We start from the raw sequence: 48,981 nt of genomic DNA, 5'->3' as shown, positions 1-48,981 counted from the left end.
TCCGATTTCGAGAACCCAAGACCCACCCTATGGGCACGTGGCGTTGCCGACGCAAATCGTCAGCCGCGAGCCACTTCGGCCAGATGTGCGATCGCCTCTTCGCTCTTGAGCACCAGTACGTCACCCTCCAGCGAGTCCAGCACCACTTCCGCCGTATTGCCGATCAGAGCGCCGGAAATCCCGGTTCGGGCCACGGTGCCGATAACGGTTACCACCGCATCATATTTTTTCTCGGTATAGGGGATCAGCACATCGGCCGGCCCTTCCGCGACGTGCAAACACTCGTCGCCGATACCGAACTCGGCCTGGAATGCGCAGCAGGCGTCACGGTAACGCTTCTCGATGGTCTCGCTGAGTTGATAGACAGGATCCGATGCCGACAGCATGGGGGAGGGATGGGCGCTGATCACGTGCAGCTCACCCTTGGCCAGGCTGGCAATGGCATAGCCGTGGTCGATGATGCTGGCATGCAACAAGCGATGGGATTCATCCTGGTTGCCCACATCCACGGCTGCGAGGATGACGCCACCGGTCCAAGGCCGCTCGCTCTTGACCATCAACACAGCGGCCGGACATTGACGCAGCAACTTCCAGTCGCTGGGCGTCAGCAATGCCTTCTTCAGCGGGTTGTCCGGTCGATGCTCCTTGATCACCAGGTCACACCCTTCAGCCTGCTGCACAGCGATGATCGATTCATGCAAGGTGTCATGCCAAGTCTGTTCGTGGGTGACGTTGTCGTATCCATCATCATGCAATTGGCTGCTCAGCAAGCTGAGCAAGGCACTGTGGTCCTGCTTCTTGTCGCACATCAACAGGTGCAGGCGCGCACCAGTCACGCCGGCAATCAGTTTCGCCCGGGTCAGGGCCCGGCTATGGGCGTGCTCGGGGTCGAGAACGACGAGGATGCTGCGAACGGCTTGCATGGGCATGAACTCCCTTGAGGATGGCGGCCAATGCCTGACTATAGACGGCGCTGCTCCTGCCGCCGCTTGACATGTATCAAGCATAGTCACTGGCACTCCGGGCGGTCGCCGGTATAATCGCCGGTCCTGCCGATGTCCTCTGTGATTGTGAATACCATGTCCCTGATTCCTGAAATCGACGCCTTCCTCGGCTGCCGTACCCCTGACGCCTGGATCGAGGCGGCGCTGGCCGACCAGGAAACCCTGCTGATCGATCACAAGAACTGCGAGTTCAAGGCCGCCAGCACAGCGCTGAGCCTGATCGCCAAGTACAACACCCACCTTGACCTGATCAACATGATGTCGCGCCTTGCCCGTGAAGAGCTGGTGCATCACGAACAGGTCCTGCGACTGATGAAGCGACGTGGCGTGCCGCTGCGCCCGGTTTCGGCCGGTCGCTACGCCTCGGGCCTGCGTCGGCTGGTGCGGGCCCACGAGCCGGTCAAGCTGGTGGACACCCTGGTGGTTGGCGCCTTCATCGAGGCGCGCAGCTGCGAGCGCTTCGCCGCGCTGGTGCCACACCTGGACGAAGAGCTCGGTGCCTTCTACCATGGCCTGCTCAAAAGTGAAGCAAGACACTACCAGGGCTACCTGAAACTGGCGCACCAATATGGCGATGAGGCGGACATCGCCCGGGTCGTGGAACAGGTGCGGGAAGCGGAGGCCGGGCTGATAACCTCGCCCGACCAGGAGTTACGCTTCCACAGCGGTATTCCGATGGCGCAGGCTGCCTGATCTACTGCCGGCGACCGAGCAGCAGCCCGACCACCAGGCCGAAGCCTGCGGAGATCGCGACGGTCTGCCACGGGTGGCCACCAATGTATTCCTGAGTGGCCTCGACCACCGGCTGCGCTTTCTGGCCCAGCCGGCTGGTGGCGTCACGAGCCTGGCGCAGTTTCAATGCCAGCTGCGCGCGCAGGCTGTCGGCCTCCTCGCCGACCAGCGACGCGCTGTCGCTGAGCAGCTTTTCCGACTCTTCGATCAATGCCTGCAGTTCGCTGAAGACCTGATCCTTGATCTGATCGGTGTCGGCTTGCGTGGCGGTTTTCCTGGCCATGTACACGTCCTCGTGAAGGGTGGGGGAGTTGAACAGTGGATGCCATGGCGCCTGGAAAGTTGCAACGGCGTTCCGATGGCCTGGCGCTAGGGTGTAAGATAGCGCCCATTTTCCAGCGGCAGGTAATCCCCCATGAGTTTCAATCTGGCCAACATGAGCTTCCAGGAACGGGCGCAGATCGAGGCTGAGAAGGCCCGGTTGTTCGAGTATTGGCAGAACAACCTGGGTAAGGCCAAGGGCGAGGCGGGGCGGTTGATCGCCGAGAAGCCCCGGCGCAAGAGCAAGTGGGCGGAGTGGGTACGCGCAGAACTTGACGGCATGACGCCAGCGGAGTTCACCCAGCTGGTGCGCAGCGAAGTGAACAAGATGATGGCCGCCGCCAGCGCCAGCCGCTGAGTCAGGAGAACACTTCGAGCACCGCTGTACGCACCCGTTCCACCAACGGGTCCAGCGGCCCGCTGCTGCGCCAGCCGAGCTCCACCGGATAACGCGGCAGCGACAATGGGCAGGGCAGCGCCTGCAGCCCGGCGACTCTGGCGATGGCTGTGGCGGCGTGGCCGGGCAGGGTGGCGAGGTAATCGCTGTCCTTGAGCAGATACCCCAATGCGGCGAAATGGCTGGTGGCCGCACAGACGGTCCGGCTCCTGCCCAGGTCCGCCAGCGCCTCGTCGACGATGCCGAGCAATCCAGTCGAAGACACCAGAATCTGCTCGCGCTCGACAAACTGCTCGAGGCTCAGGCTCGTCTGGCCGGGAGTCAGGCTGGCTGGATCGACCAGGCACAGGTAGTCGCCTTCGCCGAGCACCACGCGGCTGAGCAGCCGTTCGGCGAAGCCTCCCGAGGTCAGCGCCAGGTCCAGGCTGCGCTCCAACAGGCCCTGGGCGACGATCTGGCTGTGAGTCTGGCGAAAGATCAGGCGCAGCCCCGGTGCGTGCCGGCGTACGGCATCGATCAGTGCCTGGCCGTAGGCGACCTCGAAATCATCCGACAACCCCAGGCTCAGCGAGCGGCCATCGAAGCGCGTGGCCTGGGGGTCGAGCAGTGCCAGACTTTGTCGGCACTTGCCCAGGGCCTCGCTGATCAGTGGCTTGAGCTGGTTGGCCCGTAGGGTCGGGCTCAGGCCGCGGCCGGTGCGTACGAACAGTGGGTCGTCGTACACCTGGCGCAGCCGGCGCAAGGCGGCGCTGACCGCTGACTGGGTCAACCCCAGGCGCAAGGCTGCACGGCTCGCGCCGCCTTCGTCATGCAGGGCTTCGAAGACCTTCAGCAGGTTGAGATCGATGTCGATGATATTCATGTGGATAATATCATTAAGTGCTGAGATGGGCTTTATTCATGATTGTGTGGCGCCGGAGAATCTACCAGACCTTTCCCAGACTGGAGTCTCCAATATGACCAAATCCATCGTCGCCGCCCTGCAGATCGGTTCGCTGCCCGAGGGCAAGGCCGCCACGCTCGAACAGATCCTCGGCTACGAGCAGGCCATCCGCGATGCCGGTGCCTGCCTGGTGGTGATGCCCGAGGCATTGCTCGGTGGCTACCCGAAAGGCGAAGGTTTCGCCACCCAGCTGGGTTATCGGCTGCCCGAAGGGCGTGAGGCTTTCTCGCGTTATTTCGCCAACGCCATCGACGTGCCGGGTAGCGAGACAGAGGCACTGGCCGGGTTGTCGGCGCGCACCGGAGCGAGCCTGGTGCTCGGGGTGATCGAGCGCGCAGGCAGCACCCTGTACTGCACCGTGCTGTTCTTCGAGCCAGAAGGTGGCCTGGTGGCCAAGCACCGCAAGCTGATGCCTACCGGCACCGAGCGGCTGATCTGGGGCACGGGCGATGGCTCCACGCTGCCAGTGGTGGATGGCCGAGCCGGACGCATCGGCGCAGCGGTGTGCTGGGAGAACTACATGCCGCTGCTGCGCACCGCCATGTACGCCAAGGGGGTGCAACTGTGGTGCGCGCCGACAGTGGATGAGCGCGAACTGTGGCAAGTGAGCATGCGCCATGTCGCGGCCGAGGGGCGTTGTTTCGTCGTCAGCGCCTGTCAGGTCCAGGGCTCGCCCGCCGCGCTGGGCCTGAAGGTGGCCAACTGGCCGGACGAGCGCCCGCTGATCAACGGCGGCAGCGTGATCGTCGGTCCGCTTGGCGAAGTACTGGCAGGACCGCTGGTGGGCAAAAGCGGGCTGCTTTGCGCCGAGGTCGATACCGACGAGCTGGTGCGTGCGCGCTACGACTTCGATGTGGTTGGCCATTATTCGCGGCCGGATGTATTCGAACTCAGCGTGGATGAGCGGCCGCGTCCTGGCGTGCGCTTTGTCGGTCCAGCCACTGCTGACGCGTAATTTCCCAGATCTCCTGGGGGAGGCGACCGCTGACGAAGTCGCCGTAGCCGGTACGCAGCAGTTGCATGCCGCCGCGTTGGGAGACGCGCCTCGACGCTTCGTTGGGTAGCGCCTTGGGCACGCGCATCACCTCGCGCCGCAAGGTCAGGAACCAGAACGCATCGATCACTTCGCAGGCTTCGGTGATGTAGCCCTGGCCTTGCCAGGCGGGGGCCACCCAGAAACCGCGGTGGTTGTCAGGCTGGTCCATCAGGCTGATGCTGCCGATCAGTTGCTCAGGTCGATCCAGCAGGCGGATCGACCAGTGCCACTCGCGGCCTGCGGCCATCGCCGGCAGGCAGGCATCGCGCAAATAGTGCAAGGCGCCGTCCGCCGGATAAGGCCAAGGCACCTGGGCATTGAGGTAGCGCACCACCTCCCAGTGCGGGAAGAGATCCTGGATGGGCTCGGCGTCGCTCAGGCGCAAGGGGCGCAACAGTAGTCGGACGGTTTTCAGTTCAGGAGTGCAGGGCATCGGTAGTTCCTTTACCTGTACAGCAGGTTCATCAACGGGCGCCTGTGGTCGCGGGCAGGTCGAGCTTGCCTTTATCGGTGAAGCGGACAGTGCCCAGCGGGCCGCCCGCCAGCTTGCCGCGCAATACATAGGGCAGACCTTGCAGGGACTCCACCCGGCTCAGGCCATAGGCCTGGCGCAAAAAGGCGAAGGCAGTGATGCTGACCGGCACCACGATCACAGCCTCGTCGTAACGGCCGATGTGCCCGCGCTGGTCGCTCACCCCGGCCGCCAGGGGCTGGTCATTGACCTCCAGGTTGAGGGCTATGCCGTTGAAGTCCACCGCGGTCTCGTTGGGATTCTGCACGCGGATCTTCACCGCCATGCGCAGCTCCAGGTCCTGGCCGGGCAACGGATCGATACCGATCACGCTGATGTTCAGTGGATCGCGACCCTGGAACAGGGCACAGGCATTCAGGCCAAGGGTCAGCAACAGGATCAGGCAGACGCGGGCATGCATGGTGATCTGGACCTCGGTACACGGGCGAGTGCGCAGTGTGGCAAATGCAGGGCGGTACGGCTACCAGTCCCGCGATACCCCCTTGAAGATGTCCCGCAGATCCTCCAGGAATGCCTGCGGCGCTTCGCCGGGCGCCTGGCGACGGTGCCGCGCCAGGGTGAACGGCACCAGGAAGTCCAGCGTTGGATCCAGTGCCCGCAACATGCCCTGGGCTTCCCAGGGCTCGGCGCAATGACAGGGCAGGTAGCCGATATGCCGCCCTGACAGGATCAACGTCAGCGCACTGTCGATCTGTTCCGCCACCGCCTTGCTGTGCCGACTCTGGAACGGCTCGCCCTGTTTGAGAAAACGATAGGGATGACGGATCTGATCAGCGTCCAGCAATTGCTCGCGGGTCACCTGCGCCTGGCCGAACAACTCATGCTCCTTGCCGCAGTACAGCCGTTGACGCTCATCGAACAGCGGCAGGTAGTCGAACGCCGCCTGGTTGCCGGAGAAGTAGCTGATGGCACAGTCCAGTCGCTGCTCGAGCAACAGGCGCTCGAGTTCGGCGGGTGGGGCGCTGGACAGCTCCAGCTGCACCGACTCTTCGCGCTGGCGAAAGCGCGCGATGGCCTGGGCGAGGTGTTGCGTCACACGACGGTCCTGGTTCTCGGCCAGCCCGATGCGCACCGTGCCCAGCAAGCGCCCGGCCACGCCGTTGGCCTGCTGGCGGAACTGCTCGATCTGCAGCAGCAGGCCCCGGGTCGCCTGGAGCAGCAACTCGCCTTTCTCGGTCAAGCGAAAGCCGCCCTTGCCACGGCTGCACAGGCGATAGCCCAGGCGGGTCTCCAGTTTCGCCATCTGCTGGCTGATGCTGGGCTGGCTGAGCCCGAGCACGCCCTGGGCGGCGCTGAAGCCGCCGGCCTCGACTACAGTGACGAACAGCCGCAGCAGGTGCAGGTCGGGGTCGTGCAGTTGTCCAAGCATCACATTGCCTCTGGTGAATGTCAGCTTTGCATGGTTGCCATTTTTGCAATGTAACCCGACGGGCATGCTGACGGCACCCACCCCCATGTCGAGGTGCCCGCCATGCGTCGAACGTTGTGCCTGCTTGCCTTGCTGATCGCCCTGCCGCTGCAGGCCGAGGAGAAGGTCGTCAACCTGTACAGCTGGGCCGACTACGTCGCCCCGCAAACCCTGGAGCGTTTCGAGAAGGAGACCGGTTACAAGGTCCGTTATGACACCTTCGACACCACCGAGGTGCTGGAGACCAAGCTGCTCACCGGCGGCAGCGGCTACGACGTGGTGGTGCCGTCGGCCACGGTGCTGGCCCGGGCCCTCAAGGCCGGCGCGCTGCAGCCGCTCGGCGCACAGGCGATGCCCGGTTACGCCAACCTCGACCGGGACCTGCTGGCCAAGCTGGCCGAGGCCGACCCGGGCAATCGCCATGCGGTGCCGTACACCTGGGGCACGCTGGGGCTAGGGGTGAACGTCGAGGCGGTGCGCCAGCGTCTGGGAGACGTGCCGTTGGACAGCCTCGACCTGCTGTTCAAGCCCGAATACGCCAATCGACTGAAGGATTGCGGGATCGCCATGCCCGACTCGCCCCAGGAAGTGATCGGCCTCACGCTCAACTACCTGGGCAAGGATCCGTACAGCCAGGACAAGGCCGACCTGGACGCGGCGCAGGCGTTGTTGCAACAGCTGCAGCCAGCGATCAGCTATGTGGCCAACGGGCGTCAGATCAACGACCTGGCCAACGGCAGTGTGTGCCTGGCGCTGACTTACAACGGCGATGCCGCGATGGCCGCCGACCAGGCGCGTCGTGCCGGCAAGCCGTACCAGCTGATCTATCGCATTCCTCGCGAGGGCACGCTGGTCTGGCAGGACAACCTGGTGATCCCCAAGGACGCACCGCATCCCGAGGCCGCGCGTGCCTTCATCGCCTTCATGCTGCGCCCCGAGTCGGTGGCCGCGCTGACCAACACGCTGTTCTTCGCCAATGCCAACCAGGCCGCGACGCCGCTGGTGGATGAAGCGATCCGCAACGATCCGGACATCTACCCCTCGGCCGAGGTGCGCCAGCGTCTGTTCGCCGATCGCAGCATGGCGCTGTCCGATCTGCGCCAGCGCAACCGCCTGTGGACCGCCTTCCGCAGCCGCCAATAAAACCAGAGAGACAGGAGACCGACCGTGGACCTCGCCCAGGACAACGACCAGGCCATCACCCGCGAAAGCCTCTACGGCACCGCCGCCGAGAGCACCTACGCCGGCATCACCAGCTTCTCGCGACGTCGCTACAGCCGCGACCTGCGCGGCGTCGACGTGGTGGTCAGCGGAGTGCCGTTCGACACCGCCACCAGCAATCGCCCCGGCGCGCGCTTCGGCCCGCGGGCGATCCGCGCCGCTTCGGTGCAGCAGGCCTGGGCCCGTCACTGGCCCTGGGCGTTCGACCCGTTCGATCACCTGGCGGTGATCGACTATGGCGACTGCGCGTTCGACAGCGGTACGCCGGAGTCGGTGCCGCAGAGTATCCAGACCCATGCCGAGCGCATCCTCGAGGCCGGCTGCGGCATGCTCACGCTTGGTGGCGACCATTTCATCAGCTACCCGCTGCTCAAGGCCCATGCCCGCCGTCATGGCCCGCTGGCACTGATCCATTTCGATGCCCACAGCGACACCTGGCCGGACGAGGAGGGCAAGCGTATCGACCACGGCACCATGTTCTGGCATGCCGCCCGCGAAGGGCTGGTGGATCCGGCGCGCTCGGTGCAGATCGGCCTGCGCACCACCAACGACGACAGCCAGGGATTCGCCATCCTCGATGCCCGTCAGGTGCATCGACAAGGGACCGAAGCGATCATCGCGGCGATCCGCCAGCGGGTCGGCGACATGCCGGTCTACCTGACCTTCGATATCGACTGCCTGGATCCTGCCTTCGCGCCCGGCACCGGCACGCCGGTATGCGGGGGACTGAGCACGGTGCAGGCGTTGGAGATCCTCGGTGGTCTGCGCGGCATCAACCTGGTGGGGATGGACCTGGTGGAGGTGGCGCCGGCCTATGACTATGCCGATATCACCGCCCTGGCCGGCGCGACGCTGGCGATGGAGATGCTCTGCCTGTATGCGGCGCGGCACAAGGTGGACAAGCCTGCATAGGGCTGCCCGGGAGCATACTGAAACATCAGGAATCATCTCGACCGGGATTCCCACTTTTGCGTCGAACCCTGCGCGCCTTAGGCTATCCAACCTTGGAGCGCGCCTTTTCGTACCGGAGGTGAAGCATGAACCCTACATGGTCAACCCTGGCCCTCGGCTTGCTGCTGTCCCTGCCGCTCCAGGCCGCGCCTTTGCCCGCGCCGCTGCTTGCCGCCAACGACAGCAACAACCCCTACAACAGCCCGATCATGCGTGCCAACCCCAACAGCCGCCAGGGCAGCGTGCCCGCGACGCCACCAGTGCGCGGCCCGTCCACCCAACCCAACCCGCGCCCGCCGACGCTCGAAAACCGAGGCATCGGCAACGGCGAGAATCTGCGCCGCGAACAGCAGACGCCCAACCTGGAACCCATCCGGCCCCCACGCGATTCCCAACGCGTGCCGTGAGCCCTTTCGAAGGAACCGAGCATGACGCCACGCACCTGGTTGACCACCCTGGCCGCCGCCAGTCTTTTCCCCCTGCTGGCCCAGGCGGCCTCCGAGCAGCAGTTTCCCAGCGAGGAAGGCCAGATGACCGTCAGCACCGTCGCCGACGGCCTGCGCAACCCCTGGGCCCTGGCCTTCCTGCCGGGCGGCAAGGACATGCTGGTGAGCGAGCGCCCTGGCAACCTGCGCATTGTCAGCGCCGAGGGCAAGGTCGGCCCGCCGCTGTCCGGGGTGCCCAAGGTGTGGGCCGAAGGGCAGGGTGGCCTGCTCGATGTGGTGCTGTCGCCGGAGTTCGTCAAGGATCGCACGGTCTACCTGTCGTTCGCCGAGGACGGCTCGGATGGCAAGGCCGGCACGGCGGTCGGACGTGGCCAGCTGTCTCAGGATCAGGCGCGTCTGGAGAATTTCACGGTGATCTTCCGTCAGCAGCCCAAGCTGTCCGAAGGCAACCACTTCGGCTCGCGGCTGGTGTTCGACCGGGACGGCTACCTGTTCATCGCCCTGGGCGAGAACAACCAGCGTCCCACCGCCCAGGACCTGGACAAGCTGCAGGGCAAGATCGTGCGTATCCTGCCGGATGGAGAAGTGCCGAAGGACAACCCCTTCGTCGGCCGTGACAACGTGCGTCCGGAGATCTGGTCGTTCGGCCACCGCAACCAGCAGGGCGCGGCGCTCAACCCCTGGACCGGCAAGCTGTGGACCCATGAGCACGGGCCCCGTGGCGGTGACGAGATCAATATCCCCGCACCGGGCAAGAACTACGGCTGGCCGATCGCCACCCACGGCATCAACTATTCGCTGCTACCCATCCCCGAGGCCAAGGGCAAGCATGTCGATGGCATGGTCGATCCACACCATGTGTGGGAGAAGTCGCCGGGCATCAGCGGCATGGCCTTCTACGACAGCCCGACGTTCAAGGCCTGGGACCACAACCTGTTCATCGGGGCGTTGGCGACCCAGGAGCTGATCCGGCTGCAGCTCGACGGCGACAAGATCGTGCATGAGGAGCGCCTGCTGGGAGACCTGAAGGCGCGGATTCGCGATGTGCGGGTGGGGCCGGATGGTTATGTGTATGTGTTGACCGATGCCAAGGATGGGGCGCTGTTGAAGATTGGCTTGAAGGAAAGCTGATTCGGCTTGCCCGAACCGGCCTCTTCGCGTGCGAGCCCGCTCCCACAGGGTTACGCGGCCTCTGTGGGAGCGGGTTCACCCGCGAAGAGGCCGTAACTGGCGTAAACTGGCCTTTTCCTACCCGACTACCCGGCATGAATCCCGAATCCCGCTACCAGCAGGCCCTGGGCGAGCAAGGCTACGTCCCCGATCCTGCCCAGGCCACCACCGTTACCGCGCTTCAAGCCTGTTTCGATGCCCTGTGCCAGGGCCTGCCCACCCGGGGCCTGTATCTCTGGGGGCCGGTCGGCCGTGGCAAGACCTGGCTGATGGATCTGTTCCACCGCGCACTTGACGTGCCTGCCCGACGCCAGCACTTCCACCACTTCATGGCCTGGGTCCACCAGCGCCTGTTCCAGCTCAATGGCACCGCCGACCCGCTCCAGGCCCTGGCCCGGGAGCTGGCGGGCGAAATCCGTGTGCTGTGTTTCGACGAGCTGTTCGTCAGCGATATCGGCGACGCGATCATCCTCGGTCGGTTGTTCCAGGTGCTGTTCGACCAGGGCGTGGTGATCGTCGCCACTTCCAACCAGCCCCCGGACCAGCTGTACCGCGAGGGTTTCAACCGCGAGCGTTTCCTGCCGGCCATCGCCGCCATCGAGCGGCATATGCGTGTGTTGTCGGTGGCTGGCGAGCAGGATCATCGCCTGCACCCCGGGGTACGGCAGCAGCGCTACTGGGTGGCGCCGCCGGGCAGCGGCGGCGCGCTGACGGCGGTGTTCAAGCAGTTGAGTGCGGATGACCCGGGCAGCGAGCAGGCGCTGCAGGTTGGCACTCGACAGGTACAGGTGGTGCGCCACAGCCCCCGGGCCCTCTGGTGCCGGTTCGCCGACTTGTGCGAGCAACCCTTGGCCGCCATGGATTTCATGGCCCTGTGCGACCGTTTCCCGGCCATTCTGGTGAGCGATGTTCCGGCCTTGGGCGGCGTGCAGCAGGCCGGGCGCATCGCCCGAGGCACCGAGGATGGCGCCGCGCGCGTCGAGGCCGGCGATCGTCAATTGCCGACGCTGGCGCCCAAGGATGACAGCGTGCGGCGTTTCATCGCGCTGGTCGACGAGTGCTATGACCGTCGGGTGGCGTTGTACCTGGAGGCCGAGGTTCCGCTGGATGCGCTCTACACTCAAGGGTATCTGGCGTTCCCGTACCAACGAACCCTGAGCCGGCTACGGGAGATGCAACTGCAACGCTTCGCCTGAAGGAGCCGACCATGGAGCCGCTGTCGCATCATCTGCTGACCCAGGCCTACAACAATGGCTGGGCCAACCACCGTCTGTACAAGGCTTGCCTGCAACTGACCCAGGACGAGTTCGTCGCCCCCCGTTGCAGTTTCTTCCCCTCGATCAAGGCCACTCTCAACCACCTGTTGACGGTGGACTGGTTCTACCTGGATGCCCTGGAGTGCGAGCAGCGCGGCGAAGCCCCCGATCCGGACGGCGAGCGCTTTTTCCAGCCGGAGCAGCCGTTCGCCACCTGCACCGACCTGCAGGCCCAGCAGGCCCAGGCCGACCAGCGACTGGTCGCCTATTGCCGGGCGTTACATGACGATCAGCTGAGGCGTTATGTGAGCATCGCACGGCCCGACCGGGTGCACCGCGAGCAGCGCCTGCGACTGCTGTCGCACCTGTTCGAGCACCAGATCCATCATCGTGGGCAGGTGCATGCGATGCTCAGTGACACGGCGGTGAAGCCACCGCAGCTGGACGAGTTTTTCTGTGAAGAGGAGGCGGGGTTGCGGGCGGCCGATTTCGCCGAGCTGGGCTGGAGCGAGGAACAGGTCTGGAGCCGCTGAGCGGTCCTTCGCGGGCAAGCCCCTGTCCCCGTCACTTCTCCAGCCACCCGATCAACGCCTGGTGGAACTGGTCCGGCTCCTCGATCTGCGGCGCATGCCCCAGGCCCTCGAAGGTGACCAGCTCGCCTTGCGGAATCATCTTCACCACCCGCGGCCCCAGTTCTTTGTACCTGCCCAGTGCCGCCTTAACCTCGGGCGATGCGATGTCGCTGCCGATCGCCGTCGTGTCCTGGTCACCGATCAGCAGCAGGGTCGGCATTTTCAGGTCCTTGAACTCGTGGACCACCGGCTGGGTGAAGATCATGTCGTAGATCAGCGCCGAGTTCCACGCCACGGCTTCATGCCCGGGTCCCTTGTTCAACCCCACCAGCATCTGCACCCAGCGCTCGTACTCAGGCTTCCAGCGTCCGGCGTAGTAGGTGTTGCGCTCATAGTTGCGCACGCCTTCGGCGTCGAGCTTGAGCTCGCGGGCGTACCACTGGTCGATGGTGCGATAGGGCACGCCCAGGGCCTTCCAGTCTTCCAGGCCGATGGGGTTGACCATGGCCAGGCGCTCCACCTGCTGCGGATACATCAGGGCGTAGCGGGTGGCGAGCATGCCACCGGTGGAGTGGCCGAGGACGACGGCCTTGTCGATGCCCAGCTTCGCCAGCAGGGCATGGGTGTTGGTGGCCAGTTGCTGGAAACTGTACTGGTAGTGCGCAGGCTTGCTCGACGTGCAGAAGCCGATCTGGTCAGGAGCGATCACCCGGTAGCCCGCCTGGCTCAGAGCATCGAGGGTGGTCTCCCAGGTGGCGGCGCAGAAGTTCTTGCCATGCATCAGCACCACGCTGTGGCCGTTGGCCTTGCCCTTGGCGGGTATGTCCATATAGCCCATCTGCAGGGTCTGGCCCTGTGACTGGAAATCGAAGCGCTGCAGCGGATGTGGGTAGGCGAAGCCTTCGAGTTGCTTGCCATAGGTGGGCGGTTCGGCGGCGAGAGCGGCGCCGGCGGTCAGACAGGCCAGGGTCAGGGCGGTTGCGCGCAGCATGGGAGCACTCCATGTGGGGCCAGACGGGAAATGGCGACTGTAGCAGTCGGTTGGCCCGGGGCCCCGTGAAAGGTGTTACCCGGTATGAAACCAGCCCAGGGTAATCATCGTCACGACGATATAGCGTCCGCCCTTGGCCAGGGTGACCAGCAGCACGAAGCGCCAGAACGGTTCGCGCATGATTCCGGCGATCAGCGTGAGCGGGTCGCCGATCACCGGCATCCAGCTCAGCAGCAGCGACCACTGGCCCCAGCGCTGGTAGCGCTGGTAGCGCTGCTGGGCGCGCTCCAGCTGGCTGGCGCTGAACGGGAACCAGCGTCGGTCGCGCAGGTGCTCGATGGCCCGGCCAAGCAGCCAGTTGACGACAGAGCCAAGCACGTTGCCGAGGGTCGCGACCAGCAGCAGGGTCGCCCACGCCGTCGGTTCGCGCAGCAGCAGGCCGACCAGTACCGCCTCGGACTGCAGCGGCAGCAGGGTGGCGGCGCCGAAGGCGCTGAGGAACAGCGCCCCAAGACCGAGCATCAGTAGCTGGCGACCACGGTGTCCTGGCCGTCCTGGGTCACGCCGATCACCTGGTAGGCATCCTTGCGATCACCCATCTCCATGCCCGGCGAGCCCATGGGCATGCCGGGCACGGCCAGGCCCTTGAGATCGGCGCGCTGGCTCAGCAGGCGCACTTGCTCGGCCGGCACATGGCCTTCGACGAACTTGCCGCCGATCACCCCGGTGTGGCATGACGCCAGGCGCGGTGCCACGCCCAGGCGCTGCTTGACCACGCTCATGTTCGGCTCGACGTGGTCGTTGACGGTGAAACCGTTGTCGCTCAGGTGCTTGATCCATTCCTTGCAGCAACCGCAGTTGGGGTCGCGGTACACATCGATGGTCTCGGCGGCCTGGGCCAGGCCGGTGAAGGCCAGCAGGCCAAGGGTGAGCAGGTGTTTGCGCAGCATGGTGAAGCTCCTGTGAAACAGCATGATTCATTGGGCCTTGCGCCACTTAAAAGCGCAGGCGAATCCCGGCCACCAGCCGGGTCTGGCCGAGATCCTCGCCATCCTCCCGGGCCTGGTCGGCGCGGTTGCCGTGCAGGCGGTTGAAGCTGACCCCGACATAGGGCGCGAACGCGCGGCTGATCTCGTAGCGCAGGCGCAGGCCCACTTCGCTTTCGGCCAGGCCCGAACCCTGTTCGCGCCCGGCATCGTCGCGTCCGAAGAAGTTGGCTTCGATGGTCGGTTCGAGGATCCAGCGATTGGTCAGCAGCATAGCGTAACCGGCCTCCAGGCGCAGCGCGGTCTGCTGCCGCTCACCGGCGTAGGCAGTGGCCTCCAGTTCCAGGCCGTAGAGCGGCGTGCCCTGGATACCGAAGGCTGCCCAGGTCTGGCCAGTGGCGGGCTTGAAGTCCTGACGCACGCCGCCGACCAGCTCCCACCAGGGGCTGATGGCATGTCCCCAGAGCGCCTGCAGCTCGGCCTTGTGGGTCTTGCCCTGCTCCCGTTCGCCCTCGCTGCGCAGCCACAGACGGTCGATATCGCCCCCTATCCAGGCGGTAGCGTTCCAGTTCAGCGCGCTGCTGTTTTCGAAGTTCTGGTACTCCAGCTGGTCGACGATCACCGCCCAGTTGGTCGCTCGGTCATGCACCTGGTGGCCGGGCAGCGGTGGGAACGCGGCGCGGCGATCAGCCTCTGTGACCACCGGCAGCGGCGTGCGCGGCAGGTTCGTCGCAGGCGTGGCAGGGTTCATCCGGCCTTGGTCCATGGGCATCGCGCCGTGATTCATCTGGCCGTGGTCCATCGGCATCGCACCGTGCCGCATAGGCTCCGTGCCGGCTGCCAAAACGCGTTCACTGGCCAACAAGGCGAGCAGCGCGACGCCGGTGACGATGCGCCGGTTGTTGAGTTCATTCATCGACCCGTACCTCGCGGAACATGCCGGTCTCCATGTGATAGAGCAGGTGGCAGTGGTAGGCCCAGCGGCCCAGGGCATCGGCGCTCACGCGGTAGCTGCGCCGGCTGCCGGGCGGAATGTCGACGGTGTGCTTGCGCACCAGGAAACGCCCCTGTTCGTCTTCCAGGTCGCTCCACATGCCGTGCAGGTGGATCGGGTGGGTCATCATGGTGTCGTTGACCAGGGTGATGCGCACCCGCTCGCCGTACTTCAGGCGCAGTGGCTCGGCATCACTGAACTTGATGCCGTCGAACGACCAGGCGAAGCGCTCCATGTGCCCGGTGAGGTGCAGTTCGATGTCACGTGACGGTTCGCGACCGTCAGGGTCGGGGTAGGGGCTGCGCAGGTCGGCGTAGCACAGTACCCGACGGCCGTTGTCGCGCAGTCCGATGCCGGGGTCGGCCAGGTTGGCGCGCGGGGCCATGGTCTGCATGTCCACCAGCGGGTTGTCGTTTTCACTGGCGGGATGACGCTGCATCGCGGCCATGCCGGCCATCGCCGAGTGATCCATGCCGGCCATGCTGCCGTGGTCCATCCCCGGCATGTTCGAATGGTCCATCTGGCCCATTCCGCCGTGCCCCATGTCGTCCATGGTCAGTACCGGGCGTGGATCGGGGGCGGGCACCGGCGCCTGCAAACCGGCCGCGCGTGCCAGGGTGCCACGGGCGAAGCCGGTGCGGTCCATGCTCTGGGCGAACAGGGTGTAGGCGGGCAGGTCGCCCACGGTCACCAGCACGTCATAGGTCTCGGCCACGGCGATGCGTAGCTCATCCACGCTGACCGGGGTGACTGGCAGGCCGTCGGCGGCGATCACCGTCAGCTTCAGACCGGGAATGCGGAAGTCGAAGTAGGTCATCGCCGAAGCGTTGATCAGGCGCAGGCGCACGGTCTCGCCGGGCTGGAACAGGCAGGTGAAGTTGCCGTCAGGCGGCTGGCCGTTGAGCAGGTAGGTGTAGGCGGCGGCGCTGATGTCGGCGAGGTCGGTGGGGCTCATGCGCATCTTCGCCCAGGCCCAGCGTTCGCCGGCGGCCTTGCCCCAGCCGTTCTCGGCGACGTCGTCGACGAAGTCGCCGAGCGTGCGCTTGTGGTAATTGAAGGCGTCGGACTGCTTCTTCAGCGTCGCCATCAGGGCCTCCGGCGCCTGGTCCGACCAGTCGCTGAGCAGCAGCACATGATCGCGTTGGTAGCGGTGCGGTTCCGGTTCGCGCGGCTCGATGACGATGGCGCCATACACGCCGGCCTGTTCCTGCAAACCGGAATGGCTGTGGTACCAGTAGGTGCCGCTCTGGCGCAGGGTGAACTGGTAGAGGTAGTCGCCGCCGGGCTCGATGCCAGCGAAACTGAGCCCCGGCACGCCGTCCATGTTGGCCGGCAGGATGATCCCGTGCCAGTGGATCGAGGTGGGCTGGTCCAGGCGGTTGCGCACGCGCAGGGTGACCGTGTCGCCTTCGCGCCAGCGCAGCTGCGGGCCGGGCAGGCTGCCGTTGATGGTCAGCGCGGTACGTGGGCGGCCCGTGATGTTGACCGGGGTCTGGCCGATGAACAGTTCGAACTGCTGGCCACTCAGGTCGTGCAGCGGCAGGCGGCCCTCGGCGGCGTGGGCCAGCGGGCGCCACAGGCCGAGGCCGGCTAGGGCGGTGGCGGCGCCCAGGCCCTTGACGAAGGTGCGGCGGGTTGGAGTCGATGGCATGGCGTGCTCTCGCTTCGAAAGTGCCACGATCGTCGCCGCCGGCGCCTGTCAGTCAGCTGAGGCGCAGATTACAGCATTGTCAGGCAGCCGCTTCGCCGCTGCCCAGGTCGCGCATCAGCAGCCCGAATTCCAGGGATACCTGCTCGGGGATCGGCAGGTACACCACATGGCCATCGCCCGGCGCCACCTGGATAGCCTGCTGCTGGCGGTCGCGCAGGCGGTGCAGGTCGAAGTGGTAGTTGCCGCGTGGGGTCATCAGCTCCAGATGGTCGCCCACCGCGAAACGGTTCTTGACCTTGACCTCGGCCAGCCCGTCGATGCGCGTCCCGGTCAGTTCGCCCACGAATTGCTGGCGTTCGGATACCGAGTTGCCGCGCTGGTAGTTCTGGTACTCGTCGTGGACGTGGCGGCGCAGGAAACCTTCGGTGTAGCCGCGCTGGGCGAGGGACTCGAGGTTGTCCATCAGGCTGCAGTCGAAGGGCCGCCCGGCCACCGCATCGTCGATGGCCTGGCGGTACGACTGCACCGCGCGGGCGCAGTAGAAGTGCGACTTGGTGCGGCCTTCGATCTTCAGTGAATGCACACCCATGCGGCTCAGGCGCTCGACGTGCTGGATGGCGCGCAGGTCCTTGGCGTTCATGATGTAGGTGCCGTGCTCGTCCTCGAAGGCCGGCATCTCGTCACCCGGGCGGCTGCTTTCCTGAAGCAGGAACACCTGGTCGGTAGGCGCGCCGAGACCCAGGGTCGGTTCGAATTCGCGGACGATCTCGCCCGTGGCGCTCTCGGTGGCTGCATTGGCCTGGTACTTCCAGCGGCATGCATTGGTACAGGTGCCCTGGTTGGCGTCGCGCCTGTTCATGTAGCCCGACAGCAGGCAGCGCCCGGAGTAGGCCATGCACAACGCGCCATGCACGAAGACTTCCAGCTCCATGTCCGGCACCTGCTGGCGGATTTCTTCGATCTCTTCCAGCGATAGCTCGCGAGACAGGATCACCCGCGTCAGCCCCATGCCCTGCCAGAACTGCACGCTGGCCCAGTTCACCGTGTTGGCCTGCACCGAGAGGTGGACGGGCATCTGCGGGAAGTGCTGGCGCACCAGCATGATCAGACCCGGGTCCGACATGATCAGCGCATCCGGGCCCATCTCGATCACCGGCGCCAGGTCCTTGAGGAAGGTCTTGAGCTTGGCGTTGTGCGGGGCGATGTTGACCACCACGTAGAAGCGCTTGCCCTGGGCCTGGGCTTCCTGGATGCCGAGGGCCAGATTGGCGTGGTCGAACTCGTTGTTGCGCACCCGCAGGCTGTAGCGCGGCTGGCCGGCGTAGACCGCGTCGGCGCCGTAGGCGAAGGCATAGCGCATGGTCTTCAGGGTGCCGGCGGGGGCGAGCAGTTCGGGCTTGGCAGGAGAGGTCATGGTGCGCACCGGGGCAAAAGGCGCGGATGCTAAGGCGGCGGCAACGTGCAGGTATTGATCTGGATCAACGGCACTTTTGCCGATGCGCAGGGCACTAAATTGTTGAGCCCTCGAGGAATGCCCATGAACGAAACCGTATTGCAGAACAAAGCCCTGACCGTGCTGCTGGCACTGGTGACCATCGCCTTCATCTGGATCCTGCTGCCGTACTCCGGCGCGATCTTCTGGGCGGTGATCCTCGGCATTCTCTTCTCGCCGCTGCAGCGCCATCTGCTGTTGCGCCTGGGCGGGCGACGCAACCTGGCCACGGCGACGGCGCTGGCCACCTGCCTGCTGGTCGCCGTGCTGCCGGTGATCATCATCAGCGCCTTGCTGGTGCAGGAGGGCGCGGCACTGTACCAGCGCATCGAAAGCGGCCAACTGGACATCGCCGGCTATATCGAGCGCGGCAAGGATATGCTGCCCGCCTATGCCCAGCATTTTCTGGATCGCATGGGCATGGGCAACCTCGATGGCTTGCGCGACAAGATCACCAAGTGGGCCACCCAGGGCAGCCAGTTCCTCGCCGGCCAGGCGTTCAGCTTCGGCCAGGGCACCTTCGAGTTCCTGGTCAGTTTCGGCATCATGCTCTACCTGCTGTTCTTCTTTCTGCGCGAGGGCGCGGAGGTGGCGCGCAAGGTGCGCCAGGCAGTGCCGCTGCCCGAGCAGCAGAAGCGCCGCCTGCAGTTGAAGTTCAAGCGCGTGGTGCGAGCCACGGTCAAGGGCAACCTGCTGGTGGCGATCACCCAGGGGGCGCTGGGCGGGCTGATCTTCTGGGTGCTGGGCATCCCCAGCGTGCTGGTGTGGGCGGTGCTGATGGCGTTCCTGTCATTGCTGCCGGCGGTGGGCGCGGGGATTGTCTGGGGCCCGGTGGCGCTTTACTTCCTGCTGACCGGGGCGATCTGGCAAGGGATCGTGCTGACGGCCTTCGGCGTGCTGGTGATCGGCATGGTGGACAACGTGCTGCGGCCGATCCTGGTGGGCAAGGACACGCGCATGCCGGATTACCTGGTGCTGGTCTCGACTTTGGGTGGGCTGGCGGTGTTCGGGCTCAACGGTTTCGTGATCGGGCCGTTGATCGCGGCGCTGTTCATTTCCAGCTGGGCGATCTTCGCCTCGACCAAGCCGCAGGTGCAGTTGCCGTCTTGAAGGGGCTGCTGCGCAGCCCATCGCCGACCAGCCGGCTCTTAAAAGGAAACCGCAGGTTCCTGTGGGAGCCGGCTTGCCGGCGAATGGCGCGCAAGGCGCCTCCGGTGTCAACGGAAACTGTAGGAAACCCCCGCATACACCCCGAACCCTTCCCCCGGCGTCGAGCGGGCGACGTCCTGCCCGCCATCGTTGTACCCCGGCGTCACCGTCGCTGCGTAACGCTTGTTGGTGAGGTTGCGCAGGTCCAGCCAGGTCTGCCAGTCCCGTTTCGGCGAATCCCAGCCCAGGCGCGCGCCGAGCAGGGCGTAGGCATCGGCGTGGTAGCTGTTGGCGTAGTCCACCTGCACCTTGGACGCCATCTGCGTGTTCACCCCGGCGTAGAAACCGCTCGGCCAGTCGTAGCGCAGTTCGGCCTGGTAGTAGTGCATGGGGATGCCGGGCAGGCGGTTGTCGCCGAACCTGTCGTCGTCGCGGTAATGGAAGTCGCTGAAGGTGTACGCCTGGCGCAGGCTGAGCTTGCCGGTGCCCGGTTGTTCCCAGAGGGTGCTGTCGAGGCCGGCCTCAATGCCCTGGTGCACGGTGGCGCTGGCGTTGACTTCCTTGGCGGGGAGACCAGGGACGATCTCCACGGCCAACAGTTCATGGCGCACTTGTGCGTAGTACCAGGCCAGGTCCCAGCGCCCCAGTGCAGAATCGCCTCGTGCGCCCAGTTCCAGGGTGGTGGCTGTCTGATTCTGCATTTCGATCGGCTGGGTAGCGACCGTCGAGCTCCAGATCAACGACCAGGGATGCGGCGGCTCGACCGAGCGGCTGAGGTTGCCGTAGACCTGCAGGTCTGGTCGAACGTCATAGCGCAGACCCACGCGGGGCGCGTAGTCCCAATCGTGCTGGCTGACCTTGCCGCCTTCGGCGGGGTAGGTCACGTCGCTTTCGCGACGGGTGTAGATCATTGCCAGGCCGGTGCTCAGCCACAGGTCGGGGATCAGCTCCAGGTCGTTGCCGACGTGCAGCACGGTGTCCGAGCCCTGGTAGCTGAAGTCGCGGCTGCGGGCGCCGAAGTCGTTGCCGCCGCTGCGGGTGAACTGCGAGGCGCCACTGTTGGGCAGGTGCTTGGTGGTGCGCCAGCCGACGGTGGTCTTGCTCTCGTGGCCGAACAGGGTGTCACGGCGCAAGTAGTTGAGCGTGCCGCTGACATCGCTGTACGCCACTTTCAGACGCATCGGGCCTTCGCGCAGATCCATCGGGTAGTCGTGATAGACCAGCCCGGCCTCCAGGCGTGAGTCGTCGTCGAGGAAGAAGGTGGTCTTGTTGCCCACCCAGGTGCTGCCTGGCTGCGGACGGCTGTCGTCGCGGGCCAGGTAGGCGGAGTTGGCGGCACGGGGATGATGCTTGATCTGGTCCTTGGTCAGGCGCCCGGCCAGGTCGTTCTCGGTCTCCCGGTAGCGCAGGTAGAATCGCGTCTCCAGGTTCGGATTGAAGCGATAACCGACGTTGGCGGCGATGCCCTTGGCGCTCCCGCTGCTGTGGTCCTGGTAGCCGTCGTACTCGGCATCGGTCAGGGCCACGTAGTAGTCGAGGTTGCCCAGCACCTGGCCGGAGCTGATGTGTCGGCGCTGGTAGCCACGGCTGCCGACTTCGTAGCGCACCTGCAGCGGTGCGGCATCGTGGCCGGTATGGGTCACGTAGTTGATTGCCCCGCCCAGTGCCAGGGCCCCCTGGTCGAAGCCGTTGGCGCCGCGCAGCACCTCGGCGCGGCTCAGCCACAAGGGCTCGAACAGTTCGTAGGGGGTGCCGCCCGGGCCGGTCAGCGGCAGGCCGTCGAACATTGTGTAGACACCGGAGCCGTGCGCGCCCGGGGCGCGGTTGATGCCCGAGCCCCGGATTGACAGCTTGATGCCGTCGTTGCCCGCCGACTGGGCGAACACGCCGGGCTGGTAGGCCAGCACCTCCTGGTTGCTGGCCACCCGGCCGTCGCCCACCTTGCTCATATCCACCAGGTTGCTGGCGCCAGGCACGTCGCGCAGGCGTTCGCGCGCCGCTTCCAGCTCGTCCTGCTCCGCGTCGCTGATCAGCACCTGGCCCAGTTCCACAGGCGCGGCCAAACCTGGTGAGTTGGCGCCTAATAGGGCGACCAGGCCAAGGCAAGACGAAAGTGGCAAAACAGGACGCATCGTACAACTCCAGACGAAAGGCTGACGGGAACGGCGTTGAGACGAACGAATTTCCGCCCAGAGCACGGAGCAAGCTGCATTTCGCCGTCGTTCAGTGAGAACGTCTTTGTAGGAGAGGTCTTTACAGAGTGTGCGAGTAGAGAGGGACTTGAGGGCTTCGTAAGGTGTGGCGAAGACAGCTGTGGGAATTCCCGCTGCTACAGACCCTGAAGGATGACGCGCGATGATCTGCGAAGTTGAGCGACAGATGAACAACACGGCCTCGGTGTACCTGACCCCCCGCGAGCAGCAGGTACTGCTGTGGTGCGCCTACGGCAAGAGCTCGTGGGAAATTGGCAGGATCCTACAATGCAAGGAGTCCACGGTGAACTTTCATGTGGGCAACATCCTGCGCAAGTTCGATGTCGCCACTCGGGTTGCCGCGGTTAGCAAGGCCATCCGCTTCGGTATGCTCGCGGCAGGATGAGGACGTGGTTGCCGAGCACCTGCGGATGGGGGAAACATCTCCCGGATTGGTTGCTGGTGATTGCTTCGGCTTAAATTAGGCCCCACGAACCATACGGCTACTGCATTGGGGGAATAATCCGACATGAACAATCACATTGTGGAGAGGAGGGTGAGTGCGGCGCTCGAGGCGCACTCTGGCAGGCGATCTCTCCAGCGGTCACATCGGCGTTGCCTCATATGCAGGGTGTTGCCGTGAGTACCTACAAACTGGTCTGTCCGCATTGCAGCAGTCGCATGCGTACCCGCACCAGCGAAGGGCGGCATATCTTTCTGCGGGTGGCGTATCTGCAATGCACCAACGAGGCCTGTGGCTGGTCGGTCAGGGCCGAGTTTGAAATGACCCATGAGCTTTCGCCCAGCGGCATGCCCAGGCCTGATGTCTATCTGCCGCCCGCTGGCAGTGAATTGCGCAGGAGCGCATTGCAGCGCGAAGGTGATGTCGCAACCATCGCGCGCGATGGCGGGCGCCGATGTTCAGTTATCGATAGCTGATAAAAAAACACCCCGCTCGAAGCGGGGTGTCTTGTTTTGCAAGCTCGATCAGCCGATCAGTTGCAGGCTGGCCTGCTGCACCATCTCCAGCAGCGGTTGCGGGTACACGCCGAGCACGAAGGCGAGGATGGCGATGGCCAGCAGCATCACGCCGCCGGTGCGCTGTTCCCACTTCAGCGGGGCGTCGTGGCGACGCAGGTTCGGTTCGACCAGGTACAGGGTGACCATGACGCGCAGGTAGTAGTACACGCCGATGGCGCTGCCGATCACCAGAGCACCGACCAGCCACCACAGGTGCGACTCGACGCCGGTGGCGATGATGTAGAACTTGCCGATGAAGCCCGCGGTCAGCGGGATACCGGCCAGCGACAGCATCATCACGGTCAGTACCGCGGTCAGGTACGGGCGGCGCCAGAACAGGCCGCGGTACTCGTACAGGGCGTCGGCGTCACGGCCGGCGTACGGCGAGGACATCAGGGTGATCACGCCGAACGCGCCCAGGCTGGTGATGACGTAGGTCACCAGGTACACGCCCATGGCTTCCAGGGCCAGACCCTTGCTGGCGATCAGGGCGATGACCAGGTAGCCGAAGTGGGCGATGGACGAGTAACCGAGCAGACGCTTGAGGTTGCTCTGGGTCAGTGCCAGCAGGTTGCCGATCAGGATCGAGGCGACCGCGATCACCGCCAGCACGGTGCTCAGCACGCCGCTGCTGGCGGCGGGGGAGAGCATGAACAGACGCACGACCACGGCGAACACCGCGACCTTGCTGGCAGTGGCCAGGAACGCGGCGACCGGCGCCGGAGCGCCCTCGTACACGTCCGGGGTCCACAGGTGGAACGGCACCAGCGACAGCTTGAAGGCCAGACCTACCAGCATCATGCCCAGGCCCAGCTGCGCCAGCAGGCTCGGCATGCTGGTGGCGGCCAGGACCTTGCCCAGCTGGTCGAAGGTCAGGGCGCCGGCGTCGGCGTACAGCAGCGCCATGCCGAACAGCAGGAAGGCGGAGCCGGCGGCCGACAGCACCATGTACTTGATGCCGGCTTCCAGCGAGCGCTTGTTGAAGAAGGCGTACGCCACCAGGCCGTAGACCGGCACCGACAGCAGCTCCAGGCCGATGAACAGGCCGGCCAGGTGGTTGGCGCTGACCAGCACCAGGCCACCCAGTGCCGACATCAGCAGCAGCAGGTACAGCTCTTCACGGTTGCCCGGGAAACCCTTGGAACCCTCGCCCAGATAGGCGTGGGCAAGGGTGACGCAGGCCAGCGTCGCCACCAGGATGATCGCCATGTACAGGCAGGCGAACTTGTCGATGGTCACCAGCGTGGTGACCGCCAGCGGCGCGACCTTCAGTGCCGGCAGGATTGACAGCAGGGCCAGGTTCAGGCCCACGGTGGACAGCAGGAAGGTCTGCGAGTGGTTGCGCTTCCAGGCGATCGCCAGCATCACCACCACCGTGGTGATGGTAGTGATCAGCATCGGCGCCAATGCGATGAAGTGTTGAGTGGTGAATTCCATAGCGCTCTTACCGGGCCGAAGCGAGTTGAGTGAAAGCGGAACCGAGCCACTGCTGCACACCGCTCATGGTGGCGGCAGAGGTGTCGAGGAACGGCTGCGGATACACGCCCAGCAGGATCAGCAGGCCCGCAAGACCCAGCACCATGATCAGCTCGCGTCCGTCCATGCCAGCCAGCACGGTGTCGGATTTGGCCGGACCGAAGTAGGCGCGGTGGATCATGATCAGCGAGTAGACCGAGCCGAACACCAGGCCGGTGGTGGCGATCACGGTGATCCATGGGACGTGGGCGAAGCTGCCGATCAGGATCAGGAACTCGCCGACGAAGTTGCCGGTGCCGGGCAGGCCCAGCGACGCGGCGGCGAAGAACAGGCTGATGGCCGGAAGATACGCGATGCGGTGCCACAGGCCACCCATCTGGCGCATGTCACGGGTGTGCAGACGCTCGTACAGCTGGCCGGCCAGGATGAACAGCGCGGCGGCCGACAGGCCGTGGGCCAGCATCTGGATCACCGCGCCCTGCAGGGCCTGCTGGCTGCCGGAGTAGATGCCGATCAGCACGAAGCCCATGTGCGAGACGCTGGAGAAGGCCACCAGGCGCTTGATGTCGGTCTGGGCGAAGGCCAGGAAGGCACCGTAGAAGATGCCGATCAGACCCAGGGTCATGGCGATCGGCGCGAACTCGGCCGAGGCGTTCGGGAACAGCGGCAGGGCGAAGCGCAGCAGACCGTAGGCCGCGGTCTTCAGCAGGATGCCCGCGAGGTCCACGGAACCTGCGGTCGGCGCCTGGGCGTGGGCGTCCGGCAGCCAGGAGTGGAACGGCACCACCGGCAGCTTGACCGCGAAGGCGATGAAGAAGCCGAGCATCAGCAGGTATTCGACGCCCGGCGGCAGTTGGGCCTTGAGCAGGTCACTGTAGTTGAAGGTGATCACGCCGGTGCTGTTGTAGTTGACCAGTACCAGGCCAAGGATCGCCACCAGCATGATCAGGCCGCTGGCCTGGGTGAAGATGAAGAACTTGGTCGCCGCATAGATCCGGGTCTTCTTGCCGTCCGCCGAGCTGTGACCCCAGAGCGCGATGAGGAAGTACATCGGCACCAGCATCATTTCCCAGAAGAAGAAGAACAGGAACAGGTCCAGGGCCAGGAACACGCCGACCACGCCGCCGAGGATCCACATCAGGTTGAGGTGGAAGAAGCCGACGTGGCGCTGGATCTCTTTCCACGAGCACAGCACCGACAGCACACCGAGCAGGCCGGTGAGCAGGATCATCAGCAGCGACAGGCCGTCGAGGGCCAGGTGGATGCTGATGCCGAAGCGCTTGATCCACTCGACCTTGTATTCGAGGGCCCAGGCAGGTTCGGCGCCCGGAGCGGGGGCCAGGGTGTAGTCGCCGTTGCCCCACAGCCAGAGGCCGATGCCGAGCAGCAGGGACATGGTCAGCAGCGCGATCCAGCGCGGCAGGGTGGAGCCGAAGCGCTCACCCAGCCAGCACAGGAAGCCGCCGATGAAGGGGATCAGGATCAGCCAAGGCAAAATCATGACGGGTTGGTTTCCTTTGGCAAAGTCGCAAGATTCATAGTCATACCGCGGCCACTACCACGGCACCGAGCACCAGCACGGCGCCGACGGCGATCGAGGCGGTGTACCAGCGCAGCTGGCCGGTCTCGGTCTTGCTCATGGCGACATGGCCGCCACGGGCCATCCGAGGGATGAGGCCGATGCTGCGGTCAACCGGGTCCTTGCGCAGGATGTGGCTGATCAGCAGGTAAGGTTTGACGAAGAGCTTGTCGTAGATCCAGTCGAAGCCCCAGGCGGCGAACCACCAGGCCGACAGGATGCGACCGATACCGCTGTTGGCCACCGCGCTGACGAAGCGGCGCTTGCCCAGGAACAGCAGGGCCGACAGCAGGATACCGGCGATGGCGATGGCGCCGGAGGCGATCTCCAGCGAGTGCTTGGCTTCGCCACCGGCGTGGCCGGCGCTCTCAGGCAGCACGCCTGCCAGTGGCGGGTGGATCCAGGCGCCGACGAAGGTCGACAGCACGATCAGCACGCCCAGCGGCAGCCAGTGGCTGATGCCGTGGCCGGCATGGGCTTCGGTCTTGGCTTCGCCGTGGAAGGCGATGAAGATCAGGCGGAAGGTGTACAGCGAGGTCATGAACGCACCGAGCAGGCCGGCGTACAGCAGGCCGGTGTTGCCGCTGGCGAAGGCTTCCCAGAGGATCTCGTCCTTGGAGTAGAAGCCCACGGTCAGGATCGGCAGGGCGGCCAGGGCGGCGCCGCCGACCACGAAGCTGGCGTAGGCCAGCGGCAGCTTCTTCCACAGGCCGCCCATCTTGAAGATGTTCTGCTCGTGGTGGCAGGCGACGATCACCGCACCGGAGGCAAGGAACAGCAGGGCCTTGAAGAAGGCGTGGGTCATCAGGTGGAAGATCGCCGCGTCCCAGGCGCCGACGCCCAGGGCCAGGAACATGTAGCCGATCTGGCTCATGGTCGAGTAGGCGAGGATACGCTTGATGTCGGTCTGCACCAGCGCGGCGAAGCCGGCCAGGACCAGGGTCACGCCACCAACGACGCCGACCAGGTGCAGGACGTCCGGTGCCAGCAGGAACAGGCCGTTGGTACGGGCGATCAGATACACGCCCGCGGTCACCATGGTTGCAGCGTGGATCAGTGCCGAAACCGGGGTCGGACCCGCCATCGCGTCGGCAAGCCAGGTCTGCAGCGGCAGCTGTGCCGATTTACCGACCGCGCCACCCAGCAGCATCAGGGTCGCCAGGACCATCCAGGTGTCACCAGCCTGGAACTTCTGTGGTGCCAGCACCAGCAGTTCCTGCACGTTCAGGGTACCCAGCTGGACGAACAGGATGAACAGGCCGATGGCCATGAACACGTCGCCGATACGCGTGACGATGAAGGCCTTGAGTGCCGCGTTACCGTTGTTGCGGTTGCTGTAGTAGAAACCGATCAACAGGTACGAGCACAGGCCCACGCCTTCCCAGCCGAAGTAGATGAACAGCAGGTTGTCGCCCAGCACCAGGAACAGCATGCTGGCGATGAACAGGTTGGTGTAGGAGAAGAACCGCGAGTAGCCGGCTTCGCCACGCATGTACCAGGAGGCGAACAGGTGGATCAGGAAGCCGACACCGGTGACCACGCCCAGCATGGTGACCGACAGGCCGTCCACGTACAGGGTGAAGTTCGGCGCGAAGCCGTCCACCGACATCCACTGCCACAGCAGCTGGCTGTATGCGCCGCCTTCAGGCGGGGCGACGTTGAACTGCCAGATCACGTAGGCGGCCACGGCGGCCGAGAGGCCCACCGAACCGACGCCGATCAGCGCGGACAGGTTCTCCGAGAACCGTCCACGGGAGAACGACAGCAGCAGGAAGCCGATCAGGGGGAATACGAACGTCAGGAAGATAAGGTTCATCCGCGCATCTCACTGGCAGCATCGATGTCGAGAGTGTGGAAGCGGCGATACAGCTGCAGCAGGATCGCCAGGCCAATGCTGGCCTCGGCGGCTGCCAGGCTGATCACCAGAATGAACATCACCTGGCCGTCGGGCTGGACCCAACGGGCACCGGCGACGATGAACGCCAGGGCGGAGGCGTTCATCATGACTTCCAGGCTCATGAGCACGAAGAGGATGTTGCGGCGGACCATCAGGCCGACCAGACCTAAGCAGAACAGGATGCCGGCGACCGCCAGACCATGCTCGAGAGGGATAGCACCCATGATTTACTCCTTCGCCTCGTTGCGGCCCAGGTGGAAGGCGGTGACGGCGGCGGCGAGCAGCAGCATCGACGCCAGTTCGACCACCAGCAGGTACGGGCCGAACAGGCTGATGCCCACGGCCTTGGCGTCCACGGTGGTACCGCTGATGGCAGCGCCCGACGGGGTGACGAACAGCACGTACAGCAGCTCCAGCAGCAGCAGGGCGGCGAGGATCACCGGCCCCGCCCAGATGCCCGGCTTGAGCCAGCCACGTTCCTGGGCGACCGAGGCCGGCCCGAGGTTGAGCATCATCACCACGAAGACGAACAGCACCATGATGGCGCCGGCGTAGGCGATCACTTCCAGGGCGCCGGCGAACGGCGCACCGAGGGAGAAGAAGATCATCGCCACGGAGATCAGCGAAATGATCAGGTAGAGCAGGGCGTGCACGGGGTTGGTGCCGGTCACCACCCGGAGGGTGGAGACCACGGCGATCCCGGATGCGAAGTAGAAAGCGAATTCCATCTTTCTGTCCTTATGGGAGCAAGCTCTTCACGTTGATCGGCTCGGCTTCGTTCTGCGCAGAGCCTTTCGGCTTGCCAGCGATGGCCATACCCGCAACACGGTAGAAGTTGTAGTCAGGGTTCTTGCCGGGGCCGGAAATCAGCAGATCTTCTTTCTCGTACACCAGGTCCTGACGCTTGAACTCGGCCATTTCGAAATCCGGAGTCAGCTGGATCGCGGTGGTCGGGCACGCCTCTTCGCACAGGCCGCAGAAGATGCAGCGCGAGAAGTTGATACGGAAGAACTCTGGGTACCAACGACCGTCCTCGGTCTCGGCCTTCTGCAGCGAGATGCAGCCAACCGGGCAGGCCACCGCGCAGAGGTTGCACGCCACGCAGCGCTCCTCGCCGTCGGGGTCGCGGGTGAGGACGATGCGGCCGCGATAGCGCGGCGGCAGGTACACGGGTTCTTCGGGGTACTGCAGGGTGTCGCGCTTGCGGAACCCGTGGGAGAACACCATGGCCAGGCTGCGCAGCTGTGTGCCGGTGCCCTTAACGATGTCGCCGATATACTTGAACATGGGTCAAATCCTCACTGGGCCGCGACGGCTGGCGTGTTGTAGAGCACGATCGCAGCGGTCACCAGCAAATTGATCAGGGTCAGCGGCAAGCAGAACTTCCAGCTGAAGTCCATCACCTGGTCATAGCGTGGGCGCGGGATCGAGGCGCGCAGCAGGATGAACAGCATGATGAAGAACGCGGTCTTCAGGGCGAACCACAGGAACGGTACCTGTGGCAGCAGGCCGAACGGGCCGTGCCAGCCGCCGAAGAACAGGGTCACCAGCAGCGCCGAGACCAGGATGATGCCGATGTACTCACCGACGAAGAACATGCCCCATTTCATGCCGGCATATTCGATGTGGTAGCCATCGGCCAGTTCCTGTTCCGCTTCCGGCTGGTCGAACGGGTGACGGTGGGTCACGGCGACGCCAGCGATGAAGAAGGTGCAGAAGCCGAAGAACTGCGGAATGATGAACCACAGGTTCTGGGCCTGGTATTCAACGATGTCGCGCATGTTGAACGAACCCACCTGCACCACCACGCCCATCAGCGCCAGGCCCAGGAACACTTCGTACGACACGGTCTGCGCCGAGGCCCGCAGGCTGCCGAGCAGGGCGTACTTGTTGTTCGACGACCAGCCGGCGAACAGCACGGCGTAGACCGACAGGCCGGCCATGGCGAAGAAGAACAGCAGGCCGATGTTCAGGTCGGCGACGCCCCATACCGGGGTGATCGGGATGACCACGAAGGCGATAAGCAGGGCACTCATGGCCACGACCGGCGCCAGGGTGAAGATCATGCGATCGACGAAGGGCGGGTTCCAGTCTTCCTTGAAGAACATCTTCAGCATGTCGGCGGCGATCTGGAACATGCCGAACGGGCCGACACGGTTCGGACCGTAGCGGTCCTGCCACCAGCCCAGCAGGCGACGTTCGACGAAGCTGAGCAGCGCGCCGCAGACCACCACGGCCAGCAGGACCACGATGGCCCGCACGACGGTGAGGATCACATCGATCACTTCGGGGGTGAACCAGCTCATTGTGCTGCCTCCTGCAGGCCTTCGACGGATGCACCGAAGATGGCGGGCGGAATGCCGGCCAGGCCTTTGGGCAACGCAACCAGGCCAGCGCCCAGCTCTTCATTGATACGCAGCGGCAGGCGCAGCGACTGGCCGGCGACGTTCAGGCTCAGCATCGCGCCGTCGTTGACGCCCAGGCGGTCGGCCTCGGACTTGGCCAGGCCGACGTAGGCGGCCGGGATGCGCTCCTGCACCGGGGCGGCGCGGGAGGAGTTCTCTTCGCTGCCGAACAGGTGGAAGAACGGGACCGCGGTCCAGGTGCCACGGGCCGGGTTGAACGCGCCCGGGATGGCGCTGAACCAGCTCAGGCGGTCGCCCTGCGACTCGATCAGGCGCACGCCCGGGTCACCGGCGCGCAGGTGGCCACCCACTTCGTCCTGGAACTTGTTCCAGGCCTGCGGCGAGTTCCAGCCCGGCGACCAGGCGAACGGCACCTGCTGGCGCGGTTCGGCCGAGCCCGAGTAGCCTTCCATGGAGAAGGCGAACGCGGTGTCCTTGTCCTGCGGAGTGCGTGGTTCGTGCACGCTGATGTTGGCGCGCATGGCGGTACGGCCGGAGTAGCGCAGCGGCTCGCGGGCCAGCTTCATGCCCTTGATGCGGAAGGCGGCGGAAGGCGCGGCGTTGACGATGCCGGCCAGTTGCGGCGCGGCTTCGGCGCAGGCGCTGGTGACATGGTCCAGCTGGGTCCAGTCCACCGGCTTGTTGAGCAGGGTGGCACGCAGGGCGTGCATCCAGCGCCAGCCTTCGTGGATCTGGATGCTGCTGTCCAGGTACTGCGGGTCGAACACCTGGAAGAAGCGCTGGGCGCGGCCTTCCTGGCTGACCAGGGTGCCGTCGCCTTCGGCGAAGGAAGCCGCCGGCAGCACCAGGTGGGCGCGCTCGAGGGTCGGGGTCTTGGAGTGGTCGGCGACGATCACCACCTTGGCCGCGGCCAGGGCCGCGTCGACCTTGGCGGCCGGTACGCGGGCGTACAGGTCGTTCTCCAGCACGACGATGGCGTCGGCCTTGCCGCTGATCACGGCGTCCAACGCGGCGTCGACGGACTCGCCGCCCATCATCGCCATGCCGAGGCTGTTGGCCTCGGGCACGACCAGGCTCAGCGAACCGTTCTTCTCGCGCAGCTTGAGGGCCTTGGCGATGTTGGCGGCGGCTTCGATCAGCGCAGGATCCGCCAGGGACGTACCGGCGACCACCAGCGGGCGCTGGGCGGTGAGCAGGGCATCGGCGATGCGCTGGGCCAGTGCTTGCGCTTCGCTGTCCAGACCTTCGACGGCCGGGGCGCTCGGGTCGATGGCGTGGGCCACGGCGAAACCGATGCGAGCCAGGTCAGCCGGAGCTGCGTGCACGCACTCTTCGGCGACGTCGTCCAGCTTGGTCTCGGCCAAGGACGCGATGAACAGCGGGTACAGCGCGTGCTGGCCGATGTTCTTCACCGCAGCGTCCAGCCAAGGCTGCACGCGCATGGCGTCGGCCATGGCCTCGGCCTTGCCCTTGGTGGCCTGGCGCACGGCCAGGGCGACACGGGCGGCGGTCTGGGTGAGGTCTTCACCGAGCACGAACACGGCATCGTGGTCTTCGATGTCGCGCAGGGTCGGCACCGGCAGCGGGCTGTTGTTCAGCACGTCCAGGACCAGGCGTACGCGGGCCAGCTCGCCAGCTTCCATACCGCAGTAGAAGTAGTCGGCGCCGACCAGCTCACGCAGGCCGTAGTTGCTTTCGAGGCTGGCGCGTGGCGAGCCGATGCCGACGATGGTACGGCCGCGCAGCAGGTCGGCGGCCTTGTCCAGGGCGGCGTCCAGCGACAGCTTGCTGCCATCGGCGAGGAACGGCTGGCGTGGACGGTCGGCGCGGTTGACGTAGCCATAGCCGAAGCGGCCACGGTCGCACAGGAAGTACTGGTTCACCGAGCCGTTGAAGCGGTTCTCGATGCGGCGCAGTTCGCCGTAGCGCTCGCCGGGGCTGATGTTGCAGCCGCTGGAGCAGCCATGGCAGATGCTCGGGGCGAACTGCATGTCCCACTTGCGGTTGTAGCGCTCGGAGTGGGTCTTGTCGGTGAACACGCCGGTCGGGCAGACCTCGGTCAGGTTGCCGGAGAACTCGCTTTCCAGCACGCCGTCCTCGACGCGACCGAAGTACACGTTGTCGTGGGCGCCATAGACACCCAGGTCGGTGCCGCCGGCGTAGTCCTTGTAGTAGCGCACGCAGCGGTAGCAGGCGATGCAGCGGTTCATCTCATGGGCGATGAACGGGCCGAGGTCCTGGTTCTGGTGGGTACGCTTGGTGAAACGGTAGCGGCGCTCGTTGTGGCCGGTCATTACCGTCATGTCCTGCAGGTGGCAGTGACCGCCTTCCTCGCACACCGGGCAGTCGTGCGGGTGGTTGGTCATCAGCCATTCGACGACGCTGGCGCGAAACGCCTTGGACTCGTCATCGTCGATGGAGATCCAGGTGCCGTCGGAAGCAGGGGTCATGCAGGACATGACGATACGACCACGGGTGTCGTTCTCGTCGGTGTACTGCTTGACCGCGCACTGCCGGCAGGCACCGACGCTACCGAGCGCCGGGTGCCAGCAGAAATAAGGGATGTCGAGGCCGAGCGACAGACAGGCCTGTAACAGGTTGTCCGCACCGTTGACTTCGAGCGCTTTGCCGTCTACGTGGATAGTGGCCATGGTTCAAAGTTCTTCGTTGGCCCGCGTGAGCAGGCGTGGCTAATGGAAATCGGTGAGCCTGTGGCCGGCCTCGCATCGTGCTGGCCGGCCGACAGGCTGGCGGATGGCACGGACCATCCGCTGTTCATCTTGTTATGCGCCGACCACGATCGGCTTCGCCAGGTTCGGGCGCAGGGTGTCGGCAGCACTTGCTGGAGCGACACCGGCCTCGAATTCCGAGCGGAAGTATTTGATGGCACTGCCCAATGGCTCGACGGCACCCGGTGCGTGAGCACAGAAGGTGCGGCCAGGGCCGAGGAAGTTGACCAGACCCAGCAGGGTCTCGATGTCTTCGGCGCGGCCCTGGCCTTTCTCCAGGGCGCGCAGCATCTTCACGCTCCATGGCAGGCCGTCACGGCATGGGGTGCACCAGCCGCACGACTCGCGGGCGAAGAACTCTTCCATGTTGCGCAGCAGCGAGACCATGTTGACGCTGTCGTCCACCGCCATGGCCAGGCCCGTACCCATCCGGGTGCCGACCTTGGCGATGCCGCCGGCATACATCTGCGCGTCGAGGTGCTCGGGCAGCAGGAAACCGGTACCGGCGCCGCCCGGCTGCCAGCACTTGAGCTTGTAGCCGTCGCGCATGCCGCCGGCGTAGTCCTCGAACAGCTCGCGGGCGGCAACGCCGAACGGCAGTTCCCACAGGCCTGGGTTCTTCACCTTGCCGGAGAAGCCCATCAGCTTGGTGCCGTGGTCTTCGCTGCCTTCACGGGCCAGCGACTTGTACCAGTCGTTGCCGTTGGCGACGATGGCCGGGACGTTGCACAGGGTCTCGACGTTGTTCACGCAGGTCGGCTTGCCCCAGACGCCGACGGCGGCAGGGAAGGGCGGCTTGGAGCGCGGATTGGCGCGGCGGCCTTCGAGCGAGTTGATCAGTGCGGTCTCTTCACCGCAGATGTAGCGACCGGCACCGGTGTGCACGAACAGCTCGAAGTCGAAACCGCTGCCGAGGATGTTCTTGCCCAGCAGGCCCGCGGCCTTGGCTTCGTCGATGGCGCGGTTGAGGTTCTTCGCCGCGGTGGTGTATTCGCCACGCAGGAAGATGTAGCCACGGTAGGCCTTCAGGGCACGGGCACTGATCAGCATGCCCTCGACCAGCAGATGGGGCTGTTGCTCCATCAGCATGCGGTCCTTCCAGGTGTTCGGTTCCATTTCGTCCGCGTTGCACAGCAGGTAGCGGATGTTCATGGATTCGTCTTTGGGCATCAGGCCCCACTTCACGCCAGTGGGGAAGCCTGCGCCGCCGCGGCCCTTGAGGCCGGAGTCCTTGACGCTCTGGACGATGTCGTCCGCGGACATTTCCGCCAGCGCCTTGCGGGCGGCGGCATAGCCATTCTTGGCCTGGTATTCGTCGAGCCAGACAGGCTCGCCGTCGTCACGCAGGCGCCAGGTCAGCGGGTGGGTTTCGGCCGAACGCGCGATGCGGTTGGCCGGGCCGAAGGAAGTGATGGTCATGCGTAACCCTCCAGCAGCTTGGAAACGCCAGCGGGCTGAACGTCGCCAAAGGTGTCGTCGTCGATCATCAGCGCCGGGGCCTTGTCGCAGTTGCCCAGGCAGCAGACCGGCAGCAGGGTGAAGCGTCCGTCCGGGGTGGTCTGGCCGAGGCCGATGCCCAGCTCGCTCTGGATCTGGCTGACCACCGACTCATGGCCGCCGATGTAGCAGACCATGCTGTCGCACACGCGGATGATGTGGCGACCGACCGGCTGGCGGAAGATCTGGCTGTAGAAGGTGGCCACGCCCTCGACGTCGCTGGCGGGGATGCCCAGCACTTCGCCGATGGCATAGATGGCGCCGTCCGGCACCCAGCCGCGCTCTTTCTGAACGATCTTCAGGGCTTCGATGGACGCCGCGCGCGGGTCCTCGTAGTGGTGCATCTCGTGCTCGATGGCCGAGCGCTCGGTTTCGCTCAGGGCGAAACGGTCGGTTTGGATAAGCGTGCTGTTCATGCTTAGCGGTCCACGTCAGCCATAACGAAGTCGATACTGCCCAGGTACGCGATCAGGTCCGCGACCATGCTGCCCTTGATCACCGAAGGGATCTGCTGCAGGTGCGGGTAGCTCGGGGTACGGATCCGGGTGCGGTAGCTCATGGTGCCGCCATCGCTCGTCAGGTAGTAACTGTTGATGCCCTTGGTCGCCTCGATCATCTGGAACGACTCGTTGGCCGGCATGACCGGGCCCCACGAGACTTGCAGGAAGTGGGTGATCAGGGTCTCGATATGCTGCAGGGTGCGCTCTTTCGGCGGCGGCGTGGTCAGCGGGTGGTCCGCCTTGTACGGGCCTTCCGGCATGTTGCGCAGGCACTGGTCGATGATGCGGATACTCTGGCGCATCTCCTCGACGCGGACCATGCAGCGATCGTAGGCATCGCCGTTGTGGGCCAGCGGTACTTCGAACTCGAAGTTCTCGTAGCCGGAGTAGGGGCGTGCTTTACGCAGGTCGAAGTCGCAGCCGGTGGAGCGCAGGCCGGCACCCGTGGTGCCCCATTCCAGGGCTTCCTTGGTGTTGTACGCGGCGACGCCGATGGTGCGGCCCTTGAGGATGCTGTTCTGCAGGGCGGCCTTGGTGTATTCGTCGAGGCGCTTGGGCAGCCATTCGACGAAGTCCTTGACCAGCTTGTCCCAGCCACGCGGCAGGTCGTGGGCGACGCCACCGATGCGGTACCAGGCCGGGTGCAGGCGGAAACCGGTGATCGCCTCGATCACGGTGTAGGCGCGCTGGCGGTCGGTGAAGGTGAAGAACACCGGGGTCATGGCGCCGACGTCCTGGATGTAGGTGCCCAGGAACAGCAGGTGGCTGGTGATGCGGAAGAACTCGGCCAGCATGATGCGGATCACGTCGACCTTCTGCGGCACCTGGATGCCTGCCAGCTTCTCGACCGCGAGTACGTAAGGCAGGTTGTTCATTACCCCGCCAAGGTAGTCGATACGGTCGGTGTAGGGGATGAAGCTGTGCCAGGACTGGCGCTCGGCCATCTTCTCGGCACCACGGTGGTGGTAGCCGATGTCCGGGACGCAGTCGACGATCTCTTCGCCGTCCAGCTGCAGGACGATACGGAAGGCGCCGTGAGCCGAAGGGTGGTTGGGGCCGAGGTTGAGGAACATGTAGTCCTCGTTGGTGCCGTGACGCTTCATGCCCCAGGCTTCGGGGTTGAAACGCGCCGATTCCTCTTCGAGCTGCTGCTTGGCCAGGTTCAGGCTGTACGGGTCGAACTCGGTGGCGCGGGCCGGGAAGTCCTTGCGCAGCGGGTGGCCTTCCCAGGTCGGCGGCATGAGGATGCGCGACAGGTGCGGGTGGCCGGCGAAGTCGATGCCGAACATGTCCCAGACTTCACGCTCGTACCAGTTGGCGTTGGGCCAGATGCCGGTGACGGAAGGCAGGTTGAGGTCGCCTTCGCTCAGCGACACCTTGATCATCACGTCGCTGTTACGTTCCACCGACAGCAGGTGGTAGAACACGCTGAAGTCGGCGGCCGGCAGGCCGCGGCGCTGGGTGCGCAGGCGCTCGTCGACGCCATGCAGGTCGTACAGCATGCTGTACGGCTTGGCGACGTTGCGCAGGAAGGAGAGCACGTCTTTGAGCTGGGCACGCTTCACCCACAGGACCGGCATGCCGGTGCGGGTTTCCTGGGCGACGAAGGCGTCGGCGCCAAAACGGTTGTGCAGTTCGACGACCACATCTTGGTCGTCAGCCTTGTAAGGCGGAATATAAATAGCGGTGTCCGCTGTCATGGTCTCGGTCGCTTTGAGTCAACGTAGAGAATGAAGCCAGGCCGCCGGCTCCCTCGGGAGCGGGCGGCAGGTCGCTGGATCAGACTTCGTCGGGGCTGCGCAGGTTGGTTACCGCGATACGCTGTTCGCGACGCAGGTCCTTCTGGGCGGGCATCTCGGCACGGTAGATGCCTTGATCACCGACAACCCAGGAGAGCGGGCGACGCTCCTGGCCGATCGACTCCTGCAGCAGCATCAGGCCCTGCAGGAAGGCCTCGGGGCGCGGCGGGCAGCCAGGCACGTACACGTCCACGGGGAGGAACTTGTCGACCCCCTGAACGACCGAGTAGATGTCGTACATGCCACCGGAGTTGGCGCACGAACCCATGGAGATGACCCACTTCGGCTCGAGCATCTGCTCGTACAGGCGCTGGATGATCGGCGCCATCTTGATGAAGCAGGTACCGGCGACGACCATGAAGTCGGCCTGACGCGGCGACGCCCGGATGACTTCGGCGCCGAAGCGGGCGATGTCGTGGGGTGCCGTGAAGGCCGTGGTCATTTCCACGTAGCAGCAGGACAGGCCGAAGTTGTACGGCCAGAGGGAGTTCTTGCGACCCCAGTTGACCGCGCCACGCAGCACATCTTCGAGCTTGCCCATGAAGATGTTCTTGTGGACCTGGTCCTCTAGCAGCTGATCGGTGACGGTTTCCCGCTCACCGACCGGATACTGCTCGTTGGGTGCATCCGGATCGATTCTGGTGAGATTGTATTGCATGCCAAAGCCTCATTGTTTCAGCTTCGCTTGCCGCTTGCGGCGACCTTCGGGAGCCCAATCGAGCGCCCCGACGCGCCATAGGTAGACAAGACCAGCCAACAGAATTGCTATGAAAATGAGAGCTTCGACGAATCCGGTCCAGCCGCTTTCGCGGACGGACACAGACCATGCAAACAGGAAGAGGGCTTCGATATCGAAGATCACGAACAGCATCGCGACCAGATAGAATTTGGCGGACAGGCGCAGGCGGGCGCTGCCGACGGGCAGCATGCCGGATTCGAAGGGTTCGTTCTTGGCGCGACCCCAGGCCTTGCTACCGAGCAGGCTGGACAGGCCGAGCATGAAGGCGCACAGGCCGACGACACCCAGGAGGAAGATGGCAAAGCCCCAGTTGTGGGCGATGAGTCCTGCCGAATCGGACATGCTAGAAATCCTTATACAGAGACCCAGCTCTGCAGTCTGAAATAAAGTAGAGCGGCGACGTGGTGTCGCAGACGCAGTGACCAAATGTCGCAGCTGAATCAATCGCGCTGATTTTATGGGTAAACCCAGTGCAAGTAAAATTTCCGTTGCAAATTTATTCGTAGGATTAAGAACAAAAATCTTTCGTAAATGGCTGAAAGCCTTGAATTTCGGGCATTGCGTGCGGATTTGTTAATTATGTTTCTTGTGTTTCGTAACGACGCCGCAGCTGCGTAATGATAATTAATATCATTTAACTTGAGCTGTACTGTTTTAGCGCTTCTGAGCCTTGCAAAGTTCATCTGCTTGTCTGCCCACTTGCAAATGCGAAAAACTCTCGTTCTAGCAGCTTCCGGGGCTGCGTGTACCGCTGTGGATCAATACTTTATCGGTTGAGCTGCGCACGACCGACGCGCTGATGAGCCACTGTCCGAGCCAGTACGCCAGGATGATCAGGTACGGCGCCCAGGCGAAGGTGCTGACGAAGCGATCGATGCCGATCATCGCGTCGGAGAACACGAAAAGGCAGGCGCCGAGGGCGGCCAGTCCGCCGCAGGCCAGGGCGCGCCAGAGCATGCAGCCGATGGCCAGGGCATACAGGGCCACGGGCACCAGCAGCGGCCCGAGGCCGTGGCTGGCCAGCAGGGCGAACAGCGTTCCCCCCACCGCCAGCGAGAAGAGCAGGGCCGTCCGTGCAGTGCGCCGTGTCCTGCCCAGATAGCCGGCGAGGTAGCACAGGTGAGCGCAGAGGAAGGCCGAAAGGCCGAAAACGAACAGGTCAGCGGGCAGCACCAGGAAAATGTCACCCACTAGCGAGAAGCCCAGCCCTAGCATGATCCAGTGGCGGTAGGTCGTGCGCTCGGCGCTGCCGAGCCAGATCAGCAGTGCGAGGACGGGGATCGGCTTGCTCGCCAGCGCCAGCCACGGCATCTGGTTGGCCACTGCGCACAGGTAGAGGACGGCGCCAAGCAGCGCTGCGGATACCAGCCATGATGTGCGTGACATGATCAGTCCTTGAGCCTTCGGTGCGCCCAGTATAGTCAACGATGCCTGAAGTCCCCGGTGACTATATGCAGCTGAGCCCGCCGTCGATGACCAGATCCGCCCCGGTCATCCAGGAAGACTCGTCGCAAGCGAGCAGGATCGCCGCGCCGACCATGTCGGCAGGAATGCCGCAGCGCTGTAGAGGAATGTCTCTTTTTCGGTTTTGCCAGAGGTCCGGCGCGTCGCGCCATTGATCGGCGTTGCCCTGGGTGGCGGTCAGCCCCGGGGACAAGGTGTTGACCCGGATACCGTGGGCCGCCAGCTCCAGGGCGCAACTGCGCGTGAGCATCGACAGGCCCGCCTTGCTGGCCTGGTAGGCGGCCATGCGGCTCACTGCCCGGAAAGCGCTCACCGACGACAGGTTGATGATGCTGCCGCCATGGTTCTGGGCAATGCAGTCCCTGGCGAAGCGCTGAATGGCGAAGAACGGAAAGTGCAGGTTGACCGCCAGGGTTCGCTGATATTCCTGTTCGCTGAACTGCAGGAAGGGTGTGCGCGAGACGAACGCCGGGCCGTTCACCAGCACGTCGAGGCCGCCCAGTGTGTCCTGGGCATGATCGAACAAGGTATCGACATCCGCATCGGCCAGGTCGATGAGCGCCGACCCGGCGCGCCTGCCGGTGTCGCGAGCTGCCGCCACCAGCGCGTCGATCGCTCTGGCATCGGTGAATGCGGTGACGAAGATGTCAGCGCCCTCGGCAATGAATCCCTCGGCGATGGCCCGGCCAATGCCGTTCGACGCTCCGGTGATCAATACGCGCTTGCCTCTGAGTCTGTCCATGACTTCTGTTCTCCAGTGAAAAGTTGTTCAAGGGCTTGGAGTGCGCAGAAGAGCCTAGATGGTGCGCGGGTAACTTTCTCGCGGTGAGCGTCACAAGTTGTTTCTGATCTTTTTTCGAGTGGACTGGCTGATTGAAATCGGCTAGCTAATTAACCTTTGCGACTATTTGTGTCGCGATTTTTGCTCGTGCTTTGTTTGGTGCTTGACCTCTTGCGTCATGTGATGTTGCTATTGAAGTTCACTGTTTTTCAGGTGAGGGCAATAAGGTCTGTTCGTTCTAGTCTGGGTGTAAGAAGTGTCTCGTGTTGAATATTTTTGTTTAAACATGGCAGGGAAGGTTTTGTTTTTGGTTTTTCATGAGCGTATATGGAATCCGGGTTGGTAGCGGCCTCCGCATTCTCTTGCGCGAGGGTGGTGCATTGGTGGTGCGGCCAGGTTTCACCAGTGTCGCTACTGTCGCTGCACTCAATAAGGTCGAACCATTTGCGGCGAAATGCAGGTCACGGCATGCGTGCAAGATATATGACTCATCGAGGTGTCAAGCGAACGCGTAGTGTATGTCGCGGGCGAGTCTGTGACGTGGGGAGTTGCTCCGATAGAGAGCGGTGGCTTGTCTCGCGGGATCTACGTGATGATTCTCGCTCGCCAAATGATTGCCAGGCTAAAACATAAATCCCAAATCTTGGGGCGGCATAAGCGATTGGAACCTTCTGGTCTTTTCACCGGCAAAGGCATTTGCCCATCATAAGTCGCAGGGTGCGAGGTATGTCAGGACAACCACATCATTCGTTGATCAAAAAGCTCTACACCTCCCAGCCACGAGAGGCGCTGCTCGATCTCGACGCCTTGCATCGCATGGGCATTTCCAGTCAGCGCGCAGCCAGTTATGCCAGGAATGGTTGGTTGAATCGCATCGGTCACGGGCTCTATGCCTTTCCAGAAACCGAACCAAGCCTGGGTGCGGGATTTGCCTACCTGGCGCGGCAGATTGCCGGCTTGCATGTAGGAGGCGACAGTGTGTTGCGTGAGGCAAGCGGCGATCAGGCCCCGCTGTTGTTGTGGGGCGACGACAGGGCTTCGTTGCCTCGATGGTTCGTCGAACGTTATCCGGCGCGCTACAGGCATGCGCGGTTGTTCGACTGGAATGCCATGCCGACGCTGCACGCGGCGACCCTGGAACGACAGGCGGGGCTGCTCAGGTCGACGCCTGAGCGTGCGCTGCTGGAGATGCTCTACGAAGTCGGCTGTACTGACGGCCTGACTGCGGCCAGTACACGCTTTGGCGCCGTCAACGCAATCTGCCCCCTGGCCAGTGGACGCTTGCTTGAGCATTGCACCAGCGTGAAGGCTGTTCGCCTGTACTTGCGCCTTGCTCGCCGGGCGCAGCTGCTGGATGTCGACGAATTGCTCGGGCGCTGGCAAGTGCGTGTCGGCAGCGAGCAGCGCTGGGTCTCGCGGCTCAAGGATGGCACCACCCTAAGCCTGGGTCCCCATGGATAGCCCTGCCGATCACGGCTTCGCGCGCATGAGCTTTTTGACGGGATCTGCCTGAGGCCAAGCCGGTTTGCCACGGCTCCTCGGCGAAAGACGATGACAGATGCAACAAAAAACCCGAGGACGCGGTGCGCCCTCGGGTTTTCGTGCGGATCGGCTGCTCGATGGCCGATCAGTGGAACTGCTCTTCCTCGGTCGAACCGGTCAGCGCGGTCACCGACGAAGCACCGCCCTGGATCACGGTGGTCATGTCGTCGAAGTAGCCAGTGCCCACTTCCTGCTGGTGCGCGACGAAGGTGTAGCCTTTGCTGGCGTCGGCGAATTCCTGCTCCTGCAGCTTCACGTAGGCGGTCATGTCGTTGCGGGCGTAGTCGTGCGCCAGGTTGAACATGCCGTGCCACATGTTGTGGATGCCGGCCAGGGTGATGAACTGGTGCTTGTAGCCCATGGCCGACAGCTCGCGCTGGAACTTGGCGATGGTGGCGTCGTCCAGGTTCTTTTTCCAGTTGAAGGACGGCGAGCAGTTGTACGACAGGATCTGGTCCGGGTACTCCTTCTTGATCGCCTCGGCGAAGCGGCGGGCTTCTTCCAGGTCCGGCTTGGCGGTCTCGCACCAGATCAGGTCGGCGTATGGGGCGTAGGCCAGGCCGCGGGCGATGGCCTGGTCGAGGCCGGCGCGCACCTTGTAGAAGCCTTCACGGGTACGCTCGCCGATCACGAACGGCTGGTCGTACGGGTCGCAGTCGCTGGTCAGCAGGTCGGCGGCGTTGGCGTCGGTACGGGCCAGGATGATGGTCGGCACGCCCGAAACGTCGGCCGCGAGACGCGCTGCAACCAGCTTCTGCACGGCTTCCTGGGTTGGCACCAGCACTTTGCCGCCCATGTGGCCGCATTTCTTCACCGAGGCCAGCTGGTCTTCGAAGTGCACGCCGGCGGCGCCCGCTTCGATCATGTTCTTCATCAGCTCGTAGGCGTTCAACACACCGCCGAAACCAGCTTCGGCGTCAGCCACGATCGGTGCGAAGTAGTCGATGTAGCCGTCATCGCCCGGGTTCTTCCCGGCTTTCCACTGGATCTGGTCGGCGCGGCGGAAGGCGTTGTTGATGCGCTTGACCACGGTCGGTACCGAGTCGACCGGGTACAGCGACTGGTCGGGGTACATCGACTCGGCCGAGTTGTTGTCGGCGGCGACCTGCCAGCCGGACAGGTAGATGGCCTGGATGCCGGCTTTTACCTGCTGCACCGCCTGGCCGCCGGTCAGGGCGCCCATGCAGTTGACGAAATCTTTTTCCGGGCGGAAGGATGGGTGGGCACCTTCGGTGACCAGCTTCCACAGTTTTTCTGCGCCTTGGCGAGCAAAGGTGTGCTCCGGCTGCAGCGAGCCACGCAGGCGAACGACATCGGCGGCGGTGTAGGTACGGGTCACGCCTTTCCAGCGCGGGTTTTCGGCCCAGTCTTTCTCGAGGGCTGCAATTTGCTGTTCGCGTGTCAGTGCCATGGAAATAAACCTCGTCGCATCGATCTTGAGTGTAATTGTGCTGATGCTCGGATACGCGAATCAGAAGCCAGGCGGCTGTCCTGTCCGGGGGAGTGCGGCGGCGAACGCAGGAGGCTCGAAGGGGGAAGGGGGCAGGCCAGGCGAAGGTGTGCCCTGCAGGTCGGCTCGTGGTTGCCTTGCTGCGGTGCGACGCGATTGCCGGTACTGCGGTGATGCGCTTCCGTCCCTCGGGACAACTTCTTCGTTGCAGTCGCAATCCCGTCGAACCGCCTTGTGGGCCTTATGGACACGAGGTGCCTCCACGGTGGGAGGAGCGCACCTCGAAGACCCTTGCCAGGGCCTCTGATTAGCGGGAGCGAGGCCATCATGCCCTTGGCGAAAAGAGCCTGTCAAATGTTTTGTAGTGCTTTTTTTGGCTTACTACATCTTTGGTCTGATGCGACTTGGCGGTCAGTTTCAAGGCCTTTGGTCGAGGCCTTGATTTGCCTGGGTTCAGTCGAGAAGGTCGACTTTGACACGCAAAGTCATGTTTTCCCCACGCTGGGTGCTGTAACTGAGGCTTGACGCGCTGCGTTCGGACTGGCTCTGCTGATTGAAACCGGCCAGAGTGATCCACTCGCCGAGCTTGCCGGTGACGGTCGTGTCGGTGCTTTGCACTTTCACTACATCGGCGCGTTCCTCGCTCATTCGATCATTATTGGTGCTGATTTGCAGACGAACCGTGTCGCCGCTCAGGCGCGGCGTGACGTAGAAACCCTGGGTCACGTTACGGTATTCGGTGTCGCTCTGCAGGCGTCCGTAGCCGTCGGTGGAGGTGCTGGTGACAGGAATGCTCTGGCCGACCTGGATCAGCGCCGGCTGGCCTTCGCTGGCTTGGACCTGCTGCAGGCCGCCTTCGCGGTTGGCGGTGCCGTAGCGGATGATCCGCGCGTTGCCACGGTTGTCCTGGAAGTTGCTGTCGTTGTTGTCGACGCTGATCATCAGCCGCTTGGGCGCCGTGTCGAGCTGTTGCAGCAGCGTGCGCAGGTCATCGATGCGCTCGGGGCTGGCGTTGACGATCAGCTTGTCCTCGAAGCTGCTGACGCTGCCGTCCTTGCCGAGGAATGACTGCGCGGCGGGGAGCAATTCGGCGCTGCTGCGGTGTTGCAGGGGGATGACTTCGGTGGCGGCCTGAGCGGTGAGGCTGGTGACCAACAGCAGGGAAGCGAGAAGTGGGCGTAGCGGCATGTCCATGATCTCCGCGGGTGGAATGGACATGATGGCAAATTTGTCTGGATCTTGCCGGGTGTGGATCACGGCGGCGAGAAATAACCCGTGGTGGCTGCTGTAAGGCAAATTCCGTAACATCCCGATCCTCGCTTTCAGGCTTATTCCCTCGACGCTCTACAGCGGGGGAGCGGGCTTGCCCCGCGATAACGTCAGCAGGCTCATCATCAATGCCTGCCAGGGCGCCATCGCGGGGCAAGCCCGCTCCCGCGCAGATGTCTGCGCCGGGGTTGTTTACAGGACCTCCATGAAACCCGCACGTCTACGCGCCGATCTGCTCGCCGGCCTCACCACTTCGTTCGCCCTGGTGCCGGAGTGCATCGCTTTCGCCCTGGTGGCGCACCTGAACCCATTGATGGGGCTGTACGGCGCCTTCATCATCTGCACCCTGACCGCCTTGTTCGGTGGCCGCCCCGGCATGATCTCCGGCGCCGCCGGCTCCATGGCCGTGGTCATCGTTGCGCTGGTGGTGCAGCACGGTGCCCAGTACCTGCTGGCGACGGTGCTGCTCGGCGGAGTGGTGATGATCCTGTTCGGCGCGCTGCGCCTGGGCAAACTGGTACGCCTGGTGCCTTACCCGGTGATGCTCGGCTTCGTCAACGGCCTGGCCATCGTCATCGCCCTGGCCCAGCTGGAGCACTTCAAGGACGGTGAGCACTGGCTGAGCGGGACGCCCCTGTACCTGATGCTCGGCCTGGTGGCGCTGACCATGCTGGTGGTCTACGTCCTGCCGAAGCTGACCCGGGCCGTACCGCCGGCGTTGGTGGCGATCCTCGGCGTCGGCCTGCTGGTCTACCTGCTCGGCCTGCCGACCCGTACCCTCGGCGACATGGCGCACATCGCCGGTGGCCTGCCGACGCTGGCCCTGCCGGATATTCCGTGGAACCTCGAGACCCTGAAGATCATCGCTCCCTACGCGGTGCTGATGGCCATGGTCGGCCTGCTGGAAACCCTGCTGACCCTCAACCTCACCGACGAGATCATCGAGAGCCGCGGCTACCCGGACCGCGAGTGCGTGGCGCTGGGCGCGGCCAACATGGTCTCGGGCCTATGTGGCGGCATGGGCGGCTGCGCGATGATCGGCCAGACCGTGATCAACCTCAGCTCCAACGGCCGTGGGCGGCTGTCGGGGGTGGTGGCCGGGGTGATGATCCTGCTGTTCATCCTGTTCCTGTCGCCGCTGATCGAGCGCATTCCGTTGGCGGCGCTGGTGGGGGTGATGTTCGTGGTGGCGCAGCAGACTTTCGCCTGGGCGTCGCTGCGGGTGTTGCACAAGGTGCCGGTGAGCGACGTGCTGGCGATCGTCGCGGTGACCGTGGTCACGGTGTTCACCGACCTGGCGACGGCGGTGCTGTTCGGCATCGTCATCGCCGCGGTCAACTTCGCCTGGCAGCATGCGCGAGAGCTGTATGCCGACAGTCATGTGGATGGCGAGGGGAGCAAGCATTACCAGGTGCATGGCACGCTGTTCTTTGCCTCGACCACGCCGTTCCTCAACCAGTTCGATCCGGCCAGCGACCCGGCCAAGGTCACGCTGGACTGCCAGCACCTGAGCTTTGTCGATTATTCGGCGGTGGCTGCGTTGCAGACCTTGCGCGAGCGGTATGCCAAGGCCGGCAAGCAGTTGCGGGTGGTGCACCTGTCGGAGCGCTGCAAGAAGCTGCTCAAACGGGCGGGGGAGCAGCCCTGAATTGGTGCTGACGGGCACGATCGTTGTAGGAGCGGCCTTGTGTCGCGAAAGGGCTGCAAAACAGCCCCCAGACCCCAGCACCGCTGCTGAAATTGCCGGGGCTGCTGCGCAGCCCTTTAGCGACACAAGGCCGCTCCTACAGGGGGCGTGTGGCTATGACTCCCCGCGATTCTTCTTCACGACGATATCGGCAATGCTCGCCGGGGCCTCGGCGTAACGGGTGAATTCCATCGTGTAGCTGGCCCGGCCCTGGGTCATCGAGCGCATCGACGTGGCGTAGCCGAACATCTCGCCCAGCGGTACCTCGGCGCGGATCACCTTGCCGGCGGGCGTCTCGTCACCGTCCTGGATCATCCCCCGGCGGCGGCTCAGGTCGCCCATGATGTCGCCCTGGTATTCCTCGGGGGTCACCACCTCGACCTTCATCACCGGCTCCAGCAGCACTGCGCCACCTTTCTGCGACAGCTGCTTGGTGGCCATGGACGCGGCGATCTTGTAGGCCATCTCGTTGGAGTCGACGTCGTGGTACGAGCCGTCGTAGACCGCCGCCTTCAGGCTGATCAGTGGATAGCCGGCGAGCACGCCGTTCTTCATCTGCTCCTCGATGCCTTTCTGGATCGCCGGGATGTACTCCCGTGGCACCACGCCGCCGACGATCTCGTTGACGAACTCCAGGCCCTCCTTGCCTTCGTCGCCCGGGGCGAAGCGGATCCAGCAATGCCCGTACTGGCCACGGCCACCGGACTGGCGGACGAAGCGGCCTTCGATCTCGCAGGTGTTGCGGATCTTCTCGCGGTAGGCCACCTGCGGCTTGCCGATATTGGCCTCGACGTTGAACTCGCGGCGCATGCGGTCGACGATGATGTCCAGGTGCAGCTCGCCCATGCCGGAGATGATGGTCTGCGCGGTTTCTTCGTCGGTACGCACGCGGAATGACGGGTCTTCCTGGGCCAGCTTGCCCAGGGCGATGCCCATTTTTTCCTGGTCGGCCTTGGTCTTCGGCTCGACTGCCACGGAAATCACCGGGTCGGGGAAGTCCATGCGCTCGAGGATGATCGGCTTGTCCATGTCGCACAGGGTGTCGCCGGTGGTGACGTCCTTCATGCCGATCAGTGCGGCGATGTCGCCGGCGCACACGTCCTTGATTTCGGCGCGCTGGTTGGCGTGCATCTGCACCATGCGGCCGATGCGTTCCTTCTTGCCCTTGACCGAATTGAGCACGGCATTGCCGGAGCTGAGCACGCCGGAATACACCCGGGCGAAGGTCAGGGTGCCGACGAACGGGTCGGTGGCGATCTTGAAGGCCAGCGCCGAGAACGGCTCGTTGTCGTCGGCGTGGCGCTCCAGGTGTTTCTCTTCGTCGTCCGGGTCGGTGCCCCTGATCGCAGGGATTTCGGAAGGGGCCGGCAGATAGTCGATCACCGCGTCGAGCATCAGCGGCACCCCCTTGTTCTTGAACGATGAGCCAAGGATGGTCGGCACGATCTCGTTGGCGATGGTGCGCTGGCGCAGGGCGGCCTTGATTTCCTCGACGGTCAGTTCCTCGCCGTCGAGAAACTTCATGGTCAGCTCGTCGTTGGCCTCGGCGGCCGCCTCGATCATGTGCGCACGCCATTCGTCGGCCAGGGCCAGCAGTTCGGTCGGGATCTCTTCCTCACGGTAACTGGTGCCCTGGTCGGCTTCGTTCCAGTAGATGGCTTTCATCTTCACCAGGTCGATCTGGCCGATGAAGTTCTCCTCGCTGCCGATGGCCAGCTGGATCGGCACCGGGTGATGCCCCAGGCGCTTGTCGATCTGCTTCACCACCCGCAGGAAGTCAGCGCCCTGGCGGTCCATCTTGTTGATGTAGGCCAGGCGCGGCACATGGTACTTGTTGGCCTGGCGCCACACGGTTTCGGACTGCGGCTCGACGCCGTCGGCGCCGCTGAACACCACCACCGCGCCATCGAGCACGCGCAGCGAGCGCTCAACCTCGATGGTGAAGTCGACGTGGCCGGGGGTGTCGATGATGTTGAAGCGGTACTTGTGCTCGAACTGCTTGGTCGAGCCTTGCCAGAAGGCCGTGGTGGCCGCCGAGGTAATGGTGATGCCGCGCTCCTGCTCCTGGGCCATCCAGTCCATGGTCGCGGCGCCGTCGTGGACCTCGCCCATCTTGTGGTTGACCCCCGTGTAGAACAGGATCCGCTCGGTGGTGGTGGTCTTGCCGGCGTCCACGTGGGCGACGATACCGATATTGCGGTACAGCTCGATGGGGGTCGTGCGGGCCATGGTCGGATCACCTGTGGGTGAGGATTCTCCCACGGTAGCAGAGCGGGAGAATCCTGCCGGGGCGACCGTCAGTCGGCGAGCACCTGCAGTTGCCACTGGCCATCGGTTTCGCGGGCCAGGCCGCTGGCGGGCAGCAGCGCGAGCAGACGCTCGTGCAGCGTGGCCTCGGTGAACGACTTGAGGGTGGTCATGTCCAGCGTGCCGACGGTGATCAGCTCGGCCTTGGTGTAGGACAGCCAGGCCTTCTTCAGTGCCATCAACACATCGCTGCCGGCGGTGCTGGCGAAGCGCCGATGCACGGTACGGCCTTCCAGCTCGAAGCTGTGGCGGTGGCTGTAGCCGCTCTCGTCGCCATTGCCCTCGGCGCAGCGGTGGCAGCGGCAGGGTCCCTCGCCGAAGGCGTTGCGCAGGTAGCTGTTGAAGTCCACGACGGGCTTGAGGGTCAGGCGTTTGTCGACCTCGAACAGGTCGGCGATCAGGGGTTGTTCGGCGCTCACTCGGTGTCCTCTCGTGGTGTGGCGTGCATCGGCGGGCACCCTAACAGATCGAGGCAGGGGAGGCCATGTCCGATGGTGGGCGTGGGCGCGGGCTTGCCCCGCGATCAGGCCGGTAGAGACAACCGGGAACGCCTGCCGTACTCTACGCGCCAGCTATCCAACCCTTCGAAACCGAGGTAACCCCGCTTGAGCACCAAGTACCCCTACACCGCCACCGTGACCGTCAGCGCCGAAGACCGTGGGGGTGATACCGAGGCCTCGGAAAACCCCAGCATGCGTGTCGGCCTCGAGGCGGTGACCGAAACCCTGAAGAAGGTGCATTTCGTCGGTACGCTCGGGGCACCGGAAAAAGGCGCCACGCACATCTGTGTCACCTTGGAGAACGGTCTGAGCTACTACGGCCCGATCGTCAACGGCCACGCCGAACTCGAAGGCGGTTGGATCGCCTTCGAATGCGACATGCCCACCCCGGAAGAACTGGGCCTGTAACCCTCAGTTCAGTTCCATGAGGCACTGCTCGAGAATATCCAGACCTTCCTCGAGCACCTCAGGCTCGATGGTCAGCGGTGCCAGCAGGCGGATGATATGCCGCGCCTTGCCGCTGGGCATCAGCAGCAAGCCTCTGCTGCGCGCCGCCTCCAGCACCTTGGCCAGTTGCGCCTGTGCCGGGCTGCCGTCCGGGTTGACCAATTCCAGCCCGCGCATGGCCCCGGTGCCGGTCAGGCGGCCAAGCGCGGCGCACCCTCCCGACGCTTTCCAGCGCGCATGGCGCGCCACGATGGCCTGCTCCTGACGCTCGCCCCAGGTGGCGATATTGGCGTCGGTCATCTGCCCCAGGCTCGCCAGCGCCGCCGCGCAGGCGATCGGATTGCCCGAATAGGTCCCACCCAGTCCGCCCTTGGGCAACACGCCCATGATCGCCTGCCGCCCGACCACCGCCCCCAGCGGCATGCCGCCGGCAATGCTCTTGGCCAGCAGCAGCAGGTCCGGCTCGATGCCCAGCCGGGGAAAGGCGA

48 protein-coding genes (1 of these 48 running past the window's edge) are annotated in these 48,981 nt (G+C 64.5%); 15 read left to right on the top strand and 33 right to left on the bottom strand.

Annotation, left to right across the window (positions count from 1 at the left end):
• Positions 1-59: 59 nt before the first annotated feature.
• On the bottom strand, positions 60-923 hold the full coding sequence (locus tag N7422_RS21460; protein ID WP_279808413.1) for a universal stress protein: 864 nt from the start codon (positions 921-923) through the stop codon (positions 60-62).
• 156 nt (positions 924-1,079) lie between these two features.
• Here N7422_RS21460 and miaE point away from each other — a divergent pair, with 156 nt between their 5' ends.
• Positions 1,080-1,697 (top strand): tRNA isopentenyl-2-thiomethyl-A-37 hydroxylase MiaE, encoded by a 618-nt coding sequence (gene miaE, locus N7422_RS21455; RefSeq protein ID WP_279808412.1) that lies wholly within the window; start codon positions 1,080-1,082, stop codon positions 1,695-1,697.
• 1 nt (position 1,698) lies between these two features.
• Here the strand turns inward: miaE and N7422_RS21450 are convergent, their stop codons facing one another.
• Positions 1,699-2,019, bottom strand: a complete 321-nt coding sequence (locus tag N7422_RS21450; protein WP_279808411.1) for a DUF883 family protein — start codon at positions 2,017-2,019, stop codon at positions 1,699-1,701.
• A gap of 132 nt (positions 2,020-2,151) precedes the next feature.
• On the opposite strand from N7422_RS21450, the gene N7422_RS21445 reads away from it, so the two are divergent.
• A complete protein-coding gene (locus tag N7422_RS21445; protein WP_279808410.1) occupies positions 2,152-2,415 on the top strand; it encodes a hypothetical protein in 264 nt (87 codons plus the stop codon).
• A 1-nt stretch (position 2,416) separates the two neighbouring features.
• Here N7422_RS21445 and N7422_RS21440 read toward each other — a convergent pair whose 3' ends face one another.
• Complete coding sequence (locus N7422_RS21440; RefSeq protein WP_279808415.1) at positions 2,417-3,325, bottom strand: LysR substrate-binding domain-containing protein; 909 nt, start codon at positions 3,323-3,325, stop codon at positions 2,417-2,419.
• Positions 3,326-3,410: 85 nt separating this feature from the next.
• Between N7422_RS21440 and N7422_RS21435 the strand changes: the two genes are divergently transcribed.
• A complete protein-coding gene (locus tag N7422_RS21435) occupies positions 3,411-4,352 on the top strand; it encodes a carbon-nitrogen hydrolase family protein (protein WP_279808409.1) in 942 nt (313 codons plus the stop codon).
• Here N7422_RS21435 and N7422_RS21430 read toward each other — a convergent pair.
• Genes N7422_RS21430 through N7422_RS21420 form a run of 3 tightly spaced genes read right to left on the bottom strand, consistent with a single transcriptional unit; the run spans position 4,288 to position 6,334 of the window.
• The gene (locus N7422_RS21430) at positions 4,288-4,866 is read right to left on the bottom strand and encodes a GNAT family N-acetyltransferase (RefSeq protein ID WP_279808408.1); all 579 of its coding nucleotides are present in this window, start codon (positions 4,864-4,866) and stop codon (positions 4,288-4,290) included. The two genes, N7422_RS21435 and N7422_RS21430, sit on opposite strands and share 65 nt — an antisense overlap.
• A 31-nt stretch (positions 4,867-4,897) precedes the next feature.
• Positions 4,898-5,365: an LEA type 2 family protein gene (locus N7422_RS21425; protein WP_279808407.1), complete on the bottom strand. Its 468-nt coding sequence runs from the start codon at positions 5,363-5,365 to the stop codon at positions 4,898-4,900.
• A gap of 60 nt (positions 5,366-5,425) precedes the next feature.
• Positions 5,426-6,334: a LysR family transcriptional regulator gene (locus N7422_RS21420; RefSeq protein WP_279808406.1), complete on the bottom strand. Its 909-nt coding sequence runs from the start codon at positions 6,332-6,334 to the stop codon at positions 5,426-5,428.
• 102 nt (positions 6,335-6,436) lie between these two features.
• Here N7422_RS21420 and N7422_RS21415 point away from each other — a divergent pair, with 102 nt between their 5' ends.
• From N7422_RS21415 to N7422_RS21390, 6 genes are all read left to right on the top strand, one after another.
• Positions 6,437-7,516, top strand: a complete 1,080-nt coding sequence (locus tag N7422_RS21415) for an extracellular solute-binding protein (protein WP_279808405.1) — start codon at positions 6,437-6,439, stop codon at positions 7,514-7,516.
• A 24-nt stretch (positions 7,517-7,540) separates the two neighbouring features.
• Complete coding sequence (speB, locus tag N7422_RS21410; protein WP_279808404.1) at positions 7,541-8,506, top strand: agmatinase; 966 nt, start codon at positions 7,541-7,543, stop codon at positions 8,504-8,506.
• A 125-nt stretch (positions 8,507-8,631) separates the two neighbouring features.
• Entirely contained in the window at positions 8,632-8,952 is a 321-nt protein-coding gene (locus N7422_RS21405) for a hypothetical protein (protein WP_279808403.1), read from the top strand.
• 21 nt (positions 8,953-8,973) lie between these two features.
• Positions 8,974-10,122, top strand: a complete 1,149-nt coding sequence (locus N7422_RS21400; RefSeq protein ID WP_279808402.1) for a PQQ-dependent sugar dehydrogenase — start codon at positions 8,974-8,976, stop codon at positions 10,120-10,122.
• A 134-nt stretch (positions 10,123-10,256) separates the two neighbouring features.
• Entirely contained in the window at positions 10,257-11,357 is a 1,101-nt protein-coding gene (gene zapE, locus N7422_RS21395; RefSeq protein WP_279808401.1) for a cell division protein ZapE, read from the top strand.
• Between the two features lie 11 nt (positions 11,358-11,368).
• Positions 11,369-11,950, top strand: a complete 582-nt coding sequence (locus N7422_RS21390; RefSeq protein WP_279808400.1) for a DinB family protein — start codon at positions 11,369-11,371, stop codon at positions 11,948-11,950.
• Between the two features lie 31 nt (positions 11,951-11,981).
• Here N7422_RS21390 and N7422_RS21385 read toward each other — a convergent pair whose 3' ends face one another.
• From N7422_RS21385 to yegQ, 6 genes are all read right to left on the bottom strand, one after another.
• Complete coding sequence (locus tag N7422_RS21385; protein WP_279808399.1) at positions 11,982-12,980, bottom strand: alpha/beta hydrolase; 999 nt, start codon at positions 12,978-12,980, stop codon at positions 11,982-11,984.
• Between the two features lie 75 nt (positions 12,981-13,055).
• Positions 13,056-13,502 carry a DedA family protein gene (locus tag N7422_RS21380; RefSeq protein WP_279808398.1) on the bottom strand — a complete coding sequence of 149 codons (447 nt, stop codon included), beginning with the start codon at positions 13,500-13,502 and terminating at the stop codon, positions 13,056-13,058.
• On the bottom strand, positions 13,502-13,930 hold the full coding sequence (locus tag N7422_RS21375; protein ID WP_279808397.1) for a DUF411 domain-containing protein: 429 nt from the start codon (positions 13,928-13,930) through the stop codon (positions 13,502-13,504). Before N7422_RS21375 ends, N7422_RS21380 begins: the two co-directional genes overlap by 1 nt.
• Positions 13,931-13,976: 46 nt before the next feature.
• On the bottom strand, positions 13,977-14,882 hold the full coding sequence (locus N7422_RS21370; protein ID WP_279808396.1) for a copper resistance protein B: 906 nt from the start codon (positions 14,880-14,882) through the stop codon (positions 13,977-13,979).
• A complete protein-coding gene (locus N7422_RS21365) occupies positions 14,875-16,611 on the bottom strand; it encodes a copper resistance system multicopper oxidase (RefSeq protein WP_279808395.1) in 1,737 nt (578 codons plus the stop codon). The genes N7422_RS21370 and N7422_RS21365 overlap by 8 nt, the downstream gene beginning before the upstream one ends.
• A gap of 79 nt (positions 16,612-16,690) precedes the next feature.
• Entirely contained in the window at positions 16,691-18,025 is a 1,335-nt protein-coding gene (gene yegQ / locus N7422_RS21360) for a tRNA 5-hydroxyuridine modification protein YegQ (RefSeq protein ID WP_279808394.1), read from the bottom strand.
• Between the two features lie 123 nt (positions 18,026-18,148).
• Here yegQ and N7422_RS21355 point away from each other — a divergent pair, with 123 nt between their 5' ends.
• Positions 18,149-19,213, top strand: a complete 1,065-nt coding sequence (locus N7422_RS21355; protein WP_279808393.1) for an AI-2E family transporter — start codon at positions 18,149-18,151, stop codon at positions 19,211-19,213.
• Between the two features lie 107 nt (positions 19,214-19,320).
• Here N7422_RS21355 and N7422_RS21350 read toward each other — a convergent pair whose 3' ends face one another.
• Positions 19,321-21,384 carry a TonB-dependent receptor gene (locus N7422_RS21350; RefSeq protein WP_279808392.1) on the bottom strand — a complete coding sequence of 688 codons (2,064 nt, stop codon included), beginning with the start codon at positions 21,382-21,384 and terminating at the stop codon, positions 19,321-19,323.
• A gap of 223 nt (positions 21,385-21,607) precedes the next feature.
• Between N7422_RS21350 and N7422_RS21345 the strand changes: the two genes are divergently transcribed.
• Together N7422_RS21345 and N7422_RS21340 are read left to right on the top strand one after the other, a co-directional pair.
• Entirely contained in the window at positions 21,608-21,850 is a 243-nt protein-coding gene (locus N7422_RS21345; protein WP_279808391.1) for a helix-turn-helix domain-containing protein, read from the top strand.
• A gap of 233 nt (positions 21,851-22,083) precedes the next feature.
• The gene (locus N7422_RS21340) at positions 22,084-22,383 is read left to right on the top strand and encodes an ogr/Delta-like zinc finger family protein (protein ID WP_279808390.1); all 300 of its coding nucleotides are present in this window, start codon (positions 22,084-22,086) and stop codon (positions 22,381-22,383) included.
• Between the two features lie 48 nt (positions 22,384-22,431).
• Here N7422_RS21340 and nuoN read toward each other — a convergent pair whose 3' ends face one another.
• From nuoN to N7422_RS21265, 15 genes are all read right to left on the bottom strand, one after another.
• Positions 22,432-23,901: an NADH-quinone oxidoreductase subunit NuoN gene (gene nuoN, locus N7422_RS21335; protein WP_279808389.1), complete on the bottom strand. Its 1,470-nt coding sequence runs from the start codon at positions 23,899-23,901 to the stop codon at positions 22,432-22,434.
• 7 nt (positions 23,902-23,908) lie between these two features.
• Positions 23,909-25,441 (bottom strand): NADH-quinone oxidoreductase subunit M, encoded by a 1,533-nt coding sequence (gene nuoM, locus N7422_RS21330; protein WP_279808388.1) that lies wholly within the window; start codon positions 25,439-25,441, stop codon positions 23,909-23,911.
• Between the two features lie 40 nt (positions 25,442-25,481).
• Positions 25,482-27,335 carry an NADH-quinone oxidoreductase subunit L gene (gene nuoL, locus N7422_RS21325; protein WP_279808387.1) on the bottom strand — a complete coding sequence of 618 codons (1,854 nt, stop codon included), beginning with the start codon at positions 27,333-27,335 and terminating at the stop codon, positions 25,482-25,484.
• Positions 27,332-27,640 (bottom strand): NADH-quinone oxidoreductase subunit NuoK, encoded by a 309-nt coding sequence (nuoK, locus tag N7422_RS21320; protein WP_008096201.1) that lies wholly within the window; start codon positions 27,638-27,640, stop codon positions 27,332-27,334. Before nuoK ends, nuoL begins: the two co-directional genes overlap by 4 nt.
• Before the next feature lie 3 nt (positions 27,641-27,643).
• A complete protein-coding gene (nuoJ, locus tag N7422_RS21315; RefSeq protein ID WP_279808386.1) occupies positions 27,644-28,144 on the bottom strand; it encodes an NADH-quinone oxidoreductase subunit J in 501 nt (166 codons plus the stop codon).
• A 10-nt stretch (positions 28,145-28,154) separates the two neighbouring features.
• Positions 28,155-28,703: an NADH-quinone oxidoreductase subunit NuoI gene (nuoI, locus tag N7422_RS21310; RefSeq protein WP_003251442.1), complete on the bottom strand. Its 549-nt coding sequence runs from the start codon at positions 28,701-28,703 to the stop codon at positions 28,155-28,157.
• Positions 28,704-28,714: 11 nt separating this feature from the next.
• The gene (nuoH, locus tag N7422_RS21305) at positions 28,715-29,722 is read right to left on the bottom strand and encodes an NADH-quinone oxidoreductase subunit NuoH (RefSeq protein WP_186669786.1); all 1,008 of its coding nucleotides are present in this window, start codon (positions 29,720-29,722) and stop codon (positions 28,715-28,717) included.
• Complete coding sequence (gene nuoG, locus N7422_RS21300; protein ID WP_279808385.1) at positions 29,719-32,433, bottom strand: NADH-quinone oxidoreductase subunit NuoG; 2,715 nt, start codon at positions 32,431-32,433, stop codon at positions 29,719-29,721. Before nuoG ends, nuoH begins: the two co-directional genes overlap by 4 nt.
• 132 nt (positions 32,434-32,565) lie before the next feature.
• Positions 32,566-33,930 carry an NADH-quinone oxidoreductase subunit NuoF gene (nuoF, locus tag N7422_RS21295; RefSeq protein WP_279808384.1) on the bottom strand — a complete coding sequence of 455 codons (1,365 nt, stop codon included), beginning with the start codon at positions 33,928-33,930 and terminating at the stop codon, positions 32,566-32,568.
• Complete coding sequence (gene nuoE, locus N7422_RS21290) at positions 33,927-34,424, bottom strand: NADH-quinone oxidoreductase subunit NuoE (protein WP_279808383.1); 498 nt, start codon at positions 34,422-34,424, stop codon at positions 33,927-33,929. The genes nuoF and nuoE overlap by 4 nt, the downstream gene beginning before the upstream one ends.
• 2 nt (positions 34,425-34,426) lie before the next feature.
• The gene (gene nuoC, locus N7422_RS21285) at positions 34,427-36,208 is read right to left on the bottom strand and encodes an NADH-quinone oxidoreductase subunit C/D (RefSeq protein ID WP_279808382.1); all 1,782 of its coding nucleotides are present in this window, start codon (positions 36,206-36,208) and stop codon (positions 34,427-34,429) included.
• A 79-nt stretch (positions 36,209-36,287) separates the two neighbouring features.
• Positions 36,288-36,965: an NADH-quinone oxidoreductase subunit B gene (locus N7422_RS21280; protein WP_023381221.1), complete on the bottom strand. Its 678-nt coding sequence runs from the start codon at positions 36,963-36,965 to the stop codon at positions 36,288-36,290.
• Positions 36,966-36,974: 9 nt separating this feature from the next.
• A complete protein-coding gene (locus tag N7422_RS21275) occupies positions 36,975-37,388 on the bottom strand; it encodes an NADH-quinone oxidoreductase subunit A (RefSeq protein WP_279808381.1) in 414 nt (137 codons plus the stop codon).
• A 381-nt stretch (positions 37,389-37,769) separates the two neighbouring features.
• Positions 37,770-38,432, bottom strand: coding sequence for a lysoplasmalogenase (locus tag N7422_RS21270; protein WP_279808380.1), 663 nt, complete (start codon positions 38,430-38,432; stop codon positions 37,770-37,772).
• Between the two features lie 61 nt (positions 38,433-38,493).
• Positions 38,494-39,252 carry an SDR family NAD(P)-dependent oxidoreductase gene (locus N7422_RS21265; RefSeq protein ID WP_279808379.1) on the bottom strand — a complete coding sequence of 253 codons (759 nt, stop codon included), beginning with the start codon at positions 39,250-39,252 and terminating at the stop codon, positions 38,494-38,496.
• Between the two features lie 765 nt (positions 39,253-40,017).
• Here N7422_RS21265 and N7422_RS21260 point away from each other — a divergent pair.
• Entirely contained in the window at positions 40,018-40,752 is a 735-nt protein-coding gene (locus N7422_RS21260) for a type IV toxin-antitoxin system AbiEi family antitoxin domain-containing protein (protein ID WP_279808378.1), read from the top strand.
• Between the two features lie 166 nt (positions 40,753-40,918).
• On the opposite strand, the gene aceA is transcribed toward N7422_RS21260, so the two are convergent.
• Together aceA and N7422_RS21250 are read right to left on the bottom strand one after the other, a co-directional pair.
• The gene (gene aceA, locus N7422_RS21255; protein ID WP_050706488.1) at positions 40,919-42,244 is read right to left on the bottom strand and encodes an isocitrate lyase; all 1,326 of its coding nucleotides are present in this window, start codon (positions 42,242-42,244) and stop codon (positions 40,919-40,921) included.
• Between the two features lie 492 nt (positions 42,245-42,736).
• A complete protein-coding gene (locus N7422_RS21250; protein WP_279808377.1) occupies positions 42,737-43,501 on the bottom strand; it encodes a secretin N-terminal domain-containing protein in 765 nt (254 codons plus the stop codon).
• 256 nt (positions 43,502-43,757) lie between these two features.
• Between N7422_RS21250 and N7422_RS21245 the strand changes: the two genes are divergently transcribed.
• Complete coding sequence (locus N7422_RS21245; protein ID WP_279808376.1) at positions 43,758-45,200, top strand: SulP family inorganic anion transporter; 1,443 nt, start codon at positions 43,758-43,760, stop codon at positions 45,198-45,200.
• Positions 45,201-45,353: 153 nt separating this feature from the next.
• Here the strand turns inward: N7422_RS21245 and fusA are convergent, their stop codons facing one another.
• On the bottom strand, positions 45,354-47,468 hold the full coding sequence (gene fusA, locus N7422_RS21240; protein WP_279808375.1) for an elongation factor G: 2,115 nt from the start codon (positions 47,466-47,468) through the stop codon (positions 45,354-45,356).
• 68 nt (positions 47,469-47,536) lie between these two features.
• Positions 47,537-47,965 carry a hypothetical protein gene (locus N7422_RS21235; protein WP_279808374.1) on the bottom strand — a complete coding sequence of 143 codons (429 nt, stop codon included), beginning with the start codon at positions 47,963-47,965 and terminating at the stop codon, positions 47,537-47,539.
• 186 nt (positions 47,966-48,151) lie between these two features.
• On the opposite strand from N7422_RS21235, the gene N7422_RS21230 reads away from it, so the two are divergent.
• Positions 48,152-48,454 (top strand): hypothetical protein, encoded by a 303-nt coding sequence (locus N7422_RS21230; RefSeq protein ID WP_186661839.1) that lies wholly within the window; start codon positions 48,152-48,154, stop codon positions 48,452-48,454.
• Between the two features lie 3 nt (positions 48,455-48,457).
• On the opposite strand, the gene N7422_RS21225 is transcribed toward N7422_RS21230, so the two are convergent.
• Positions 48,458-48,981 carry the 3' portion of an aspartate aminotransferase family protein gene (locus N7422_RS21225; RefSeq protein ID WP_279808373.1) on the bottom strand. The gene runs 727 nt beyond the window's last position, so only the last 524 of its 1,251 coding nucleotides appear in the window; the start codon falls outside the window, past its right edge; the stop codon is at positions 48,458-48,460.

Origin of the sequence: Pseudomonas sp. GD04091, from assembly GCF_029836165.1 — a bacterium.
In the GTDB taxonomy this organism is placed as follows: domain Bacteria; phylum Pseudomonadota; class Gammaproteobacteria; order Pseudomonadales; family Pseudomonadaceae; genus Aquipseudomonas.
This window is presented reverse-complemented; position numbering and strand designations above follow the sequence as displayed.

Bases quoted from the DNA above. Each gene is read 5' to 3' on its own strand.
- zapE (WP_279808401.1), top strand. From the start codon at position 10,257: ATGAATCCCGAATCCCGCTACCAGCAGGCCCTGGGCGAGCAAGGCTAC.
- nuoC (WP_279808382.1), bottom strand. From the start codon at position 36,208: ATGACAGCGGACACCGCTATTTATATTCCGCCTTACAAGGCTGACGAC.
- nuoG (WP_279808385.1), bottom strand. From the start codon at position 32,433: ATGGCCACTATCCACGTAGACGGCAAAGCGCTCGAAGTCAACGGTGCG.
- nuoL (WP_279808387.1), bottom strand. From the start codon at position 27,335: ATGAACCTTATCTTCCTGACGTTCGTATTCCCCCTGATCGGCTTCCTG.
- nuoM (WP_279808388.1), bottom strand. From the start codon at position 25,441: ATGATTTTGCCTTGGCTGATCCTGATCCCCTTCATCGGCGGCTTCCTG.
- N7422_RS21435 (WP_279808409.1), top strand. From the start codon at position 3,411: ATGACCAAATCCATCGTCGCCGCCCTGCAGATCGGTTCGCTGCCCGAG.
- fusA (WP_279808375.1), bottom strand. From the start codon at position 47,468: ATGGCCCGCACGACCCCCATCGAGCTGTACCGCAATATCGGTATCGTC.
- N7422_RS21385 (WP_279808399.1), bottom strand. From the start codon at position 12,980: ATGCTGCGCGCAACCGCCCTGACCCTGGCCTGTCTGACCGCCGGCGCC.
- N7422_RS21375 (WP_279808397.1), bottom strand. From the start codon at position 13,930: ATGCTGCGCAAACACCTGCTCACCCTTGGCCTGCTGGCCTTCACCGGC.
- N7422_RS21400 (WP_279808402.1), top strand. From the start codon at position 8,974: ATGACGCCACGCACCTGGTTGACCACCCTGGCCGCCGCCAGTCTTTTC.
- N7422_RS21370 (WP_279808396.1), bottom strand. From the start codon at position 14,882: ATGAATGAACTCAACAACCGGCGCATCGTCACCGGCGTCGCGCTGCTC.
- N7422_RS21265 (WP_279808379.1), bottom strand. From the start codon at position 39,252: ATGGACAGACTCAGAGGCAAGCGCGTATTGATCACCGGAGCGTCGAAC.
- N7422_RS21345 (WP_279808391.1), top strand. From the start codon at position 21,608: ATGATCTGCGAAGTTGAGCGACAGATGAACAACACGGCCTCGGTGTAC.
- N7422_RS21245 (WP_279808376.1), top strand. From the start codon at position 43,758: ATGAAACCCGCACGTCTACGCGCCGATCTGCTCGCCGGCCTCACCACT.
- N7422_RS21460 (WP_279808413.1), bottom strand. From the start codon at position 923: ATGCAAGCCGTTCGCAGCATCCTCGTCGTTCTCGACCCCGAGCACGCC.
- nuoI (WP_003251442.1), bottom strand. From the start codon at position 28,703: ATGTTCAAGTATATCGGCGACATCGTTAAGGGCACCGGCACACAGCTG.
- nuoK (WP_008096201.1), bottom strand. From the start codon at position 27,640: ATGGGTGCTATCCCTCTCGAGCATGGTCTGGCGGTCGCCGGCATCCTG.
- N7422_RS21450 (WP_279808411.1), bottom strand. From the start codon at position 2,019: ATGGCCAGGAAAACCGCCACGCAAGCCGACACCGATCAGATCAAGGAT.
- N7422_RS21430 (WP_279808408.1), bottom strand. From the start codon at position 4,866: ATGCCCTGCACTCCTGAACTGAAAACCGTCCGACTACTGTTGCGCCCC.
- nuoE (WP_279808383.1), bottom strand. From the start codon at position 34,424: ATGAACAGCACGCTTATCCAAACCGACCGTTTCGCCCTGAGCGAAACC.
- N7422_RS21425 (WP_279808407.1), bottom strand. From the start codon at position 5,365: ATGCATGCCCGCGTCTGCCTGATCCTGTTGCTGACCCTTGGCCTGAAT.
- N7422_RS21250 (WP_279808377.1), bottom strand. From the start codon at position 43,501: ATGTCCATTCCACCCGCGGAGATCATGGACATGCCGCTACGCCCACTT.
- N7422_RS21390 (WP_279808400.1), top strand. From the start codon at position 11,369: ATGGAGCCGCTGTCGCATCATCTGCTGACCCAGGCCTACAACAATGGC.
- N7422_RS21405 (WP_279808403.1), top strand. From the start codon at position 8,632: ATGAACCCTACATGGTCAACCCTGGCCCTCGGCTTGCTGCTGTCCCTG.
- nuoF (WP_279808384.1), bottom strand. From the start codon at position 33,930: ATGACCATCACTTCCTTCGGCCCGGCCAACCGCATCGCGCGTTCGGCC.
- miaE (WP_279808412.1), top strand. From the start codon at position 1,080: ATGTCCCTGATTCCTGAAATCGACGCCTTCCTCGGCTGCCGTACCCCT.
- yegQ (WP_279808394.1), bottom strand. From the start codon at position 18,025: ATGACCTCTCCTGCCAAGCCCGAACTGCTCGCCCCCGCCGGCACCCTG.
- nuoJ (WP_279808386.1), bottom strand. From the start codon at position 28,144: ATGGAATTCGCTTTCTACTTCGCATCCGGGATCGCCGTGGTCTCCACC.
- N7422_RS21445 (WP_279808410.1), top strand. From the start codon at position 2,152: ATGAGTTTCAATCTGGCCAACATGAGCTTCCAGGAACGGGCGCAGATC.
- nuoN (WP_279808389.1), bottom strand. From the start codon at position 23,901: ATGGAATTCACCACTCAACACTTCATCGCATTGGCGCCGATGCTGATC.
- N7422_RS21380 (WP_279808398.1), bottom strand. From the start codon at position 13,502: ATGCTCGGTCTTGGGGCGCTGTTCCTCAGCGCCTTCGGCGCCGCCACC.
- N7422_RS21420 (WP_279808406.1), bottom strand. From the start codon at position 6,334: ATGCTTGGACAACTGCACGACCCCGACCTGCACCTGCTGCGGCTGTTC.
- N7422_RS21280 (WP_023381221.1), bottom strand. From the start codon at position 36,965: ATGCAATACAATCTCACCAGAATCGATCCGGATGCACCCAACGAGCAG.
- nuoH (WP_186669786.1), bottom strand. From the start codon at position 29,722: ATGAGCTGGTTCACCCCCGAAGTGATCGATGTGATCCTCACCGTCGTG.
- N7422_RS21365 (WP_279808395.1), bottom strand. From the start codon at position 16,611: ATGCCATCGACTCCAACCCGCCGCACCTTCGTCAAGGGCCTGGGCGCC.
- aceA (WP_050706488.1), bottom strand. From the start codon at position 42,244: ATGGCACTGACACGCGAACAGCAAATTGCAGCCCTCGAGAAAGACTGG.
- N7422_RS21260 (WP_279808378.1), top strand. From the start codon at position 40,018: ATGTCAGGACAACCACATCATTCGTTGATCAAAAAGCTCTACACCTCC.
- N7422_RS21275 (WP_279808381.1), bottom strand. From the start codon at position 37,388: ATGTCCGATTCGGCAGGACTCATCGCCCACAACTGGGGCTTTGCCATC.
- N7422_RS21415 (WP_279808405.1), top strand. From the start codon at position 6,437: ATGCGTCGAACGTTGTGCCTGCTTGCCTTGCTGATCGCCCTGCCGCTG.
- N7422_RS21350 (WP_279808392.1), bottom strand. From the start codon at position 21,384: ATGCGTCCTGTTTTGCCACTTTCGTCTTGCCTTGGCCTGGTCGCCCTA.
- N7422_RS21270 (WP_279808380.1), bottom strand. From the start codon at position 38,432: ATGTCACGCACATCATGGCTGGTATCCGCAGCGCTGCTTGGCGCCGTC.
- N7422_RS21355 (WP_279808393.1), top strand. From the start codon at position 18,149: ATGAACGAAACCGTATTGCAGAACAAAGCCCTGACCGTGCTGCTGGCA.